At 71.9% G+C, this 55,334-nt stretch carries 45 protein-coding genes, 1 pseudogene and 1 riboswitch (1 of these 47 running past the window's edge); of the genes and pseudogenes, 24 read left to right on the top strand and 22 right to left on the bottom strand.

Annotation, left to right across the window (positions count from 1 at the left end; all coding sequences use genetic code 11):
- Positions 1-126: 126 nt before the first annotated feature.
- Positions 127-792 (bottom strand): hypothetical protein, encoded by a 666-nt coding sequence (locus ACWGH1_RS18400; protein ID WP_453408825.1) that lies wholly within the window; start codon positions 790-792, stop codon positions 127-129.
- 124 nt (positions 793-916) lie between these two features.
- On the opposite strand from ACWGH1_RS18400, the gene ACWGH1_RS18395 reads away from it, so the two are divergent.
- Positions 917-1,408, top strand: a complete 492-nt coding sequence (locus ACWGH1_RS18395) for an AMIN-like domain-containing (lipo)protein (RefSeq protein ID WP_453354874.1) — start codon at positions 917-919, stop codon at positions 1,406-1,408.
- An 11-nt stretch (positions 1,409-1,419) separates the two neighbouring features.
- Here ACWGH1_RS18395 and ACWGH1_RS18390 read toward each other — a convergent pair whose 3' ends face one another.
- On the bottom strand, positions 1,420-2,151 hold the full coding sequence (locus ACWGH1_RS18390; RefSeq protein WP_453354875.1) for a flavodoxin family protein: 732 nt from the start codon (positions 2,149-2,151) through the stop codon (positions 1,420-1,422).
- 82 nt (positions 2,152-2,233) lie between these two features.
- Positions 2,234-2,430: riboswitch (cobalamin riboswitch) on the top strand.
- A 29-nt stretch (positions 2,431-2,459) separates the two neighbouring features.
- Here ACWGH1_RS18390 and ACWGH1_RS18385 point away from each other — a divergent pair.
- Genes ACWGH1_RS18385 through ACWGH1_RS18365 form a run of 5 tightly spaced genes read left to right on the top strand, consistent with a single transcriptional unit; the run spans position 2,460 to position 5,690 of the window.
- Positions 2,460-3,164, top strand: coding sequence for an energy-coupling factor ABC transporter permease (locus tag ACWGH1_RS18385; RefSeq protein WP_453354876.1), 705 nt, complete (start codon positions 2,460-2,462; stop codon positions 3,162-3,164).
- The gene (locus tag ACWGH1_RS18380) at positions 3,161-3,514 is read left to right on the top strand and encodes an energy-coupling factor ABC transporter substrate-binding protein (RefSeq protein ID WP_453354877.1); all 354 of its coding nucleotides are present in this window, start codon (positions 3,161-3,163) and stop codon (positions 3,512-3,514) included. The genes ACWGH1_RS18385 and ACWGH1_RS18380 overlap by 4 nt, the downstream gene beginning before the upstream one ends.
- Positions 3,515-3,517: 3 nt before the next feature.
- Positions 3,518-4,267, top strand: a complete 750-nt coding sequence (gene cbiQ / locus ACWGH1_RS18375; protein ID WP_453354878.1) for a cobalt ECF transporter T component CbiQ — start codon at positions 3,518-3,520, stop codon at positions 4,265-4,267.
- Positions 4,264-5,097, top strand: a complete 834-nt coding sequence (locus ACWGH1_RS18370) for an ATP-binding cassette domain-containing protein (protein WP_453354879.1) — start codon at positions 4,264-4,266, stop codon at positions 5,095-5,097. The genes cbiQ and ACWGH1_RS18370 overlap by 4 nt, the downstream gene beginning before the upstream one ends.
- Positions 5,098-5,141: 44 nt before the next feature.
- Entirely contained in the window at positions 5,142-5,690 is a 549-nt protein-coding gene (locus ACWGH1_RS18365) for a PadR family transcriptional regulator (RefSeq protein WP_453354880.1), read from the top strand.
- Between the two features lie 21 nt (positions 5,691-5,711).
- On the opposite strand, the gene ACWGH1_RS18360 is transcribed toward ACWGH1_RS18365, so the two are convergent.
- Entirely contained in the window at positions 5,712-5,924 is a 213-nt protein-coding gene (locus tag ACWGH1_RS18360; protein ID WP_190183507.1) for an EF-hand domain-containing protein, read from the bottom strand.
- A 251-nt stretch (positions 5,925-6,175) separates the two neighbouring features.
- Here ACWGH1_RS18360 and ACWGH1_RS18355 point away from each other — a divergent pair, with 251 nt between their 5' ends.
- Together ACWGH1_RS18355 and ACWGH1_RS18350 are read left to right on the top strand one after the other, a co-directional pair.
- On the top strand, positions 6,176-6,979 hold the full coding sequence (locus tag ACWGH1_RS18355; RefSeq protein ID WP_453354881.1) for a tRNA-dependent cyclodipeptide synthase: 804 nt from the start codon (positions 6,176-6,178) through the stop codon (positions 6,977-6,979).
- Complete coding sequence (locus tag ACWGH1_RS18350; RefSeq protein WP_453354882.1) at positions 6,960-8,213, top strand: cytochrome P450; 1,254 nt, start codon at positions 6,960-6,962, stop codon at positions 8,211-8,213. Before ACWGH1_RS18355 ends, ACWGH1_RS18350 begins: the two co-directional genes overlap by 20 nt.
- Before the next feature lie 84 nt (positions 8,214-8,297).
- Here ACWGH1_RS18350 and ACWGH1_RS18345 read toward each other — a convergent pair whose 3' ends face one another.
- The 6 genes from ACWGH1_RS18345 to ACWGH1_RS18320 form a co-directional block, all read right to left on the bottom strand.
- Complete coding sequence (locus tag ACWGH1_RS18345) at positions 8,298-9,485, bottom strand: YncE family protein (protein WP_453352989.1); 1,188 nt, start codon at positions 9,483-9,485, stop codon at positions 8,298-8,300.
- A complete protein-coding gene (locus ACWGH1_RS18340; protein ID WP_453352990.1) occupies positions 9,482-10,258 on the bottom strand; it encodes a polysaccharide deacetylase family protein in 777 nt (258 codons plus the stop codon). Before ACWGH1_RS18340 ends, ACWGH1_RS18345 begins: the two co-directional genes overlap by 4 nt.
- Positions 10,259-10,632: 374 nt before the next feature.
- Positions 10,633-11,136: an ATP-binding protein gene (locus ACWGH1_RS18335; protein WP_453352991.1), complete on the bottom strand. Its 504-nt coding sequence runs from the start codon at positions 11,134-11,136 to the stop codon at positions 10,633-10,635.
- 258 nt (positions 11,137-11,394) lie between these two features.
- A complete protein-coding gene (locus ACWGH1_RS18330) occupies positions 11,395-12,162 on the bottom strand; it encodes an enoyl-CoA hydratase/isomerase family protein (RefSeq protein ID WP_453352992.1) in 768 nt (255 codons plus the stop codon).
- A gap of 85 nt (positions 12,163-12,247) precedes the next feature.
- Positions 12,248-13,489 carry a L,D-transpeptidase gene (locus tag ACWGH1_RS18325; RefSeq protein ID WP_453352993.1) on the bottom strand — a complete coding sequence of 414 codons (1,242 nt, stop codon included), beginning with the start codon at positions 13,487-13,489 and terminating at the stop codon, positions 12,248-12,250.
- A gap of 127 nt (positions 13,490-13,616) precedes the next feature.
- Positions 13,617-14,837, bottom strand: a complete 1,221-nt coding sequence (locus ACWGH1_RS18320) for a L,D-transpeptidase (protein WP_453408826.1) — start codon at positions 14,835-14,837, stop codon at positions 13,617-13,619.
- A gap of 180 nt (positions 14,838-15,017) precedes the next feature.
- Here ACWGH1_RS18320 and glgX point away from each other — a divergent pair, with 180 nt between their 5' ends.
- Entirely contained in the window at positions 15,018-17,369 is a 2,352-nt protein-coding gene (gene glgX, locus ACWGH1_RS18315; RefSeq protein WP_453352995.1) for a glycogen debranching protein GlgX, read from the top strand.
- 128 nt (positions 17,370-17,497) lie between these two features.
- Entirely contained in the window at positions 17,498-18,235 is a 738-nt protein-coding gene (locus tag ACWGH1_RS18310; RefSeq protein ID WP_453352996.1) for a CDP-alcohol phosphatidyltransferase family protein, read from the top strand.
- On the opposite strand, the gene ACWGH1_RS18305 is transcribed toward ACWGH1_RS18310, so the two are convergent.
- Positions 18,216-18,713 carry an adenylyltransferase/cytidyltransferase family protein gene (locus ACWGH1_RS18305; protein WP_453352997.1) on the bottom strand — a complete coding sequence of 166 codons (498 nt, stop codon included), beginning with the start codon at positions 18,711-18,713 and terminating at the stop codon, positions 18,216-18,218. The two genes, ACWGH1_RS18310 and ACWGH1_RS18305, sit on opposite strands and share 20 nt — an antisense overlap.
- 158 nt (positions 18,714-18,871) lie before the next feature.
- Here ACWGH1_RS18305 and ACWGH1_RS18300 point away from each other — a divergent pair, with 158 nt between their 5' ends.
- The 3 genes from ACWGH1_RS18300 to ACWGH1_RS18290 are packed head-to-tail and all read left to right on the top strand — an operon-like array spanning position 18,872 to position 23,075.
- A complete protein-coding gene (locus ACWGH1_RS18300) occupies positions 18,872-20,077 on the top strand; it encodes a glycosyltransferase (protein ID WP_453352999.1) in 1,206 nt (401 codons plus the stop codon).
- Positions 20,074-21,837, top strand: coding sequence for a lipopolysaccharide biosynthesis protein (locus ACWGH1_RS18295; protein WP_453408824.1), 1,764 nt, complete (start codon positions 20,074-20,076; stop codon positions 21,835-21,837). The genes ACWGH1_RS18300 and ACWGH1_RS18295 overlap by 4 nt, the downstream gene beginning before the upstream one ends.
- Positions 21,834-23,075, top strand: a complete 1,242-nt coding sequence (locus ACWGH1_RS18290) for a hypothetical protein (RefSeq protein ID WP_453408823.1) — start codon at positions 21,834-21,836, stop codon at positions 23,073-23,075. The genes ACWGH1_RS18295 and ACWGH1_RS18290 overlap by 4 nt, the downstream gene beginning before the upstream one ends.
- 133 nt (positions 23,076-23,208) lie before the next feature.
- On the opposite strand, the gene ACWGH1_RS18285 is transcribed toward ACWGH1_RS18290, so the two are convergent.
- Positions 23,209-24,717, bottom strand: a complete 1,509-nt coding sequence (locus ACWGH1_RS18285) for a hypothetical protein (protein ID WP_453356632.1) — start codon at positions 24,715-24,717, stop codon at positions 23,209-23,211.
- A 108-nt stretch (positions 24,718-24,825) separates the two neighbouring features.
- Between ACWGH1_RS18285 and ACWGH1_RS18280 the strand changes: the two genes are divergently transcribed.
- Together ACWGH1_RS18280 and ACWGH1_RS18275 are read left to right on the top strand one after the other, a co-directional pair.
- Positions 24,826-25,365, top strand: coding sequence for a WcaF family extracellular polysaccharide biosynthesis acetyltransferase (locus ACWGH1_RS18280; protein ID WP_453356631.1), 540 nt, complete (start codon positions 24,826-24,828; stop codon positions 25,363-25,365).
- Positions 25,362-26,501: a glycosyltransferase gene (locus ACWGH1_RS18275; protein ID WP_453356630.1), complete on the top strand. Its 1,140-nt coding sequence runs from the start codon at positions 25,362-25,364 to the stop codon at positions 26,499-26,501. The genes ACWGH1_RS18280 and ACWGH1_RS18275 overlap by 4 nt, the downstream gene beginning before the upstream one ends.
- A gap of 20 nt (positions 26,502-26,521) precedes the next feature.
- Here ACWGH1_RS18275 and ACWGH1_RS18270 read toward each other — a convergent pair whose 3' ends face one another.
- The 4 genes from ACWGH1_RS18270 to gmd all read right to left on the bottom strand — a co-directional run bounded on the left by ACWGH1_RS18270 (position 26,522) and on the right by gmd (position 31,684).
- The gene (locus ACWGH1_RS18270) at positions 26,522-26,740 is read right to left on the bottom strand and encodes a hypothetical protein (RefSeq protein WP_453356629.1); all 219 of its coding nucleotides are present in this window, start codon (positions 26,738-26,740) and stop codon (positions 26,522-26,524) included.
- Between the two features lie 128 nt (positions 26,741-26,868).
- Positions 26,869-27,546: a hypothetical protein gene (locus ACWGH1_RS18265; RefSeq protein WP_453408822.1), complete on the bottom strand. Its 678-nt coding sequence runs from the start codon at positions 27,544-27,546 to the stop codon at positions 26,869-26,871.
- Between the two features lie 97 nt (positions 27,547-27,643).
- Entirely contained in the window at positions 27,644-30,424 is a 2,781-nt protein-coding gene (locus ACWGH1_RS18260; RefSeq protein ID WP_453356288.1) for a CBM96 family carbohydrate-binding protein, read from the bottom strand.
- Between the two features lie 246 nt (positions 30,425-30,670).
- On the bottom strand, positions 30,671-31,684 hold the full coding sequence (gene gmd / locus ACWGH1_RS18255) for a GDP-mannose 4,6-dehydratase (RefSeq protein ID WP_453356289.1): 1,014 nt from the start codon (positions 31,682-31,684) through the stop codon (positions 30,671-30,673).
- A 332-nt stretch (positions 31,685-32,016) separates the two neighbouring features.
- Between gmd and ACWGH1_RS18250 the strand changes: the two genes are divergently transcribed.
- Complete coding sequence (locus ACWGH1_RS18250) at positions 32,017-32,970, top strand: GDP-L-fucose synthase family protein (protein ID WP_453408821.1); 954 nt, start codon at positions 32,017-32,019, stop codon at positions 32,968-32,970.
- 52 nt (positions 32,971-33,022) lie between these two features.
- Here the strand turns inward: ACWGH1_RS18250 and ACWGH1_RS18245 are convergent, their stop codons facing one another.
- The gene (locus tag ACWGH1_RS18245; protein ID WP_453355918.1) at positions 33,023-34,507 is read right to left on the bottom strand and encodes a sugar transferase; all 1,485 of its coding nucleotides are present in this window, start codon (positions 34,505-34,507) and stop codon (positions 33,023-33,025) included.
- Between the two features lie 382 nt (positions 34,508-34,889).
- Between ACWGH1_RS18245 and ACWGH1_RS18240 the strand changes: the two genes are divergently transcribed.
- Entirely contained in the window at positions 34,890-37,160 is a 2,271-nt protein-coding gene (locus ACWGH1_RS18240; protein ID WP_453355917.1) for a M4 family metallopeptidase, read from the top strand.
- A gap of 154 nt (positions 37,161-37,314) precedes the next feature.
- On the opposite strand, the gene ACWGH1_RS18235 is transcribed toward ACWGH1_RS18240, so the two are convergent.
- Together ACWGH1_RS18235 and ACWGH1_RS18230 are read right to left on the bottom strand one after the other, a co-directional pair.
- Positions 37,315-38,229, bottom strand: a complete 915-nt coding sequence (locus ACWGH1_RS18235; protein WP_453408820.1) for a hypothetical protein — start codon at positions 38,227-38,229, stop codon at positions 37,315-37,317.
- Between the two features lie 174 nt (positions 38,230-38,403).
- Positions 38,404-39,930 (bottom strand): MFS transporter, encoded by a 1,527-nt coding sequence (locus tag ACWGH1_RS18230; RefSeq protein ID WP_453353457.1) that lies wholly within the window; start codon positions 39,928-39,930, stop codon positions 38,404-38,406.
- A 136-nt stretch (positions 39,931-40,066) separates the two neighbouring features.
- Here ACWGH1_RS18230 and ACWGH1_RS18225 point away from each other — a divergent pair, with 136 nt between their 5' ends.
- Positions 40,067-41,068 (top strand): Lrp/AsnC family transcriptional regulator, encoded by a 1,002-nt coding sequence (locus ACWGH1_RS18225; protein ID WP_453353456.1) that lies wholly within the window; start codon positions 40,067-40,069, stop codon positions 41,066-41,068.
- 37 nt (positions 41,069-41,105) lie between these two features.
- Here ACWGH1_RS18225 and glgP read toward each other — a convergent pair whose 3' ends face one another.
- Entirely contained in the window at positions 41,106-43,754 is a 2,649-nt protein-coding gene (glgP, locus tag ACWGH1_RS18220) for an alpha-glucan family phosphorylase (RefSeq protein WP_453353455.1), read from the bottom strand.
- Positions 43,755-44,252: 498 nt separating this feature from the next.
- On the opposite strand from glgP, the gene ACWGH1_RS18215 reads away from it, so the two are divergent.
- The 4 genes and pseudogenes from ACWGH1_RS18215 (at position 44,253) to glgB (ending at position 51,844) form a co-directional block, all read left to right on the top strand.
- Positions 44,253-46,247 carry a maltotransferase domain-containing protein gene (locus tag ACWGH1_RS18215; RefSeq protein WP_453353454.1) on the top strand — a complete coding sequence of 665 codons (1,995 nt, stop codon included), beginning with the start codon at positions 44,253-44,255 and terminating at the stop codon, positions 46,245-46,247.
- Positions 46,244-47,938, top strand: coding sequence for a maltose alpha-D-glucosyltransferase (treS, locus tag ACWGH1_RS18210; RefSeq protein ID WP_453353453.1), 1,695 nt, complete (start codon positions 46,244-46,246; stop codon positions 47,936-47,938). Before ACWGH1_RS18215 ends, treS begins: the two co-directional genes overlap by 4 nt.
- Positions 47,939-47,984: 46 nt before the next feature.
- Positions 47,985-48,401, top strand: a pseudogene (locus ACWGH1_RS18205) (maltokinase N-terminal cap-like domain-containing protein); the annotation flags it as partial.
- 878 nt (positions 48,402-49,279) lie between these two features.
- The gene (gene glgB, locus ACWGH1_RS18200) at positions 49,280-51,844 is read left to right on the top strand and encodes a 1,4-alpha-glucan branching enzyme (RefSeq protein WP_453408819.1); all 2,565 of its coding nucleotides are present in this window, start codon (positions 49,280-49,282) and stop codon (positions 51,842-51,844) included.
- A 9-nt stretch (positions 51,845-51,853) separates the two neighbouring features.
- Here the strand turns inward: glgB and ACWGH1_RS18195 are convergent, their stop codons facing one another.
- Positions 51,854-52,210, bottom strand: coding sequence for a thioredoxin family protein (locus ACWGH1_RS18195; protein WP_453357572.1), 357 nt, complete (start codon positions 52,208-52,210; stop codon positions 51,854-51,856).
- Between the two features lie 30 nt (positions 52,211-52,240).
- Complete coding sequence (locus ACWGH1_RS18190; RefSeq protein ID WP_453357573.1) at positions 52,241-52,633, bottom strand: MerR family transcriptional regulator; 393 nt, start codon at positions 52,631-52,633, stop codon at positions 52,241-52,243.
- A gap of 313 nt (positions 52,634-52,946) precedes the next feature.
- Here ACWGH1_RS18190 and ACWGH1_RS18185 point away from each other — a divergent pair, with 313 nt between their 5' ends.
- On the top strand, positions 52,947-53,675 hold the full coding sequence (locus ACWGH1_RS18185; protein WP_453408818.1) for an XRE family transcriptional regulator: 729 nt from the start codon (positions 52,947-52,949) through the stop codon (positions 53,673-53,675).
- A gap of 24 nt (positions 53,676-53,699) precedes the next feature.
- Here ACWGH1_RS18185 and ACWGH1_RS18180 read toward each other — a convergent pair whose 3' ends face one another.
- A complete protein-coding gene (locus ACWGH1_RS18180) occupies positions 53,700-54,725 on the bottom strand; it encodes an ATP-dependent 6-phosphofructokinase (protein ID WP_136214478.1) in 1,026 nt (341 codons plus the stop codon).
- 307 nt (positions 54,726-55,032) lie between these two features.
- On the opposite strand from ACWGH1_RS18180, the gene pta reads away from it, so the two are divergent.
- Positions 55,033-55,334, top strand: the 5' portion of a protein-coding gene (pta, locus tag ACWGH1_RS18175; RefSeq protein ID WP_453355332.1) for a phosphate acetyltransferase. Its footprint extends 1,846 nt past the window's final position; the window shows 302 of its 2,148 coding nt (coding positions 1-302); the start codon lies at positions 55,033-55,035; its stop codon lies beyond the right edge, outside the window.

Here is a 55,334-nt window from a genome sequence, read left to right as displayed (position 1 = left end):
ACGCCCCCCGCCCGCGGCGGCCTCGGGGTCAAGGTAAGCGTGGGCGGTGCCGGCGCCGGGGCCGGCGGCGGGGGACCGGGCGGGCGGGCCGGGCGGGCGGGCGCACCCGGCCCTCCCGCACGCTCGCTACGTCCTGCGGAGGGCGGTCAGGCAGCCCTTGGCGAAGTCGTTCACCGCGTCGTCCAGCGCCTTGAGGCTCTCCGGCGTGGGGGGTTTGCCCGCCTCCCCGGTGACCGTGATGTCCAGCATGAGGTTGCTGTCACGCACCCGTAGCTGCCTGACCTGGCGCTGCTCGTCCGGCTTGGTGTAGGCGAGACGGTACGCCTCCTTGCCCACGCCCTCGACTTCGACCGGGGCGCCGCCCGGCGCGTCCTTGCCCGCGTCGCCCCGCACCTTGGCGAAGACCTCCTTCGCCTCGTCCACGCTCGGTACGTAGGCGAAGTCCAGCTCGACCTTGGCGCCGCCGTAGGCCGCGGGGCCGCGCTCGACGAGCTGCTGGACGCACTCGGCGCCCGGGTAGCCACCGGTGGTCCTGCGCGTACGGTCGGCCACGTCCTCGCGGGCCCCGAGCGGGTCAGCCAGCTTGCCGTACGGCAGCGCGTTGCATATCTCGTCCGTGGCGACCCACGGGTAGCCGCCCTTGCCTTCTTGGGAGACCTCCTGGTCCCCGCCGCCCCCGCACGCGGTGGCGGCGAGGACGAGGGCCGCGGCGACCACGGCACGGGGCTGAAGGCGGTGACGGCTGAGACGGCTGAGACGGCGCATCCGGTGCTCCCCTGTCGCACGGTCCATGTCCACGCCGTCACCCTGCCAGGAATGCCGCGGCGGCACCGGGGATCCGTGCAACCACGGTGGCGCTCCGGGTGTCTTCAGGAGTGTCAGCCCTGTCCCCGTCTCTCAGAATCGGGGGGACGTCATGCATCGCGTACGTCGCCGTCAGATCACCGCGCTGCTCGCCGGCGCCCTGCTCACCGCCGGGGTCGCGTTCGCCGCGCCGGCCTCCGCCGCCACCACCACGCTGGTCACCAACGCCCGCTGGGGCGGGCACTGCACCTACGACCGGCTCGTCATCGACCTCCAGGGAGCCGCCCCGCCGGTCACCGTCACGCCCGTCTCCCAGCTGGTCTACGACGGGTCCGGCAAGCCCGTCCCGCTGCCGGGGAAGTACTTCCTGGAGATCAGGCTGCACCCCGCCGCCGGGCACGACGACACCGGCAGGAACGTCTACGTGGGGCCCAAGCTCCAGCAGATCGCCCTCAGCAAGCTCAAGGGCATGGCCATGACCGGCGACTTCGAGGGGTACGTCACCTTCGGCGCCGCCTTCGACACCCCGCCCGCCTACAACACCAGCGTGCTGCACGCCCCGGAGCGGTTCGTCCTGGACTTCCCGCACCCGGCCACCTGCTGACCGCGTCGGCGCTACCGGTGCTCGGGGTTCGGGAAGTCGAAGCGGCACCCGGCGTCCCACTCCGAGCGCTGGTTGCCGTGCGCCGGAATGCCGCCCGCCCGTTTCAGGAGGGCGGCCAGGTGCATCAGGTTCCAGCTCATGAAGGTCGTGTTCCGGTTGGTGAAGTCGTTCTCGGGGCCGCCCGAGCCGGGGTCCAGGTACGAGGGCCCCGGCCCGGCCTCGCCGATCCATCCGGCGTCGGCCTGCGGCGGGATGGCGTACCCGAGGTGCTGGAGGCTGTAGAGGACGTTCATGGCGCAGTGCTTGACGCCGTCCTCGTTGCCGGTGATGAGCGCCCCGCCGACCCGGCCGTAGTAGGCGTACTGGCCCCGCTCGTTCAGCAGCGAGGAGCAGGCGTAGAGCCGCTCGATGACCTGCTTCATCACGGAGCTGTTGTCCCCGAGCCAGATCGGGCCGCACAGCACCAGGATGTCGGCGTCCATGATCCGGCTGTACAGGACGGGCCACTCGTCGCTCTCCCAGCCGTGCTCGGTCATGTCGGGCCAGACACCGGTGGCGATGTCGTGGTCGACGGCGCGGACGAGCGCGGTCCGGGCCCCGGCGGCCTCCATCACCGCGCGGCTCCTGGCGATCAGGCCCTCGGTGTTGCTGGTCTCGGGGGAGCGTTTGAGGGTGCAGTTCACGTAGAGGGCGCTCAGGTCGCCGTACCGGGGGGTCTGCGCGGAACTGGAGTCGTCGGCCACCCCGCCACCCTGCGTTCCGGCGGACGTGACCACCAGCGGGCGCGCCCGGAAGGGGCGGGTTGTGACCCGTCCGGGCGGCCGACTAGGGTCATGAGGCCTTGGTGTTCGGGAAACCGGTGGGAAACCGGTGCGGCCCTCGCCACTGTGATCGGGAAGTCCGGCTCCAATCCCCAGCGGGAAGCCACTGGGCCCGCGCGGGAGACCGCTCGGCCCCGGGAAGGCGGAGCCAGGGCATCAGTACCCGTGAGCCAGGAGACCGGCCGGGGCGCGTTGTCCATCCACGAGGTGCTGGAGAGGTCTCCCCACTCATGCATATCGCCGAGGGCTTCTTGCCCCCGTTGCACGCGGCCGCCTGGGGCGTCGCGGCCGCCCCCTTCGTCGTACACGGTGTCCGCGCCCTGACCCGGGAGGTGAAGGCGAACCCGGAGAGCACGCTGCTGCTCGGTGCCTCGGGGGCGTTCACCTTCGTCCTGTCGGCGCTCAAGATCCCCTCGGTCACCGGCAGTTGTTCCCACCCCACCGGGACGGGGCTCGGCGCGATCCTGTTCCGGCCGCCGGTCATGACGGTGCTGGGGACGATCACGCTGCTGTTCCAGGCCCTGCTGCTGGCCCACGGCGGGCTGACCACGCTCGGCGCGAACGCCTTCTCGATGGCGATCGCCGGGCCCTGGGCGGGGTACGGCGTCTACCGGCTGCTCAAGCGGTTCGGCGTGCCGCTGATGGTGACCGTCTTCTTCGGCGCGTTCTTCGCCGACCTCGTCACCTACTGCGTGACCAGTGTGCAGCTCGCCCTGGCCTTCCCCGACCCGGCGAGCGGCTTCCTCGGCGCGCTCGCGAAGTTCGGCGGGATATTCGCGGTCACGCAGATCCCGCTGGCCGTCAGCGAGGGGCTGCTGACCGTACTGGTCATGCGGCTGCTGATGCAGTCCAGCAAGTCGGACCTGGTCCGGCTGGGCGTCGCCGGGCTGACGGCCGGCACCACCCGCACCGAGCAGGAGGCGGCGGCCCGATGAGCGGCGCGAGCAAGAACACGAAGATCAACGCGCTGCTGCTGCTCCTGGTGGCCGCGCTCGCCGTGCTGCCGGTCGCGCTGGGCATGGGCGAGGGCAAGGCGGAGCCGTTCACCGGCGCCGACAGCCAGGCCGAGTCGGCGATCACCGAGATCCGGCCGGACTACGAACCGTGGTTCTCGCCGTTGTACGAACCCCCCTCCGCGGAGGTCGAGTCGGCGCTGTTCGCCCTCCAGGCGGCCCTCGGCGCGGGCGTGCTCGCCTACTACTTCGGCCTGCGCAAGGGCCGCCGCCAGGGCCTCGCCCGGGCGGGCGGCCCACAGGATTTTCCGGCGCCCCCGGCGGAGTCCTAGCCGGTGCTGCCCATCGACGTGGCGGCGCACGGCAGCCGCTGGCGCCACCGCCATCCGCTGGAGAAGGCGCTGCTGGGGCTCGGGCTCACGGTCACCGCCGTCGGCCTGCCGCCCTGGCCCGGCGGGCCGCTGGTCGCGGCGGCGACGCTGGCCGTGCTGCTCGGTCCGGCCGGGGTGGCCGGACGGCAGCTGTGGCGGGCCTTCCGGATCCCGCTGGGCTTCTGCTTCACCGGGGCGCTGCCGCTGCTGTTCGCGGTCGGGGGCCCGGCGGGGCCGGTCTCCCTGGCGCCGGACGGGCCGCGGCACGCGACGGAGCTGCTGCTGCGCACGTCGGCGGCTTCGCTCGGGGTGCTGTTGTTCGCCTTCACCACTCCGGTGTCGGACGTGCTGCCCCGGCTGGTGCGGGCGGGCGTCCCGGCTCCGGTGGTGGACGTGGCGCTGGTCATGTACCGGATCGGGTTCCTGCTGCTCGACTCGGTGGCCCAGGTGCACCGGGCGCAGGCGGCCCGGCTCGGGCACACCGGCCGGGCCGCGCTGTGGCGTTCGCTGGCCGGGCTCGCCGCGACCTCGTTCGTACGGGCCTTCGACCGCGCGGCGCGGCTCCAGGAGGGGCTGGCCGGGCGGGGCTACGACGGGGCGCTGCGGGTGCTGGTGCCGGGGGCGGCGCTGTCGTGGCGGTTCCTGGCGGCGTCGGCGGCCCTGCTGGGCGCGCTGGTGACCGTGACTCTCATCCTGAAGGGGCGGTACCTGTGAACCCGTTGGTGGAACTGGTGGGCGCGGGCTACGCGTACGAGGACGGCCCGGCGGTGCTGTCCGGCGTCGACTTCGCGATCGCGGAGGGCCGGGCACTGGTACTGCTGGGCCGCAACGGCAGCGGCAAGACCACGCTGATGCGGCTGCTGAGCGGGGGCCTGCGGCCGGGCGCGGGCGAACTGCGGCTGGACGGCGGCCCGGTGAGGTACGACCGGGCGGGGCTGACCCGGCTGCGCGGCTGCGTGCAGCTGGTCGTCCAGGACCCGGACGACCAGCTGTTCGCGGCGTCGGTCGAGCAGGACGTGTCCTTCGGCCCGATGAACATGGGGCTGGAGCCGGCCGAAGTACGCGCCCGGGTCGACTCGGCGCTCACCGCGCTGGACATCACCGCCCTGCGGGACCGGCCGACGCACCTGCTCTCGTACGGGCAGCGCAAGCGGGCGGCGATCGCGGGCGCGGTGGCGATGGCGCCGCGGGTGCTGATCCTGGACGAACCGACGGCCGGCCTGGACCCGGACGGGCAGGAACGGCTGCTGGACGTGCTGGCGGGCCTGCGCGCGAACGGAACGACGGTGGTGATGGCCACGCACGACGTCGACCTCGCGGTGCGCTGGGCCGACGACGCGGCGGTCCTCACCCCGGCGGGCATCCGCGTCGGCCCGGCGGCTGCCCTGCTGTCGGACCCGGAGCTGCTGGCGTCGGCGGGGCTGCGCCAGGCGTGGTCCCCGGCGGTGGCGGCCTTCCTGCGGGCGCGGGACCTGCTGGCGGGGGACGCGCCGGGTCCGAGGACCCCGGAGGCGCTGGCCGCCTGGGCCCGGGCCCCGGCCTGACCCGGCACGGGCACCGGCGGCCGCCGCGAACCTAGGATGAGCGCATGTCGCTCCCGCACGCCATCCTCACCGCCCTGCTCGAAAAGCCCTCCTCGGGGCTGGAGCTGACCCGGCGGTTCGACAAGTCGATCGGGTACTTCTGGTCCGCGACGCACCAGCAGATCTACCGCGAGCTCGGGCGGCTGGAGGAGGCCGGGCTGATCCGGGCGCTGCCCAGCGAGGTGCCCGTACGCGGCCAGAAGAAGGAGTACGAGGTACTGCCCGCCGGCAGCGCGGAGCTGGCGCGGTGGGTCGGCGAGAGCCAGGACCCGAAGGCGATCCGGGACCCCCTGCTGCTGCGGGTGCGGGCGGCCGGCGTCGTCGGCCCGCAGGGGCTGGCCGGGGAGCTGCGGCGGCATCTGGAACTGCACCGGGGCCAGCTGGCGGAGTACGAGGCCATCGAGGCGAAGGACTTCCCGCCGGGGCGGGACTCCGACGAGGACCGGCTGCGCCGGCTCGTGCTGCGCGGCGGGATCGGCCTGGAGTCGTTCTGGCTGCGCTGGCTGGATGAGGCGCTGGCCGAGGTCGAGGACATGACGGGGCCGCCCGCGTGACGCGGCCCCGCCCGGCGTGCACTACTTGTTCAGGGCGTTCCAGAACTCGTCGAAGCTCAGCAGGCCGTCGCCGTTCGCGTCCTTGGCGGCGATGACGGCGTCCGCGACGGCGCCGGTGACGTACGCGTCACCCATGGCCTTCATGGCCGCGCTGTACTCGTCGGCCGTGACGAAGCCGTCGCCGTCCGCGTCGAACTTGCCGAACGTCGCCCGCGCGCTCTCGATGTCCGCCACTGGGTCCACCCCTTCTCGGTGCTTGTTGACGGCTCAGGGTAGCGCCCCCGCCGGGTCCGGCCGACGCCGGGTCCCGTTCGGCCGGCAGATATAAATTCAATTCGCCTCCCGGCAGCCGGAAGCGATAATTCCAGCCAACAGATCCGGCCCCCACTTGTCACGCTCCGGGATCACGGCATAACGTACCGGCATTGCCGCCACACCAGGAGCGCAGGGCTCCCAGGGACAAGCGGCAAAAAGGGCGATCACAGGTGACGATCACAACTGACGCATCATTCGAAGTGCTGCCCTTCACCCGCACTTGCCGCCATATCTGGGAAGACGGCGACCATGTGCTCATCGGAGTGAGTCCCGGCAACAGCTACTTCAGCTCCGAGCGCATCGGCAGTCTTGCCCGATGGGCGACGACCCGCTTCGCGCAGGTCGACTTCGTCTACGCGGACCGCCACGTGGACCGGATGTTCGCCGCCTTCGGCTACACCACGGAACACGCGGAGAAGCGCGCCGCGAAGGAGATCAAGGCAGTGCGGCGAAGGATTCTCAAAGGTGTCGAGGAGTCCGGTTCCCCGCATGCCGAGATACGAGTGAGGGCACTTTCGGAGTTCGAGTCGAACCCCGTGTACCAACTACTGCACCGACGGGTTCTGCATTTCCTGCAAACCGATGACGAGTTCCGTAAGGGCTGCGAGGAAATGGCCCTCCATTTCGTCGGATCGAAGTTGCCGGAAGGTGAATCCATCACCGACGGCCAGTTGCAGATCTGTTTCGACTACATGGCGGCGGAGCTGCCCTTCTTCGTGGACACCCCGAGCATTCTCGACGTGCCGTCCTCGGTGGCGGCCTACCACGTCAAGATGCCGATGACGGATGTCCTCTTCGCGCGCGGCGGGGGCCTGCGCGCGACCCGCAACCAGGCGTACGCCGTCGTACGTCCGGAGGCCGCGGCGGCCGCCCCGCACCCGGCGGCCGAGAACGACCCGGGCACCGAGCGCCACGCGAGAGCCGCGAACCACGCACCGACCGAAGGGACCGTCGATGAGCGTCGAGCAGCTTGAGGGCCGGGAGAGCCGACAGGGCGCGGGGGCCGATGACGCCCTCCTCGACTTCCCGCTGTCGCGGCGCGGTGACGTGCTCCCCGCGGAGTGCGACTGGCTGCGCGAGAAGGCGCCGGTGGCGAAGGTCCGCACCCTGACCGGGGACCCGGCGTGGCTGGTGAGCAGTTACGCGCTGGCCAAGCAGGTGCTGGAGGACGAGCGGTTCAGCCTGAAGGACACCGCGAACGCCGGTGTGCCGCGCCAGTACGCGCTGACGATCCCGCCCGAGGTCGTCAACAACATGGGCAACATCAACAGCGCCGGGCTGCGCAGCGCGGTGATGAAGGCGCTCAACCCGCGCCAGAAGGGCCTGCGGGACTGGCTGCGCGCCAAGGCCGGGGAGCTGATCGACCAGATCGTGGCAGAGGGCGGTCCGGCCGACCTCCGGGCGGGGTTCGCCGACCCCTTCTCGGCGGCGCTGCACTGTCAGGTGCTGGGCGTTCCCTTCGAGGACCACCGCCGGCTGATGTCCGGGCTGGACGTCGCGTTCATGACCGCACGCGAACCGTTCGCCGACTCGGCACTGAACTGGTACAAGGACGTCGGCTACTTCGTCGAGCAGCTGAACGTCCAGCTCGCGCTGCCGGCCGAGGAGCGTACGGGGCTCCTCGGCACGTTCGCCGGGCTGAAGGAGGGCGATCCGGAGTCGGCGCACCTGACCGACGAGATGTTCGCGACGGTCGCCGTCTCGCTCTTCGGGGCGGGCGCGGTGTCCACGTCCGCGTTCCTGGTGCTCGCGGTCCTCGCGCTGCTCCGGCGTCCGGAGCTGATCGGGTACCTGCGCGCGCATCCGGAGCGGATGGGCGCGGCGGTGGACGAGCTGCTGCGCTGGAACCTGTCCGTCGGTGACGGCCTGCCGCGCATCGCCCTGGCCGACGTGCAGGTGGGGGACGTGCTGGTGAAGGAGGGCGAGCTGGTCCTCGTACTGCTGGAGGGGGCCAACTTCGACCCGGAGGCCTTCGGGGACCCGCAGGAGCTGAACCTGGAGCGGCAGAGCGCCAACGCCCATCTGGCCTTCGGCGCCGGGCGGCACTTCTGCCCGGCGTCCGCGCTGGGCCGGGTGCACGCGGAGATCGCCCTGGAGGTGCTGGCGGAGCGGCTGCCTGAGCTGCGGCTCGCGGTGCCGGCCGAGAACCTCGTCTGGCGTACGGGCTTCATCAAGCGGCTGCCCGAGCGGCTGCCCGTCGCCTGGTGACGCCCCCGGCGTAGGGCGGACGGGAACGGGCGGTGCCCCGGGAGCTCGCACGGCTCCCGGGGCACCGTCACGCCGTGGCCGCCCCTACCGGAAGATGCCGGTGTGGCCGAGCGAGTAGCGGCCGGGCTGGGGGTAGACGGCGAGGCCGTGGGGGCCGGAGCCGACCGGGATCTTGGCCAGCTCCTCGCCGGTGGCCGTGTCGATCGCGTAGACCTCCGAGTTGTAGCGGCCCGAGAGCCACAGCACCTTGCCGTCGGCGGAGACGCCGCCCATGTCGGGGCTGCCGCCGTCCGGGAGCTCCCACTTCTTGGTGAGCTTGTTCGCCTTGAAGTCGAAGACGGAGATGCTGCCCTCGCCCCGGTTGGAGATGTACATCTCCTTGGAGTCGCGGCTGACGTACAGCCCGTGGCAGCCCTTTCCGGTGGGGAGGAGCTTCGGTGTGCCGAACTTGTCGCCGCTGAGCACCCACATGCCGTGCGCCATCATGTCCGCGACGTAGAAGGTCTTTCCGTCCGGGGAGACCTTGACGTCCTGTGGCATGGCGCCTTCGAAGGGCAGCTTCTGCTGGCCGACGATCTCCATCTTCTCGGTGTCGACCTTGATCAGTTCGCCGGAGAACTCGCAGCTCACGATGAAGTACCGGCCGTCGAGGGAGAAGTCCGCGTGGTTGACGCCGTAACAGGTCACCGGGACGGTCTTCACCCGGTTCATGGTGTGCGGATCGCGGAAGACCAGCTCGCGGTCCATCGAGGCCATCACGACCGCGTACTTGCCGTTGGGGGTGAAGTACAGGTTGTACGGGTCGTGCACCTCGACGGGGTCACCCGCCTCGCCGGTGGCCGGGTTGATGGGGGTGAGCGTGTGGCCGCGGTTGTTGTTGACCCACAGGGTCTTCATGTCCCAGGAGGGCACCACGTGCTGGGGCTGGATGCCGACCGGGATGGTGTCGATGACCTTGTAGGTCTTCGGGTCGATGACGGACACGGTGTTGGAGCCGGTGTTCGGTACGTAGACGCGGGACGGGAAGTTCTTGACGACCGGGGACAGCTGGTTCGGCCGGTCGGCCGCGTAGACGTCGTGGGGGTCGAGCACCGGCGGCATTCCGGCCAGTCCGGGCGGCCCCGCGGGCTCCGCCTTGGCCGGCCGGGCGGGCCCCTTGGAGCCGAGCGCCTCGGTCGCGCTCTTTCCCCCGGCTCCGCACCCGGCCAGGGCCGCGAGAACCAGTCCGGCAAGCAGCACGGTGGCCTTCCGGGGAAGGCGATTCGTCGTCATGGGGTCAGCAGCTCCGTGGTGGTCACCGCGCGCAGTTGGCGACGCGCGAGTTCTTCGAGGAGGGGCGGCATCGCGTCGACCGTGTCCGCGTAGCCGAAGTGCAGGCTCACCACTGATCCGGCGTGGATCGTCCCGGTGACGTTGCGGATGACGGCCGCGGCGCCGGGCGAGGTGAAGTCGAGGGAGTCCACGTCGTACGAGAGGACGTGCGGGTAGCCGGCCCGCTGGGCGAGCTTCTGGACGAGCGGGGTCGCGTACTGGGTCTGCGAGGGGCGGAACCAGGTGCCGATCGAGCCGGTGAGGCGCTTGAGGCGCTGGGCGCAGCCGGTGATCTCCGCGTAGGCCTCGTCCTCCGGCATGGAGTTGATCGCGAGGTGGCGCTGGGTGTGGTTGCCGAGCTCGTGGCCGCCGTCCAGGACCCGGCGGGCCATGTCGGGGTGCTCGTCGAGCCAGGTGCCGATCGCCAGTACGGTCACGCGCGCGCCCGCCCGCTCCGCCTCGGCGAGGACGGCCCGCCCCGTCGCCGGGTCGCCGTTGCCGTGGAAGGTGAGGGCGACGCGCGGGCGGTCCCGGGAGCCGTGGCCGATCTCGACGGGCTGGCCGGCGAACCGGCGCGGGCCCGGTGCGGCGGCCGCCGGGGCGGGTCCGGCCGGGGTGGCGGCGGGAGCGGCCGCCCGGGGCGCGGTCGCGGTTCCACAGGCGGCGGTGAGGGCGCCGGCGGCGACCGCGGCACCGGCGAGGAGGGCGGATCGGCGGTCCGGGTAGCAGGGCACCTGCCCATTTAAGGTGCGGATGCCCCCGTAAAGGCTGATTGACCCAGTTCGGCACCTGCCTCAGAAGGGCTCCACCAGAGGGCCCGTCCGCTATGTGATCAACGATTCACTCACAGCGGTCGATACTTATTCATCGATTACGAGGTGAGTGGGCCACCTCACCTAGGATTTAGCTGTGAACTCTTAGGTTATACACACTTATGTCCGAGTTTGAGGTTTTGGCATTTGGTCGCTCGTCTGCCATAGTCGGAATCACGGCTTCCCTTTGACCCGAGCGAAGTCCCCCGCCGAGGATCACACCCCCTTCGATCCTCGGCGCACCCATGAAACCCCCACGGCGCCCCATCACACGGCGACAGGGGGTTTCTGGCGTTTCAGCGGTCGGCCACCCGCATCTCGAACCAGGTGATCTTGCCGCGCGGCAGCAGGTCGGCGCCCCAGCGGTCGGACAGCTTGTCCACGAGGAAGAGCCCGCGGCCCGTCGTGTCCATCTCGTGGACCGGCATCAGGCAGGGCAGCCCGCGCGAGGGATCGCGCACCTCGACCCGGATCCATCCGCGACGGCGCACCAGCCGCAGGCCGAACGACCGCGCGCCGGTGTGCCGCACCGCGTTGCCCACGAGTTCCGAGACCAGCAGGACGGTGTGCTCGGCGATCTGCGGCGACAGGCCCCACAGCCGGATCACCACGGACTGGGTCAGCCGGCGCGCCGTACCGGCGGACTCGGGCATGGACGGCAGGGTGACTTCCGCCTCGGCGGGGTTCCCGTACAACTCCAGCGCCCTGAGGCCCTGCTCCTCCTCAAGAGCCGCCGCCATCCGTACCGCCGAAGCGCCGCCGCGCTGCCGCGGCTGCTCCACACCCTCCAGGCCCGCCATGCACCCATCATGGACGGCCACACCGCCGCTCCGGGCCGTTCCGCGGGAAAACACCCCCCGGGGTCCACCGATTCCCAGGGGGCGGTCGGGCATATGCGCAGGGCAACCAGGGGGCCGCGCCACCGGTCTGACCTGGTGTGACACGCCGCGCACCGGTGATCACGGTGAGTGGATCACCGTTCGGCCTTAAGGCTGCCTTAAGGCCTGGCTAATACACCCCGAGGAAGGAGCGGCAGCCCGGCGCCGTACGGACAGGGCCTAGAGGAACTTGGCCTTGCCCGGGCCCTCCTCGACGAAGCTGCGCATGCCGCGCTCGCGGTCCTCGGTGGCGAACAGCCCGGCGAACCAGTTGCGTTCGATGGTCAGTCCGGTGTCGATGTCCGCCTCCAGTCCGGCGTCCACGCACTCCTTGGCGGCGCGCAGCGCAAGGGCCGGGCCCTGCGCGAGCTTCGCCGCCCAGGCGTGCGCCTGCTCGTACACCTCGGCGGCCGGTACCACCCGGTCCACCAGCCCGAGGGCGAGCGCCTCGTCCGCCTTGACCATGCGGCCGGTGAAGATCAGGTCCTTGGCCTTGGAGGGGCCGATCAGCCGGGACAGCCGCTGGGTGCCGCCGGCGCCCGGGATCAGGCCGAGCAGGATCTCGGGCTGGCCGAGCTTGGCGTTGTCCGCGGCGATCCGGTAGTCGGCGCACAGCGCGAGCTCGCAACCGCCGCCCAGGGCGTAGCCGGTGACGGCCGCGACGACCGGCTTGGGGATCCGCGCGACGGCGGTGAAGGCGTCCTGGAGCCCGCGTGAGCGGGCGACCATGGCCGCGTGGTCCATCGTCTGCATCTCCTTGATGTCCGCGCCGGCCGCGAACACCTTCTCGCCGCCGTAGACGATCACCGCGCGGACGTCGGCACGGTCGGTGGCCTCCACCGCGAGCTCGCGCAGCCGGTCCTGGGTGGCGATGTCCAGGGCGTTCATGGGCGGCCGGTCCAGGCGGAGGGTGCCGACGCCTTCGGAGACTTCGAGAGAGAGGGTCATACGGGAAGGTTAGCCGCGGTTAACGCGGAGTGGCCCGGTGCTGTGGGTCACAGCACCGGGCCACCGGATCACGTACGGGAGGGGACTACTTGATCCACTCCGACCAGTCCATGTTCCAGCCGTTGAGGCCGTTGTCCGGGGCGATCTGCTTGTCCTTGGAGTTCTTCACGACGACCACGTCGCCGATCAGCGACTCGTTGAAGAACCAGGCGGCGGGCTGGTCGTCGTCGCCCGCGCCGCGCGCGTCCTTGAGGCCGACGCAGCCGTGGCTGACGTTCTCCGAACCGAACGTGCTGCTGGAGGCCCAGTAGTTGCCGTGCACGAAGGTGCCGGAGTTCGACAGGCGCATGGCGTGCGGGACGTCGGAGATGTCGTACTCGCCGCCGAAGCCGACGGTCGCGCCGTTCATCCGGGTCACCTTGTACTTCTCGCTGATGACCATCTGACCGTTGTACGTGGTGGTCGACGGGGCGCCGGCGGTGATCGGCAGGTTCTTGAGCACCTGGCCGTCGCGGACGACCTCCATCGTGTGCGCGCTCGCGTCGACCGTGGAGACCTGGGAACGGCCGATGGTGAAGTGGACGGTACGGGTCTGCTTGCCGTAGACGCCCGGGCGGCCTTCGACCCCGTCGAGGGCGATCTTCACGGTCACCTTGGTGCCCGCGGCCCAGTACTTCTCGGGGCGGAAGTCGAGGCGGTCGTTGCCGAACCAGTGGCCCTCGACCGGCACGTTCGGCTCCGCCGTGACGGTGATGGCCTTCTCGACGGCCTCGGTGTTGGTGATGCCCCGGGTGAAGTTGACCGACACGGGCATACCCACGCCGACGGTCTCCCCGTCCTCGGGGGTGTAGTGGCCGACGAACGTGTTCGTCGGCGTGAGGGTGGTGAAGGTGGTGTCCTTGGCGGACTCCCGGCCGGCCTCGTCCTTGGCGACCACGTGCACCTTGTACTCGGTGGCGGCGGCGAGGTTGCGCGACGGCTCCCAGCTGGCCCCGTCGGCGCCCATCTTGCCGTCCACCGCGTTGCCCTTGGTGTCGGCGACCGTCACCGTGGTGAGCTTGCCGCCGGTGCTGGATATCTTCAGGACGCCGCTCGTGGCGACTTCCTTGGAGCCGTCGTCCGGCTTGACGTTGACCACGGCCTTGGACGCCTCGGTGCCGGTCTTGCCGCCACCCTTGCCGCCGGCGCCGCCCCCGGCACCGCCCCCGCTGTCTGCACCGCCGCTGCAGGCGCTGGTGAAGAGCAGCGCCGCTCCCAGCAGAAGGGCCGGCAGGCCGGTGCGGACGCGGCCGCGGATCGGCTGCAGGTTCACTCTTGTTCTCCCCATGTCCCCCGCGCGGACAGTCGCGCGCTTCCCGCCAGGAAATCACATGGGGAGATCACGTGAAGGCACGGTCTTGTCACCGTTCCGTCCCAACTGGTGTGCGAGCCGCGTCCCGGCCGGGGCCCGGCGGTCAGCCGGTCGCGGAGCCGGCGACCCAGTCGGCCCAGGAGAGGTTCCAGCCGCCCAGGCCGTTGTCCCCCGCGACCGTCTTGTCCTGGGAGTTGACGACCTCGACCACGTCGCCGACGAGCGAACGGTCGAAGAACCAGCCCGCCGGGGTGTCCGAGCCGCCGCCCTTGTCGTCGCGCAGACCGACACAGCCGTGGCTGGTGTTGAGGGAGCCGAAGGTGTCGGGGCTGGCCCAGTAGTTGCCGTGCAGGAAGGTGCCCGAGGTGGTGAGCCGCATGGCGTGCGGGACGTCGGGGATGTCGTACTCGCCGCCGAAGCCGACGGTCTGGCCGTTCATGCGGGTGACGTCGAACATCTCCATCACCACCATCTTCCCGTTGTACGTGGTGTTCTTGGGCGCCCCGGCGGTGATGGGCAGGGTGGACAGCAGCCGGCCCTCGCGGCGGACCTCCATGGTGTGCGCGGCCGCGTCCACGGTGGAGATCTGCGAACGGCCTACCTTGAAGGTGACCGTCTTGTCCTGGATGCCGTACACGCCGGGCGAGCCCTCGACGTCGCGGAGGTCCATCCGGATGGTGACCTCGGTCCCGGGCTTCCAGAACTCCTTGGGCCGGAAGTCGAGCCGGTCGTCGCCGAACCAGTGGCCCACGGCCTTGACGGGGGGCACGGAGCTGACGGTGATGGCCCGTTCTACGGCGGCGCGCTGCTTGATGGAGCGGTTGAACCGGAAGGAGACGATCATCCCGGTGCCCACGGTCGAGCGGTTCTCGGGCCGGAAGTAGCCGATGAACCGCTCCTCCGGCACGTAGGTGGTGAAGGTGGTGTGCCGGGCCTGCCGGCGGTCGTGGCCGTCGAGGGCGACCGCGTCGACGGTGTACTTGGCCGCGAGCGCGAGCCGTCCGGCCGCCGGGTCGGGGCTCCAGCTGAGTCCGTCGGCGGCGATCGCGCCCGGGAGCCGCTCCTCCTGGGCGTCCTCGACCTTCGTGACCACCACCCGCTCCAGCCGCCCCTCGGCGACCTTGACGGTCAAGGGGCCGTCGGCGGGTACCCCCTTGGCGTTGTCCTCGGGAACGATCCGGATGGCCTCGTCCGGGGAGCGGGGTTTGCCGGGCAGCTGGATCTCGACCGGTGAGCGGCCGTCCCCGGTGCAGCCGCTCAGGCCGCCCAGCAGGGCCGCCCATACCGCGACGGCCGCCAAGCCCGCCCCTGCCCGCCTCGTCAGAAGAGTCACGCCCTGTCCAACGACCGGGCCCCTCGGGGGGAAACGTGGGCGCGGCCGACGTTCCGGGCGGGGCGGTGCGGGCAGAACAGTGGGAAGGACCAGACGGGGGCGGGCCCGGGCCGGGACGCCGGGGCCGCACTCCCCTGCCCCCGCAGGTACCGAGAGCCGTGGAGGCGGGCAGTGTCGAGCGCAGCCGAGCAAGAGGCGGTGGAAACCGTCGCCGGAGAGGTACGGGTCAACGGGAGCGCGCCCGCGCCGCCCGTCGACGGGCAGCCGGACGGGCAGCCGCGGGGCGGGCCGGCCGGCCGGGCCGACGGACAGGTCAACGGCCTGCCCAAAGCCCGGACCCTACGGGTTCCGGCGCCCCCCGGACCGCCGGTGTGGCCCGGGTCCTCGCACCCGCTGGGCGCCCGCTACCGGTCGGGGCCGGACGGGGTGGCGGGCACCAATTTCGCGCTGTGGGCCCCGGGCGCGGAGTCGGTGGAGCTCTGCCTGTTCGACGGGCACGGCGCCGAGACCCGCTGCGCCCTGACGGAGCTCACCCACGAGATCTGGCACGGCTTCGTCCCGGGCGTGCGGCCCGGGCAGCGGTACGGCTTCCGGGTGCACGGCCGCTGGGACCCCTGGACGGGGTCCCGGCACAACCCGGCGAAGCTGCTCCTGGACCCGTACGCCCGGGCCGTGGACGCGCGGCCGGGCAACGACTACGGCGCGCTGCCGCCCGAGGTGTACGGCCACGTGCGGGACTGGCCGCAGCAGTACATCGCGGACACCGTGCGCGACGACCGGGACTCGGCCCCGCACGTCCCCAAGGGCGTCGTGGTGCACGACGACGACGACTGGGCGGACGACGTCCGGCCGAAGACGCCCTGGGCCGACTCGGTGATCTACGAGCTGCACGTGCGCGGGTTCACCATGCGCCACCCGGAGGTGCCCGAGCGGCTGCGCGGGACCTACGCGGGGCTCGCCCACCCCGCGGCGATCGAGCACCTGACCCGGCTCGGGGTGACGGCGGTGGAGCTGCTGCCGGTGCACCAGTTCGCGCACGAGGACCACCTGCTGCGCCGGGGGATGCGCAACTACTGGGGTTACAACTCGATCGGCTACTTCGCCCCGCACGCCGCGTATTCGTCGAGCGGCACGGCCGGTCAGCAGGTCGGCGAGTTCAAGCGGATGGTGCGGGCGCTGCACGCGGCCGGTATCGAGGTCATCCTCGACGTGGTCTACAACCACACCGCGGAGGCGGGCGAGCTGGGGCCGACGCTGTCGCTGCGCGGGATCGACAACCGGGGCTACTACCGGCTCCAGAACGACCAGCGCCGGTACGCGGATTACACGGGGTGCGGGAACACCCTGCACGCGGGCCGGCCGAACGTGCTGCGGTTGATCACCGATTCGCTGCGGTACTGGGTGACGGAGATGGGCGTCGACGGCTTCCGCTTCGACCTGGCGGCGGCCCTGGCGCGTTCCATGCACGACGTGGACATGCTCTCGCCGTTCCTGGCGGTGATCGCCCAGGACCCGGTGCTGCGGCGGGTCAAACTGATCGCCGAACCGTGGGACGTGGGCTCGGGCGGGTACCAGGTGGGCGCGTTCCCGCCGCTGTGGACGGAGTGGAACGACCGCTACCGGGACGCCGTCCGGGATTTCTGGCGGGGCGCGCTGCCCGACGTACGGGATCTGGGATACCGGCTGTCGGGGTCGAGCGACCTCTACGCGTGGGGCGGGCGACGGCCGTACGCCTCGGTGAACTTCGTGACCGCGCACGACGGTTTCACCCTGCGGGACCTGGTGTCGTACGAGCGCAAGCACAACGAGGCGAACGGGGAGGACGGCCGGGACGGCACCAACGACAACCGGTCGTGGAACTGCGGGGCGGAGGGCGAGACGGAAGACCCCCGGATCGGGGCACTGCGCCGGCGCCAGCTGCGCAACATGCTCACCACGCTGCTGCTGTCGACGGGGGTGCCGATGCTGGTGGCCGGTGACGAGTTCGGCCGGACGCAGGGCGGCAACAACAACGCGTACTGCCAGGACAACGGGACGAGCTGGCTGGACTGGTCGCTGCTGGAGGACCCGGCCTGGCAGGAGCTGTTCGCGCTGACCACCCGTCTGACGGCGCTGCGCCGGGAGCACCCGGTGCTGCGCAGGCGGGCGTTCTTCTCCGGGCGGGCCCAGGACGCGGACGGCCTGCGCGACCTGGCGTGGTTCACCCCGGCGGGGACGGAGATGACCGAGCGGGACTGGTACGCACCCGCCGCCGCGCTCGGCCTGTACCTCTCGGGGCGGGACATCCCGGGCCGGGACGAGCGGGGGCGGCAGGTCGTCGACGACAGCTTCCTGGCGTTGCTGCACGCCGGGGACCGGCCGGTGGAGTGGGTGCTGCCGGGTGCGCCGTGGGCCGCGTCGTACGAGCTCGTGCTGGACACCTCGCGGGAGGAGCAGTCGGCGGCGCCCGGTACCCGGCACCGGGGTGGCGAGCCCCTGACGGTCCCGGCGCGGGCGGTGCTGCTGCTGCGGGTGGCGGGCTGAGCGGTCGGTACCGCTGCTTCAAGACGCAAGGGCGCATCCGGAGCCGAATGCCGTGTGCGTCCTGCGATGATGTGCCCTTCGTACGCACACACGTCGTACACACATCCGTTCCGAAGGGGCTTGCGTCGATGCCGAGAGTCGGGACCGCGCTGCGGGAGCTGCGCGGGGCGCAGAAGTCGGCGAAGGGGGTGTCGCTCTACTCGCGGTTCGTCAACCGGCCCGCCGGGCGGTACCTGGCCGCCGGTTCGTACGCGCTCGGACTCAGCCCGAACCAGGTGACGCTGATCAGCGCGGCCTTCAGCTTCGCCGCCGCGGCGGCGGTCGCGCTGGCCGCGCCCTCGTGGGGGCTGGGGATCGCGGTGTGGGCGGCGCTCGCGGCCGGCTTCGCCTTCGACTCGGCGGACGGACAGCTCGCCCGGCTGCGCGGGGGCGGCAGCGCCGCGGGCGAGTGGCTCGACCACGTCGTGGACTGCGCCAAGCTGACGGCGCTGCACACCTGTGTGCTGATCGCCTTCTACCGCTTCCCCGACGCGTACGGCACCGGCGCGGGCGGGACGGCGTCCGGCGGCTGGCTGCTGGTGCCGCTGGGCTTCCAGTTCGCCGCCGTCGTCACCTTCTTCGGCGGCCTGCTCACCGAGAAGCTCAAGCCCAGGCCGGCGCCGGGGAGCCCGGCAGCGACCCCGTCGACGCTGCGGGCGGTGGCGTTGCTGCCCGTGGACTACGGGGTGTTCTGCGTGGTCTTCCTGCTGCTCGGCGGCGGCGGGCTGTTCCGCTGGGCGTACGCCGGGCTGGGCGCGGTCGCCGTGCTGTTCCTGCTGGCGTTCCTCGCGAAGTGGTTCCGGGAGCTCAGCGCAGTTCCGCGGTGAGGGGCTCCGGGAGCGGCTGCGCCAGGGCGTCGAGCGCCCGGCGCAGCTGCGTGCTGGAGGTGTGGACCGTATAGGGGAAGTAGACGACGTCGACGCCGTGCGCGGCGAAGTCCTGCTCCAGCCGGTGGCCCTTGGGGGTGCCGCGCCAGTCGTCGCCCTTGAAGATGACGTCGAAGCGGACCTGCTTCCAGGTCTCCACCTTGTCGGGAACCGTCTCGACGAAGGCCGCGTCGACGTACTTGACGCTGCGGACGATTTCCAGTCGTTCGACGAGCGGGATCATCGGCCGCCGGCCCTTGGCGAGTTCGGCCATCTCGTCCGAGACCACCCCCGCCACCAGGTAGTCGCACTGACTGCGGGCGTGCCGGAGGATGTTGAGGTGTCCGATGTGGAACAGGTCGTAGGCGCCCGGCGCGTAGCCGACCCGATACGGCCTGCGCGCGGGCGCGCCGAGGTCGGACATGTCCTGCTCCGTCATTTCTTACCCCCCAGAAGCCACACCCCCCGGCGTAGCGGATTAGCAGACAATAGCGTGCACGTTCCGCACCACGCGGGTGAACGAATAGGGTGACGTGCGCATCATCCAGGGGGGGAAGGGGACGCCCAGTGTCCAGATCCGGTCACCGGCGACTGCTGCTGGTTTCCACCAATTACGCGCCCGAGCACGCCGGGATTGGGCCGTACGCCACCCAGATCGCGGAACACTGGGCGGATCTCGGCCACGAGACGCACGTATTCGCGGGCATGCCGCACTATCCGGCCTGGTCGCTGGAGCCGGAATACCGGGGGGCGCTCCGGCGCACGGAGCAGCGCGCGGGTGTCACCGTGCACCGGCGTGCGCACACCGTGCCGCCGCGCCAGACCGCCGTGCGCCGGGCCCTGTTCGAAGGATCGATACTGCTGCACGGCGCCGTGGCCCCGCCCCGGATGCCGAAGCCGGACGCGGTCCTCGCCCAGATGCCCAGCCTGGCCGGCGGGGTGCTCGCCGCCCGTCTCGCCGCCAAGTGGCAGGTCCCCTACGTCCCGGTCGTCCAGGACCTGATGGGCGCCGCCGCCGCGCAGAGCGGGATCCGCGGCGGTGACAAGGCGGCCGCGCTGGCCGGGCGCGCCGAGGCCTACGCACTGCGGCGCGCCACCCTGGTCGGCGTCATCCACGAGACCTTCGTGGACCGGGTCGTCGGGATGGGCGTGCCCGAGGAGAAGATCCGCCTGGTGCCCAACTGGTCGCACGTGGCCGTGCCGACCAAGCCGCGCGGCGAGACCCGCCGGCACCTCGGCTGGGCGCCGGGCCAGACGGTGGTCCTGCACTCCGGGAACATGGGCCTCAAGCAGGGACTGGAAGTCCTGGTGGGCGCCGCCCGGCTGGACCCGGAGGTCCGCTTCGTCCTCATGGGGGACGGCAGCCAGCGCGCGGCCCTCGCCGGCCTCGCGGCGGACGTACCGAACCTCGACATCATCCCTCCTGCCGCCGACGGCGAGTTCCCCGATGTCCTCGCGGCGGCGGACGTGCTCGCGGTCACCCAGCACGCGGCGGTGCTCGACATGAGCGTGCCCTCCAAGCTGACCTCGTACTTCCAGGCCGGCCGGCCCGTCGTCGCGTCCGTCGCGGCGCAGGGCGGGACCGCCCAGGAGGTGGAACGTTCCGGCGCGGGGGTGCTCGTACCGCCGGAGGACCCGCACGCCCTGCTCAAGGCCGTACGGGCGCTGGCCGAGGACCCGGCGGCCGCGGACGCCCTCGGCGCCGCCGGACCCGTCCACGTGGCGGCGCACCTGAGCCGCGAAGCGGGGCTGGCCCGCATCGACGCACTGATGGACGAAGCACTTGGGGGTTCCCGGCCGTGATCGAGACGAACCGGCCGGCAGCGGCCCCCGCCGAGGACGAACCGGACCTCCTGAGGGACCAGTTCCGCCAGCTCCTGCGCTACCGCCGGCTCCTCGGCGCGGGCATCGGCATAGGCCTGCTGGGCGGCGTCTACCTCGGCGTCTCCACGGCGGACACCTACGTCGCGACGGCCGACATCGTGCTCCGCGCACCCACCGACGACCCCTTCAACCCGAGCCTGGCGCCCGACAAGGCGATCAACATCGGCTCGGAGCGCCAGGTCGCGCTCAGCTCTTCCACGGCAGACGAGGCGGCGAAGAAGCTCGGCGTGCCGGAGTCCGGCGTCACCGCCTTGCGCAGCGGCCTGCAGGTCACCAACCCGCCGCAGACGATGGTGCTCCGCTTCACCTACACCGCGTCCTCCCCCGGGGAGGCCGCCAAGCGCGCCAACGCGATGACCGCGGCGTACCTGCTCAAGCGGCAAGAGGCCCTCGACGTCACCCGCGACAAGATGGTCAAGGGCTACCAGGACCAGCGCGATCCGGTCGCCAAGCAGCTCGACGAGCTCGTCAAGCAGATCAACACCATGCCCTCGGGCCCGGGGCGGGACGCGGCGTACTCCTCCAAGACCGACCTCCAGAGCAAGGTCAACACCCTCAACAGCAACATCGCCAAGCTCCAGGCGCTGGACATGGCGCCCGGCCGCGTCACCAGCCCCGCGACCCCGCCCGGTGACTCCGACGGACCGGGCATCCCGATGTCCCTCGCGCTCGGCGCGGCCGTGGGTCTGGCGCTCGGCCTGCTCGCCGCCTGGGTCCGGCTCGTCTTCGACCCGGCGCCGCGCTCCGACGGCGATGTGGCGCGGGCCCTGCGCGCACCCGTCCTGGGCTCCCTGCCGCGGGACAAGACCGGGGGCGGCCCGCTACTCGCGGCCGGTGAGGAGGACCCGCGCCTCGCCGAGGAGTTCCGGTCGGTGGCCTTCCGGCTCGCCTACGACTCCCGCTTCGCCGACCGGCGCCGACTGCTGGTGGTCGCGCCGCGCGGCAGCAGCGAGACCGCCGCCGCGGTCGCCGTGAACCTCGCCGCCTCCTTCGCGGAGACCGGCAAGGACGTCCTGCTGATCGAGGCCGACCTGCGCACTCCGGTACTGGCCAGCCAGCTGCCGACCGACGCGGGCGGGCGCCCGCGCTGGAGCCAGATGCCGGGCGGCCCGGGCCCGGGCGGTCAGCCGGGGCAGCAGGGCGACTCCGACTGGCCCGACGGGCGCCAGCTCGTCGTGGACGCCGGGGAGTCGGGCGCCTTCGACCTGATCCCCGGCGAGCCGGTGCGCAACGTCGCCCGCGCGCTGACCTCGCCGCGCGCCACCCGGCTGATCTCCGAGGCCGACTCCCCCAACTCCACCGTCGTGGTGCTCGCCCCGCCGGTCCTCTCGTACGCGGACGCCCTCGCGCTCGTCGACCGGGTCGACGGCGTCCTCGTGGTCTGCGACCCGCGGGCGGTGCACCGCAGCGACCTGTCCCGGATCCGTGAGCTCATCAGCGGCGCCGGCGGGACCGTGCTGGGCGCGGTGCTGCACACGCCGCTGCCCGGCGACAAGCGCGGCGGCCGCGGCAAGGGGAAGGACAAGGGCGGCGCCCCGGCCGCTCCCGCGGCCCCGGCTGCGGCCCGCAAGCCGGAGCCGCAGCCGATCCCGTACGAGGTCGCCCAGCAGGAGCAGCACATCCCCGGTGACGGCACCGACACCGTGGCGCTGCGCACGGTCCGCACGGGCCGGCGGTGAGGCGCGGGGGTCTCGCCGCCGTCGCCTCGGTCCTGGACCAGGCCGCTTCCAGCGCCACCAACATCCTGGTGCTGGTGCTGGCCGCCCGACTGTCGTCGGCGTCCGGTTTCGCCGACTTCTCGATGGTGTACGTGGCCTTCACGGTGCTGCTCGGGCTGAACATGGCGTACGTCGGCCAGACGGTGGTGCTGGAGAAGCCCGGGGAACGCCTGGGCGCGGTGTGCCGTTCGGGCCTCGCCTTCACCGCGGCCGCCTCTGCCGTGGCCGGGGCGGCGCTGGCCCTGGTGGGCGTGCTGCTGCCGGGGGCCGCGGGGTGGGCGTTCCTCGCGCTGGGGCTGGTACTGCCGCTGGTGCTGGTGCAGGACGGGCTGCGGTACTGCTTCTCGGCGCTGCGCGTGCCGGAGCGGGCGCTGGCCGCCGATACGGCGCGGCTGGTGGGCGTGGTCGGAGCGCTCCTGCTGCAGCCCGAAGGGGCTTCGGCGGGGCGGCTGGTGCTGGTGTGGGGGGTCTCGGCACTGCCGGCGCTCGCGCTCGGGCTGTGGCTGCTGCGGCCGTACGTGCGCGGGTCGCGGGTGGACCTGCGACCGTACCTGCGGCGCGGGCACCTGGGGCAGCGCTTCGTGGTCGAGTTCGCGGTGGGCAACGGCTCCAGCCAGCTCGCGGTGCTCGGACTGGGGGTGTTCGCCACGCCGTTGGCGGTCGGTGCGCTGCGGGGTGCGACGACGCTGTTCGGGCCGCTGAACGTGCTGTTCAACTCGGCGAACGCGTTCGGGCCGCCGGTGGTGGGGCGGGCCTCGGGCAAGCGGGGCGTGGTCCGGCTGACGCTGTTGACGGGCGGGGTGCTGGCGGCCCTCGGCGCGGCGTGGGGCGCGGTGCTGTACGCGCTGCCGGGGGCGGTGGGGCGGCAGCTGCTGGGCGACACGTGGGGGGCGGCGGCGGCGCTGCTCCCGGCGACGGGGGCGCAGTACGCCGTGATGGGGCTCGGGACCTGTGCGCTGCTGACGCTGCGGGTGCTGGAGCCGAAGGCGACGCTGTCGTTGCAGGTGGTGTTCTCGCTGCTGTCGGTGGCCCTGCTGTTGGGGGGGTACGCGGTGTGGGGGGTGGCGGGCGCCGCGTGGGGCCTGGCGGCGGGTTCGGCCGCGAAGGCGGCGGCGGCCTGGACGCGGGTCTCCCGCCTCCCGGACCCCGCGGTCCCGGCCCCGGCCCCGGCGGCCGCCCCGTCGGCGGAACCGGCCTGACCGGCCGGGTGCGGCGCCGCTGCGCGCGCGGCTCCAGCTCCACCGGACCCCTGGGGCTCCGCCCCGGACCCCGCGCCTCAAGCGCCGGCGGGGCTGATTTTGCCGGCCCGGCGGGGAAACCCGGGCCCGCCGATCAGCGGAGGCGGGCCGACTTGTCCTCGCGGAACGTCGCGACCAGCGCCAGGCAGAGGCCCGCTATCGCCACCCGCCCCGACGCCTGGAGCAGCGGGCCCCGCAGCAGGATGAAGGAGTAGCCCGCCACCAGTGGGACCACCACCGAGATCAGGCTCCCCGGCGGCGACCGCCTGGTGGCCCGCTTCGCGTACCGGCGGTCCACCCGGGCGGCCGCGTAGCCCATCCCCAGCAGCCCCGCGCCCATGCCCAGCGGCCCGAAGTCGATCCACAGCTCCGCCCAGATCGGGGACGAGAGGTTGGTGTTGACCGCCCCCATCCACTCCCCGATCATCACGCCCGTGTCCTTCGGCTTCCCCGGCCACACCGACCTCGGCACCGCGAAGAACACCGACCCCGCGAGCTGGCGCCCGTACAGATGGCCCGGGCCCGAGTTCGAGTAGGTGATGGTGTTCGCGAACATGCCGATCTGGTCGTAGTCCTTCAGCGCCATCGGCTCCAGGAAGGACGTCGTCTCGACCGGCTTGTAGTTCTTCTCGTCGTACCGGAAGCGGTCCGCGAACGGGAAGACGAGCAGCGCGACCACCACGGCCATCGACAGCGCCACCCGGTACATCGCCGCGCTCACCGGGAAGACCGTGAACAGCAGCGCGAACATGACCGTCAGGAACCAGTAGCGCGGGTTGGAGACCGGGTTGTTGACCACCAGGTTCAGCAGCGCGAGCGCGCCCCACGTCACGATGATCGACACCTTGCGGCGGGCGTACTCCGAGGTGATCAGCCAGCGCGTGTACAGCAGCAGCGCCAGCAGCGCCGGTACCGTGCCGAAGCCGCGCAGCAGGGCCTGGCCCGCCTGGCCGTCGCCGTTGGAGACGCCCGCTTCCTCGATGCCCGCGATGATCTCCTGCCGGCTGGAGAAGAAGACCGCTGGGCCGCCGAGCTTCACGATGAACGCCGCGCTGCACAGGAAGGCGATCCCGGTGAGCAGTTGCAGGCGCCGCCGGTGGGCCATGACCGGCCGTTTATCCTTCTGGGCGCCGCCGCCCGCGCGGCCCGTCGGGCGGTGCCGGGCCAGCAGCACGCCGACGTCGAACGCGGTACAGCCCAGCAGGACGAGGCCGATCGCGGTGGTGAGGTCGTAGCGGGGGCCGACGACGGGTGTCGGGACCCGGCCGAGGACGGCCTGGGCGAGCGGGGCCACGCCCATCGCCATGTAGACGAAGAGCCAGAACGAGCCCTGGAGCAGCTTGCGCCGACTCGTCAGGACCATCGCGGACAGCCGGGCACCCGCGTACATGGTGAGCAGCAGCTGGAGCCAGAAGGCGGCGTCGTGCTGGCCGTCGCCGGGCTGGATGGCGACGAAGAGCGGGAGGAAGACGGTGAACCCGAGGATCAGCGGGACGGACAGCGCCCGCGAGAGCAGGGTGCGCGGGGTGGTGACCCGGCCCCACTGCCCCGCTTCCCGCGGCACCGGTACCGCGACGGGGGGCCTGCGTACGTCCGTTGCCACTGCCGCCCCCACCCCATGTGCCCGGTCCGCGCGCAGTCTAGTCTGAGCGGGCTGCGCCCGGGGAGGCGCGACGGGGTGGCTGTCGGGGGCGGACGATGGGGGCGACTGTTGCGTGATCTTCCTTCCTTCACGCTGACCGGATACGACAAGGGGCGCGGACTGCTGACGCAGGCGCTCTGGTTCGCCGTGATGAACACGCTCTTCATGGCGTGGTTCTGTCCGGCCCGGGTGCGGGTGGCGTTGCTGCGCGCGTTCGGCGCCCGGATCGGCGAGGGCGTGCTGATCCGGCACAAGGTGCGGGTGCTGTGGCCGTGGAAGCTGACGGTCGGGGACCACGCGTGGATCGGCGAGGGCGCGTGGCTGCTGAACCTTGAGCCGGTGACCATCGGTGCGAACGTGTGCCTCTCCCAGGAGGCGATGCTGTGCACCGGTTCGCACGACCACCGGGCCGCCGACTTCCGCTACCGCAACGCGCCCATCGTCGTGGAGGACGGGGCGTGGGTGGCGGTACGGGCCACCGTGCTGGCGGGCGTGACGATCGGGCGGTGCGCCGTGGCGGGCGCGGGCGCGGTGGTCCACCGGGACCTGCCCGAGCTGACCCTGCAGACCCAGGACGGGCGGCGCCGCCCGGTGGAGGAGCCCAAATGAGTGCCGCGCTCAGAGTCCTGCACGCCGTGACGCTGCACTCCCCCTCGCACGCCTTCGGCGGGCCGGTCCGGGTCGCGCTGAACCTGGCCAAGGGGCTGCGGGCGCGCGGCCACGAGGCCCGGCTGCTGGCCCTCGGCGAGGGGTTCCCCGATCCGTGGCCGACCGACGTGGAGGGCGTGCCGGCGAAGCTGTTCCCGGCCCGCAGGCTGCTTCCGCTGGGATTCAGCGGGATGACCTCGCCGGCGCTGCTCGCCTCGGCGGGGCGGCTGGTGCGCGACGCGGACGTGGTCCACGTCCACCTGGCACGGGACCTGGTGACGCTGCCGGTGGCGCTGGCCGCGCTGCGGGCCCGCAAGCCGCTGGTGCTCCAGACCCACGGGATGGTGGACCCGAGCGGGAAGCTGCTGGCCAAGGTGCTGGACGCGGTGGCGGTACGCCGGGTGCTGCGCGGGGCGGACGCGGTGCTGTACCTGACCCCGCACGAGCGGGCGGACCTGAACGCGGTGGTGGGGCCGCCCGCGCTGGCCACGGCGGTGCGACTGGTCAACGGCACCCCGGCGCAGGAGGAACGGCCGGCTCCGGCCGGGGCGCCGCGCATCCTGTACTCGGCGCGCCTGCAGGCCCGCAAGCGGCCGGTGGACTTCGTGGACGCGGCCCCGGCGGTGCTGGCGGCGCATCCGGACGCGGAGTTCGTGGTGGCGGGGCCGGACGAGGGCGAACTGGCGGCGGTCCGGGCGCGGATCGCCGCGCTGGGGCTGTCGGACCGCTTCACGGTCCCCGGGGCACTGTCCGGCGCCGAGGTGCTGGCGGAGCTGCGCCGGGCCCACGTGTACGTGCTGCCGTCGGTGGAGGAGCCGTTCCCCATGTCGGTGCTGGAGGCGCTGGCGGTGGGCGTGCCCGCGGTGGTGACCCACTCCAACGGCCTGGCCCGGGACATCGCCGCGGCGGGCGCCGGGCGGGCGGTGGAACCCGGTCCGACGGGGGTCGCGGAGGCGGTCCTCGGCCTCCTGGACCCGGACGCGAACCGCTCGGCCTCCGTCGCCGCCCGGAAGCTGGCGGCGGGGTCGTTCTCGATGGACGCGGTGCTGGACACCCTCCTGCCGGTGTACGGGTCGGCTCGCGGCGCGGGGGCGTGACAGCTCTCCCGCACGGCGCGTCAGATGATGTCGCGGCCCCGGTCCTCGACGACCGGGAGCACCCCGGCGGCCCGGCGGCGGCGCAGGACGCTGGAGTACACGGCCAGGCCGATCGCACCCGCCGCCATCATGATCAGGCCGACGAGAGGGAGGTTGACGCCCTTCATCCGCCAGTCGCTCGCGAAGGTGAGGATGGCCCCCACCACGATCAGGGCTATGCAGCCGCCGATGCCTCGCATGTCAAGTCGCCTCCACGTTCGTGGTCTTGTGACGGCGCGAGTACCCCGGGCCGGGACATGGAAACGCCCCCGCGGCGGTGGCACCGCCCGCGGGGGCGTTCTCGTACGCGTTCCGGTACGGCCGCAGGCTACGCGGGGACCCACGCGTAGCAGGCCGTCGAGTTGAACTCGGCGGTGCCCGCCGGGATCGTCGCCGTGATCTTGTCGCCGGCCTTGGGCGGGGTCTCGGGGCCCGAGGCGAGGACCGAGCCGTCCTTGCCCTTTGCCTCCCAGGAGCAGGTGGTGCTCTGGGTCAGCGCCCGGTAGGTGCCCGGGGCGGGCGACTGCCGGCGGCCGTCGCCGAAGCCCTTCTCGGCGGCGTCCAGGACCGGCTTCTGCTCCGGGCACAGGAACGGGATGGCGTCCTTCGCGCCGGGGACCTCCCCGGCGACGATGGCCCCGATCGCCGCGTCCTTGTCGTGCTTCGCCGTCCGCTCCACCCGCTGGCAGGACTCCTGGCCGGTCTGGAGGACGGCCGCGGGGTCCATCTTCTCCGGGACCCGGCCGCTGAGGTACTTCCTCTCCGTCTCGGTGAAGGTGCCCGTCATCGGGGTGAGTTTCGCGTCGGGGAGCACCGGACCGGACGGCTTGGCACCGGCCGGGGTCGGCGCCGCCGGGCTGTCGGCCGGATCCGGCGCCGATGAGGCGGCCGGCGGCTTCGGCTTGCCGGCCGCGGAGTCGGCCTTCTGGCCGCCGTCCGAACTGCAGGCGGTCAGGGTCAGGGCGGCGGCCAGCAGAACAGCAGCCGCTGCGGAACGTCGGTACATCAGGGGGCTCCCGTACTTGCCGGTGGTGGAGAAAGGAGTACGGGGCCTGCCGCCCGGGCAGGCCCCGTACTCCGTCAGGCGGGTGGTGCCTCGGCCGTTACTTGGGGCCAAAGGTGAGGATCAGCTGCGGCGCGGCGTCCGCGGCCGTCGCCTCCGAGGACCAGAGCCACAGCGGGTCGGTGCCGGTGCTCGTCAGGGCCATGCTGTAGCCGGTGCCCAGCACCGCGGAAACCGCCGTGGTGTCCAGTTCGACGCTCTGGATCGCCGAGCCGTCCGGCACCCCCGCGACGGATCCGAGCGGGGTGGTGCCGAGGGTCGGCTTGGTGTTGAACGTCGTGCCCGCGGCGCTCCAGCTGCCGGTGACCGGCACCACGGACACGGTGTCGGCCGTACCGGCACCGGTCTGCGTCGTGGTCTTGAACTGGAGTGAGGCCGCCTTGAGGACCGTCCCGGCCGGGGCGGCCGGAAGGTTGAACCGCAGGTACGTCTCGTACGCCGAGGTGCCGCGCACCGCGAGCGAGGTGGACGTGCCGTAGGCCTGGCCGGGGGCGCCCTGGTTGATGTAGGTGTCCTCGGTCGTGACGACCTTGGAGACCGTGTCGGTGGGGGCCTTGGCGAGGTCGTAGTGGTTCTTGACCTGGGCCTGGGTCAGCGCCGTCGGGTAGACGGCTGTCTCGTCGATCTGCCCGGCGAAGAAGTTGCTCGTCGGACGGTTCGGCCAGCTGCCGAGGTTGTCGCCGCCCACGTGCCAGAAACCGGCGTACTGCTGGAAGCTGGTGACGTTCAGCGTGCCCTTGCTCTGGCCGTCCACGTACAGCGCCATGCCCGAGGGGCCCTGGGTGCCGACGACGTGGTGCCACTTGTTGTCGTTGTACGTCTCGAACAGGCCGGTGGAGATGGTCCTGGTCGAGCCGTTGTACACGCCGAAGACCAGCCGGCCCGCGTTGGTCATGTACAGCTGCTTGTCGTACGACCCGCTGCTGCGGTCGGTGTTGTTGCCGAAGCCGATCAGCTTGCCGCCGCGCGAGGTGTTCGTCTTGAACCACGTCTCGATGGTGTAGCTGCTGCCGACCGTCTGGCGGTGGTCGCTGTACACCTGCTGGCCGGTGCCGTTGAAGCCCATCGCGGTGCTGGCGCCGGAGACGGCTCCGGGCGTCTGGCGCAGGGCCGGGGCGTTCAGCTGGATGCCGCTGGTGTTGCCGTCCGCGGAGGAGTCGGCGACGTAGGGGCTGACGGTGTCGTCGTAGCGCCAGTACAGGTTGGCACCGTCAGCGCGGACCTGGTTCGGGTACGACTGGACCGAGGCGGGGACCGTCACCGAGGCGGTGGCCGACAGTGCGCTGGTGTTGCCCGCGGCGTCGGTCGCGGTCACCCGGTAGGTGTAGGACTGACCGGCCTTGACGGTGGTGTCGGTCCAGGAGGCCTGCTGCCGCTCGAACTCCAGCGAGTCGGCGGTCATGGTGTGGGCCGGGGTGGACGAGCCGTTCCGGTAGATCCGGTACGTCAGCTTGCTGTCGTCCTCGTCGTAGCTGGTGCGCCAGCGGACCTGGACCTCGCCGGGCTTGACGCTCGCGGCGCTGGCGACCGGGGTGGTCGGGGCGCCGACGTCACCGGTGGAGGCGAAGCGGGTCAGGCCCTGCTGTGCGAGCCCGTTGACGGTGGTGAACTCGCCGCCGACCCACATGTACTTGGTGTCGCCCTTTTCGGCGACCGCCATCACGCGCGGGCCGATGCCCTCGCCGAGGCCGTCGTTGGTGTCGGGGAACCAGCCGAGCTTGCGCGGGGAGGCCACGAAACCGTCCACCGGCGCGGGGGACGTGCCCTGGTAGTCGGTGGGCTGGGCCAGCAGGTGGTGCCGGCGGCCGTCGGGGTACTCGCCGTTGAGGGAGCAGTCGTGGGCGTGCGAGGAGCTGTAGAGCACTCCGTCGTACGGCAGGACGAACTGGGTCGCGCCGAGGCAGCGGTCCCGCCACTTCTCGCTGAAGTCACTGAGGTTGAGGCCGATGCGGCCGTCGAAGACACCGCCGCCGGAGCCCTCGTTGCCCGTGTAGAAGCCGGTCGCGTCGGTGGCGATCGACTTGACGACCGAGTTGGACGGGATGGTGCTGTACGTCTTGGCGACGGCGCCGGTCGTGGCGTTCACGACCGCCAGGGCGTGCGTGTTCTGACCGTTGACGGTGAAGAAGTCGCCGCCCAGGAGCACGTTCTTGCCGTCGGGGGTGACCGCGACCGCCCGGCCGGGCTCGTCGGCGTTGGCGGTGAAGGGCTTGAGCGCACCGGAGGCGGCGTCGACCGCGGCGAACCGCTCGCGGGTCTGGCCCTCCACGGTGGAGAAGTCGCCGGCCGCGTACAGCGTGTCGTCGCTGACGGCGAACGCGCGCACGGTGGCGGGGAAACCGGGGTGGAACGAGGCCTTGGGGGTGCAGGTCTCGATGTCGATCGCGGCGGCGCTGGAGACCGGCGTGCCGTTGACGGCACCGAAGTAGCCGCCCGCGTAGAGGGTCTTCTTGTCCTTCGAGACGGCCAGGGTGCGGACGGTCGCGCTGCCGTCGCCGACGGTGAAGGCGAGCTTGCAGGAGGTCGGGGCGCCCGTCGCGGCGTCGAGCGCCACGAAGTTCACCGCTTCCTGCTCGGTGCCGCTGCCACTGCCGTCGGGCGGCCGGACCGCCGAGAAGGTGCCGCCGGCGAAGACCGTGCCGCCCGCCTGGGCCATCGCCCAGACGATGCCGTTGGGCTGCCAGGTGGGCAGCTCGTCGGCGGTGAATGCCACGGGAGGCGTGATGGCGGACGCCTCGGGCATCAACACCAGGCCTATGCCGGTGCCGGCACCGGCCAGTGACAGGACGAGGGCAGCAGTCAGCCCTCTGGATCTACGCATGGGCCCCCCAGGGCAATCGCCCGGTTTGATGGCTGGAACTATCCGATCAGCCATATGTACTGGCGCAGACTAGGGCTCACGCGAGGGCCCGGTCACCTCACTTGACCCATTGCATACCAACTTGGAATCAACGGGTTTCGCATGGAGGGCGCACGGCGGACATACGGCAGGTGTGCCCCGGTCACCCGGCAGGGACCTGCACGGTATGACCGGGACACGGCAAAGCGTAGGCGAAAGACCAGGCCCTCAGCGGTCTATGCGGACGGTCACGCCCGCCAGTTGGTCCTCGACCTGGCGGACGTCGGCGTCGACCATGATCCGGGCGAGTTCCGCCACCAGGACCGTCGGCTTCCAGCCGAGGATCTCCTGCGCCTTGGAGGCGTCGCCGATGAGTGCGTCGACCTCGCTGGGGCGCTCGTACTTGGGGTCGTGGCGCACGTGCTCGGTCCAGTCGAGGCCGGCGTGGCCGAAGGAGGACTCGACGAACTCGCGGACGGTCGCGGCGACGCCGGTGGCGACCACGTAGTCGGTGGGCTCGTCCTGCTGGAGCATCCGCCACATGGCGTCGACGTACTCCGGCGCGTATCCCCAGTCGCGGACGGCGTCGAGGTTGCCGAGGTAGAGGTGGTCCTGGAGGCCGGCCTTGATCCGGGCGACCGCGCGGGTGATCTTGCGGGTCACGAAGGTCTCGCCGCGGCGCGGGGACTCGTGGTTGAAGAGGATCCCGTTCACCGCGAACATGCCGTAGGCCTCGCGGTAGTTCACCGTGGTCCAGTACGCGAAGACCTTGGCGGCCCCGTACGGGCTGCGCGGGTGGAACGGGGTCAGCTCGTTCTGCGGCGGCGGGGTGGAGCCGAACATCTCCGAGGACGAGGCCTGGTAGATACGGGTGTCCACGCCGCTGGCCCGGATGGCCTCCAGCAGGCGCAGCGCCCCGAGGCCGGTGACGTCACCGGTGTAGAGGGGCGCGTCGAAGGAGACGCGGACGTGGGACTGGGCGCCCAGGTTGTAGACCTCGTCGGGGCGTATGTCGCGGAGCAGGTTCACCAGCGCGACGCCGTCGGACAGGTCGGCGTGGTGCAGCACGAGGGAGCGGTTCTCCGTCTGCGGGTCCTGGTAGATGTGGTCGATCCGCTCCGTGTTGAAGCTGGAGGACCGCCGCACGAGCCCGTGCACCGTGTAGCCCTTGGCGAGCAGGAGCTCGGCGAGGTACGAGCCGTCCTGCCCGGTGACGCCGGTGATCAGTGCGGTCTTGCCCATGTGGGGTCCCCCTGGTTGTCGTTGTGCGCTGTTGCGGTGAGCGGGGCTCGGCCCCACCCGTTCTGCGGGGCTGCGCCCCTGGACTCGCGGCGGGCCGGCCGGCCCGGTGTGCCGGGGCCGTCCCGCCGCCTCGTACGGCGTGCGCCCGCGCGGCCCGGGGCCGGATGGGTACCGTACACGGCCCGTCCGGCACCTCTCGTGCCGCGTTCGGCCCCGCCCTGGCGCCGGGCTCGAGGCGGCCGGACCGCTCCGGGCGGCCGCCGGCGGGCGCTTTCGCGACGGCGGTCGGCCTCCGGGAAATGCCGCCGCGGCGGACTGGCATCATCGGCGGTATGACAAGTTCGCTGCCGCTCCTGCCCCCGCACGCCCGCGTCTTCGTCGCCGGCCACCGCGGCCTCGTGGGGTCCGCGGTGGCCCGGCGGCTGACCGCCGACGGCCACCAGGTGCTCACCCGCAGCCGCGCCGAGCTCGACCTGCGCGACGGCGCGGCGACCGGGGCGTACCTGCGGGACGTCCGCCCGGACGCCGTGGTGCTGGCCGCCGCCAAGGTCGGCGGGATCATGGCCAACAGCACTTATCCGGTGCAGTTCCTGGAGGACAACCTCCGGATCCAGCTCAGCGTCATCGCCGGGTCGCACGCCGCCGGGGTGGACCGGCTGCTGTTCCTCGGCTCCTCCTGCATCTACCCGAAGCTGGCCCCGCAGCCCATCAGCGAGGACGCCCTGCTGACCGGCCCGCTGGAGCCGACCAACGAGGCCTACGCCCTCGCCAAGATCGCCGGGATCGTGCAGGTCCAGTCGTACCGCAAGCAGTACGGCGCCTCGTACATCTCGGCCATGCCCACGAACCTGTACGGCCCGGGGGACAACTTCGACCTGGAGTCCTCCCACGTCCTGCCCGCGCTGATCCGGCGCTTCCACGAGGCCGCGGCCGAGGGGCGTGAGGAAGTGACCCTGTGGGGGTCGGGCACCCCGCGCCGCGAGTTCCTGCACGTCGACGACCTCGCAGCCGCCTGCGCCGTGCTGTTGGAGCGTTACGACGGCGACGAGCCCGTCAACATCGGCTGCGGCGAGGACCTCACCATCAAGGCCCTGGCCGAGACGGTGGCCGAAGTGACCGGCTTCGAGGGCCGGCTCGCCTGGGACACCTCCAAGCCCGACGGGACGCCCCGCAAACTGCTGGACGTCACCCGCCTGACCTCGCTGGGCTGGAAGCCGGGCATCGCGCTGCGCGACGGAATCGCGTCCACCTACCGCTGGTGGCTCGACTCGCAGACGTCGCCCTGATCCCAGGACCGGCCGCGATGCCGGACGCGGGGCTGATCGCAAGGCCGGCCCCTCAGTACGCTCCGCGACCGTCGACGACGGCGCGGAGCGTACGGCCCATGACGTCGACGTCGCTGGTGAAGGACCAGTTGTCGACGTACTGGAGATCAAGCTGAATCGTTTCGTCCCAAGACAGGTCCGACCGTCCGCTGATCTGCCACAGGCCCGTCATACCGGGGCGCACCCTCAGCCGGCGCAGCTCGGTCTCGTCGTACCGGGCCACCTCCTCCGGCAGCGGCGGGCGCGGGCCGACCAGCGACATGCTGCCGGTCAGCACGTTGAACAGCTGGGGCAGTTCGTCCATCGAGGTCCGGCGCAGCAGCCGCCCCACCCGGGTCACCCGGGGGTCCCGGCGCATCTTGAACATCAGGCCGTCGTTCTCGTTGGTCCCCGCCAGCTCGGCCTTCAGCCGGTCGGCGTCCACGACCATCGTGCGGAACTTCCACATGACGAACGGGACCCCGTCGCGGCCGATCCGGTGCTGGCTGTAGAAGGCCGGCCCGCGCGAGCTGAAACGTATCGCCAGGACGAGCGCGAGGAAGAGCGGCGACAGCAGCAGCAGTCCGACGGCGGCGCCCGCCCGGTCCAGCGCCGACTTGAGCAGCGTCTGCACCCCCCTGCGCACGGGCGGCGCGATCCGCAGCACGGCGAGCCCGCCGGCGGAGAGGGTCTCCAGCCGTTTGACGGATATCTCCACCAGACCCGGGAAGACGGCCAGTTCCAGCCCGGCGTCGTGCAGCGCCCAGACGACCCGGCGCAGCCGCTCCCCGGTGATCCGCACGCCCGGGGCGACGAGCACCAGGTCGGCGTGGTGGCTGCGGACGGCGCCGAGCACGGCGGCGGCGTCCGCGCCGGGGCCGTGCGGGGTCGCGCCCAGCCGGGTCGCGACGGGTACTCCGCTGTCGAGTCGTCCTTCGCCGACCGGGACGACACCGACGACGACGTAGGGGTGGTCGGTGCGCGAGGCGAGGTGTGCGATCACGCCTTCGGCCGCCTCGGGCTCGCCGACGACCAGGACCCGGCTGACCGCCTGGGCCTCCCGGCGGGCGGCGGAGAGGTGGCGGTAGGTCAGCTTGTGACAGGCTACGGTGATCAGCAGTGCGGGCAACAGCGCCCCCAGCGCCGCCAGTCGCGGGGTGCTCTCACCGGTCACCACCCGGGCGACGGCGAGGACACCGATCAGAATCAGCCAGTCGTGGAGGACGGGCAGCACACCGCGGGACTCCCCGAGCACCCGGGTCGCGTACCGTCGGCGCAGCGCCTGTACCGCGGTCCACCCGAGGGCCGCGCCGACGGCGCAGTAGACGGGCCGGGCCTGCTGCGCCGCGTCGAAGACGAGCCCGACGGGAACCGCCGCGCCCAGGAAATCGGCCGTTACCGCTGCGGGAAGGTACCAGCGAGCCTTGTCGCCGAGCCGGCGCGGAGGCGCGGACGTCGACGCGGTCGGATCAACGGCCGTCCCGGCCACTCTTTGCGCAGGAAAATGGACATGCCTCATGGGCCCCCCTGGCACGTGGTCTATGACAGTGGCGTGTGCCCGCGGCTTCCCCTGGCGACGGGCATCTGACGCACCGGGAAACAGTACGACAAACACCCGTACGTTTAATGCCGTTTGCGTTAATGGAGCTTCCCGTTGTCCAAGTGTTAGCAACTGGCATCTGCTGTTCCGGATGTGCCGCCCTCTCCCTCTCATACGGAAGTGAATGGTTCGGATACCGGATACGTCTCTTCGGACAACGGACTGTTTCCAGCCAACCTTTTGATGTGGCCCTGACATCGACGTCCGCAGGTGACACTCTTCGACCGTTCATCGCACCAGTCCTGATCTGCCCGGAGGCCGACCCAGCCGTCCGGAACCCCCCTCGCAGAAGGAGTTCGCGTTGAGTCTCACCCCCCAGCGGCGTGCCACCGCGGCCGGCGCTCTCGTCGCCGCCGCAGCCCTGCTCGCCGTAGGCATTCAGGCCGGAACCGCCACCGCCGACGCCACCGCGTCGTCGCAGTCCGCCAAGGCGGCTCAGCCCAACCCGGGCGCGGCCGCCCGCCAACTCAGCGCTTCGGAGCGTGCGACGCTCCTCGCCGACGCCAACTCGACCACCGTGCAGGCGGCCAAGGCCCTCGGCCTCGGCGGTCAGGAGCGCCTGGTCGTCCGCGATGTGGTCCAGGATGCCGACGGCACCACCCACACCACGTACGAGCGCACGTACGACGGCATACCCGTGCTCGGCGGCGACCTGACGGTCCACGCCAAGGGCGGCGTCACCAAGAGCGTCACCAAGGCCACGAACCACGAGATCAAGGTGGCGGACACCAGCCCCTCCGTCGCCCCCTCGGCGGCCGAGAGCCAGGCCGTCTCCTCGGCCAACGCCGCGGGCGCCAAGCAGGCCAAGCCCTCCAAGAACGCCCGCAAGGTGATCTGGGCGGCCGAGGGCGCGCCCGTCCTCGCCTTCGAGACCGTCGTCGGCGGCCTCCAGGACGACGGCACCCCGAGCGAGCTGCACGTGGTCACCGACGCCAAGACCGGCGCGAAGATCACCCAGTGGCAGGCCATCGAGACCGGCACCGGCAACACCATGTACAGCGGCCAGGTCACGGTGGGCACCTCGCAGTCGGGCAGCAACTACACGCTGACCGACGCCGGGCGCGGCGGCCACAAGACCTACGACCTCAACGGCGGCAGCTCCGGCACCGGCACGCTCTTCACCAACACCACCGACGTCTGGGGCAACGGCGCCGCCTCCAACCGGGCGACCGCCGGCGCGGACGCCCACTACGGCGCCCAGCTGACGTGGGACTACTACAAGAACGTGCACGGCCGCAACGGCCTGCGCAACGACGGCGTCGCGCCGTACAGCCGGGTGCACTACGGCAGCGCGTACGTCAACGCCTTCTGGGACGACGGCTGCTTCTGCATGACGTACGGCGACGGCACCGGCAACACGCACCCGCTGACGTCCATCGACGTGGCCGCGCACGAGATGACGCATGGTCTGACCTCGGTCACCGGCAACATGACCTACAGCGGTGAGCCCGGCGGTCTGAACGAGGCGACCTCCGACATCATGGCGGCGAACGTCGAGTTCTACGCCAACAACCCGCAGGACGTCGGCGACTACCTGGTCGGCGAGAAGATCGACATCAACGGCGACGGCACCCCGCTGCGCTACATGGACAAGCCGAGCAAGGACGGCGGCTCCAAGGACTACTGGTCCTCCAGCCTCGGCGGCCTCGACGTCCACTACTCCTCGGGCCCGGCGAACCACGTCTTCTACCTGATGTCCGAGGGCTCCGGTGCCAAGGTCATCAACGGCGTCAGCTACGACTCGCCGACCTCGGACAACCTCCCGGTCACCGCGATCGGCCGGGACGCCGCCGCGAAGATCTGGTTCCGCGCGCTGACGGTCGGCTACTTCAAGTCGAACACCAACTACGCGGCCGCCCGCACGGCGACCCTCCAGGCCGCCGCCGACCTGTACGGCCAGGGCTCGACCACGTACAACAACGTGGCGAACGCCTGGGCCGGCATCAACGTCGGGGCGCGCATCACCTCCGGCGTCTCGGTCACCCCGATCGCCAACCAGACCACCCAGATCAACACCGCTGTCAGCCTTCAGGTCCAGGCGACCAGCACCAACGCGGGCGCGCTGAGCTACGCGGCGACCGGTCTGCCGGCCGGCCTGTCGATCAACTCCTCCACGGGTCTGATCTCGGGTACCGCCACCACCGCGGGCACGTCCAACGTGACCGTCACGGTGACCGACTCCGCGGGCAAGACGGGTACGGCGTCCTTCACCTGGACCGTCGGCACGTCCCAGCAGAACGTGTTCGAGAACACGAACGACTACCAGATCGCGGACAACTCGACCGTGGAGTCCCCGATCACGGTGACCCGCACGGGCAACGCCCCGAGCACCCTCAAGGTGGACGTCAACATCGTCCACACCTACGTCGGTGACCTGAAGGTCGACCTGGTCGCCCCCGACGGCTCCGTCTACAACCTGCGCAACCGCACCGGCGGCAGCGCGGACAACATCGTCCAGAGCTTCACCGTGAACGCCTCCTCCGAGGTCGCCCAGGGTGTCTGGAAGCTGCGGGTGGCGGACCTCGCCTCCGCGGACACCGGCTACATCAACAGCTGGAAGCTCACCTTCTGACCCCTACCGGGGTGACGGGGGCCGAGCCGCTCCACGGCTCGACCGATTGATCACGGGGCCGCCCGGGAGACGACCTCCCCGGGCGGCCCTGTTCCATGACACGGGAGAGCCCGGCACCACGGGGTGCCGGGCTCTCGCGTCGCGTGCCGGCGGGTCAGCCGATGGCGCCGAAGATGCGGTCGAACATGTCGGGACCCTGCTCGCCGGGGCGGCCCTGCTGCTCCTGGCGGCCCTGCTCGTCCATCCGGGCCTGCTCCTCCTGGCGCGCCTGCTCCTCGCGCCGGATCTGGTCCTTGGGGGCCTGCTCGTCGCGCTGCGCCTGGTCCTGCCGGGCCTGCTCGTCACCCGCCGACTCGTCGCGGGCCTGCTCGTCGCGGGCCTGCTCCTCCCGCACCTGCTCGTCGCCCGCCGGCTCGTCACGCGCCTGCTCGTCGCCCGCCTGCTCGTCACGCGCCTGCTCGTCGCCCGCCTGCTCGTCGCCCGCCGGCTCGTCGGCCGGCTGTGCGCCCGGCTCGTCCATGCGCGGCTTCGTCATCTCCTGCACCGCCGGCCTGGCGCCGTTCTGCATCTGTGCCCCCGGCAGGCCCGGCCGGGCGTCGCGGCGGCCCCGGTCCTCGTCGCCGTTGCCGAAGTCGTCGTCGTCACGCCCGTCGCCACGCCCGTCGTGACGGCCCTCGTGGCGGCCTTCGTTGTCGTCGACCGGCTTGAAGAGCACCGACCGGACCTGGACGCCGTGCACCCGCTCTCCCGGCTCCAGCGCCCGCTCCGCACGCTCGCCGCAGTCGCGGTCCCGGAACAGCACCGCCAGCGACTCCGTCTCGTTGTGCACGGAGGTCGCCGGGTCCTCCCACGAGGTGCCCGTCAGCCGGTAGCAGGTGTCGTTGTCCGCCGGACGGATCTGGCGGTGCTCGTCGCCGCCCGCCTCGTCGTCGTCGACGAGGTACTCCAGGCGGCCCAGCGAGCGGCGGCCGTCGTCATCGTCGTGGTCGGCCGCCAGCGAGGTGCCGGAGGCGGGCAGAACGAGAGCGAGAGCACCGAGGAGTGCGGCGGCGGTGGTACGAGCACGCATGAAGAGTCCGTTCTCTGGTCGGCTGGAATGCCGGTCCGGTGGCATCCAGCGGGCAGCGTAGGAGCGGACGATTCAGACGAAACGATTCAGCATGCCCAGCGCGTTCGAAGGTTCACCCTCCTGGATCGGTCGGCGGGGCCCATCCGGCAGCCACCGCGGCCCGTCAGACACCCCCTAGACCCGGTCCGCCACCGCCACCGCGACCGCTTCCGCGGGCCGGGGACCGGCCGCCGCCGCGCCCCCGGTCCGCCCCGCGGAGCGGATCAGCAGGACCGCGGCGACGGCGCCCAGCAGGCCCATCACCCCCGAGGCCACGAAGGTCTCCCGCAGTCCGCTCACGAAGGCCGCCTCCACCCAGGCCTTCGCCGCCGGGGCCGCCGCCAGCAGTTGCCCCGCCCCGCCCGACGCCAGCGCCTCGGCGGTGCCGCGCGCCCGGCCGGAGCCGGCGAGCCCGTCCGCCAGCCCGGCGTGGAAGAGGGAGCCGAGCACCGCGATGCCGAAGGCCATGCCCAGCTGCCGGGCCGTGTTCAGCGCGCCCCCCGCCATGCCGGCCCGGGCCGGAGCAACCGCCCCCATCACGGTGGCGGCCAGCGACGGGATCGCCGCGCCCACCCCGGCCCCCGTCACCAGCAGCCCCGGGACCAGCGCCGGCCAGCCGTCACCGGCGTCCAGCATCCAGGCCTGGAGCAGCGCGCCCGCCCCGATCAGCGCCAGCCCGCCGCCGATCGTCAGCCGCGCCGGGGCCCCGTGCAGGAGCCGTCCGGCCAGGGCCGAGACGAGGAACGAGGCCAGGCTCAGCGGCACCACGACGAGGCCCGCGCCGACCGGGCTCAGTCCCTCGACGGACTGGAGCCAGAGGGAGACGTACATCAGGTACGAGAACGCCGCCCCGGACAGCAGCAGCGCGGCGGCCATGACACCGACGAAGGTACCGCTGCGGAACAGCGAGAGGTCCAGCATGGGGCGGGCGGTGCGCAGTTCGACGAGGACGAAGACGGCGAAGGCGGCCGCGCCCAGGCCGAGGAGGCCGAGGGTGGCGCCGGAGGTCCAGCCGGTCTCGCCGGCCCGGATCAGCGCGTACGTGACGCCCCCGGCACCGGCGGTGAAGGCGGTCATGCCGGGCAGGTCGAGGCCCTTGGCGTGCGGGTTGCGGGAGTCGGCGACCGCCTTGCGGGTGACGTACACCGCCAGGGCGCAGACCGGCAGGTTGATGTAGAAGATCCAGCGCCAGCCGAAGTGCTCGGTCAGCAGTCCGCCGATGATCGGGCCGGCCGCGGCGGCGGCGCCGTTGACCGCGCCCCAGACGCCGAAGGCGATCCCGCGGTCGCGGCCCTGGTAGGCGGCGCTGAGCAGGGCCATGGTGGTGGCGAACATCGCCGCGCCGCCGAGGCCCTGCACGGCGCGGAAGGCGATCAGGGCGGTGGGGCCGGTGGCCAGGCCGCAGGCGAGCGAGGCGGCGGCGAAGACCACGAGGCCGCCGAGGTAAACGCGGCGTCGGCCGATGCGGTCGGCGAGGGAGCCCGCGCCGAGCAGCAGGGCGGCCAGCGCCAGGGCGTATATGTCCATCACCCACTGGAGGGCGGAGAACCCTGTGTGCATGTCGGCGGCCATGTCCGGCAGGGCGACGGTCACGATCGTGACGTCGACCAGGAGCATGAAGGCCCCCAGACAGACCGCCGTCAACGGCAGCCACTTGCGCATGGAACTCTCCTCTTTTGGAGTCGATCGAGTCATTGGGTCGGTGCCCCCAAGGTCGCAGCCGGTACGCCCGTCCCCACACCCGGCACCCGTTCGCCGCCGGATTCCGGTCATCGAAGGGCCTGGAATGATGGAAACCATGAACCGCACCGCACCGGACGAGGAGCTCGACCTCCTCGACCGATCCCTGATCCAGGCGTTGATGATCGACGGCCGGGCCTCCTTCAGTCGGCTCGCCGAAGTACTGGAGGTCTCGGACCAGACGGTGGTGCGCCGCTACCGCCGGATGCGCTCCGGCGGTCTCATCCGGGTGATCGGGCTGCCGCAGGGCCGCCGCGTCGGACTGTTCGAGTCCTGGCTGCGCGTGCAGTGCGCGCCCGACGCGGCGCTGGAGGTGGCCGGGGCGCTGGCCCGGCGGCCTGACATCTCCTGGGTGAAGCTCGGCTCGGGCGGGACCGAGATCCACTGCCTGACCAAGGCGCGCACCCGCGCGGACCGCGACGGCCTGCTGCTGGACAAGCTCCCGCGCACCCGCCGGGTGACCGGGGTCAGCGCCCACACGCTGCTGCGGGTCTTCGTCGGCGGCCCGGAGCGGTGGTGCGGACTGGACGTGCTGCGGCCCGAGCAGGCCGCGGCGCTGGAGCGGCCGCCGGCCCTGCCGGTGCGGGAGCGCCACACGCTGGACGAGGCCGAGTTGGCGCTGCTGTCGGTACTGGGCCGGGACGGGCGGGCCGGCTACCCCGAACTGGCCCGCGCCTCGGGCCTGTCGGAATCCACCGCGCGCCGCCGCCTGGAGCGGCTGCGCGAGCTCGGGGCGCTGTACCTGGACGTGGAGCTCGTGCCCTCCCGGCTCGGCTACGAGGCGGAGGCGACCTTGATGCTGACCGCGGCGCCCGCCCGGCTGGCGGAGGCGGGCGCGGCGGTCGCCCGGCACGAGGAGGTGCCCTTCGCGGCCGCGGTGACCGGGGCGGCGAACCTGCTGGCGGTCGTGGTCTGCCGGGACACGGAGGCGCTGTACACGTACCTGACGGAGCGGATCGGGACCGTGCCGGGCATCGAGCGGGTCGAGGTGATCCCGACCCTGCGCAACATCAAGCGGGCCGGGATGCTGGTGGAGGACGGGCGGCTGGTCGACCCGTGAGGCCGGGGGGATGTCCCGCCGCCCGCCCCCTCGGGCTTCACCTCAGCAGGACCCCGCCCCCCGCGTCGGTGTCGGCGCTGGTTTCCAGGGGGCCCGCGACCAGGCCCAGTTCGGCCGGGCTCGCCAGCAGCGGGTGCGCGGGCAGGATCCGTACGGTGTAGCCGAAGGGCCCCGTACGGTCGAGGGCGAGCGGGCCCTCGTAGACCCAGCGGCCCTCCAGGTCCGGCCCGGAGGCCGGTTTCAGCGGGAAGGTCCGGGCGCCCTGGATCACGTCCTGCGCGTCCACCCGGCCCGCGACGGCCTGCACCTCGACGTCCTCCGGGGCGAGCGCGTCGAGCGCCACCCGGACCCGCAGGGTGAGGGTGGCCCCCAGCTCGGCGGTCCCGCCGACGGGGGCGGCGGCGAGCGCCTCCACGTGCTCGACGGCGACCCGGGGCCAGGCCGCGCGGACCCGGCCCTTCCACCAGGCGAGGTCCCGCGCCGCCTCCGGGTCGAGCGCGCGGTGCGCGAGCGCTGCGGGGGCGTAGAGCCGCTCCACGTACTCCCGCACCATCCGCCCCGCGAGCACCTTCGGCCCCAGGGAGACCAGGGTGCGCCGGACCATCTCGATCCACCGCTCGGGCAGTCCGCTGCGCCCGGCCCGGTCGTAGAAGCGGGGCGCGACCCGGCTCTCGATCAGCTCGTAGAGGGCGTTGGCCTCCAGGTCGTCGCGCCGTTCCACGTCCGTCCCGGCCCCGTCGGCGGTGGGAATGGCCCAGCCGAAGTCGGGCTCGAACCACTCGTCCCACCAGCCGTCCAGCACGGAGAGGTTGAGGCATCCGTTGAGCGCGGCCTTCATCCCGCTCGTGCCGCAGGCCTCCAGCGGGCGCAGCGGATTGTTCAGCCAGATGTCGCAGCCCGGGTAGAGCTTCTGTGCCATGGCCATGCCGTAGTCGGGCAGGAAGACGATCCGGTGCCGCACCCGGGGGTCGTCGGAGAACCGCACCAGCTCCTGCACGAGGCGCTTGCCGCCGTCGTCGGCGGGGTGCGCCTTGCCGGCGACCACGATCTGCACCGGCCGGTCGGGGTCCAGCAGCAGCCGGCGCAGCCGCTCCGGGTCGCGCAGCATCAGCGTGAGCCGCTTGTACGAGGGGACCCTGCGGGCGAAGCCGATCGTCAGCACGTCGGGGTCGAGCACGGAGTCCACCCAGCCCAGTTCGGCGTCCGCGGCCCCGCGCTGCTTCCAGGAGGCCCGCAGCCGGTCGCGCACCTCTTGGACCAGCTGCTCCCGCAGCACCCGGCGCAGGTCCCAGACCTCCTGGTCGGCGATGCCGGCCACGGCGTCCCAGCGCGGGGAGCCGCCGACGGACAGCGCGTCCTCGGTCCGGCCCGCCCCGATCTGGCGGGCGCCGAGCCGGACCACTTCGGGCGCCACCCAGGTCGGCGCGTGCACCCCGTTGGTGATGGAGGTGATCGGCACGTCGACCGGGTCGAAGCCGGGCCACAGCCCGGCGAACATGCCCCGGCTGACCGCGCCGTGCAGGGTGGAGACGCCGTTGGCGCGCTGGGCCAGGCGCAGGCCCATGACGGCCATGTTGAACACCCCCGGGTCGCCGCCGGGGTAGGACTCCGCGCCCAGTTCCAGGATCCGCTCGACGGGTACGCCGGGCAGCTCGCCGCCCTCGCCGAAGTGCCGGGCGACCAGTGCGCGGTCGAAGCGGTCGATACCGGCGGGGACGGGGGTGTGGGTGGTGAACACGGTGCCGGCGCGGACCGCCTCGACGGCGGCGTCGAAGCCGAGCCCCTGCTCACCTTCGAGTTCCCTTATGCGTTCGAGACCGAGGAAGCCGGCGTGTCCCTCGTTGGTGTGGAACACCTCGGGGTCGGCATGACCGGTCAGCCGGCAGTACGTCCGCACGGCGCGGACGCCGCCGATGCCGAGCAGCATCTCCTGGAGCAGCCGGTGGTCGCTGCCGCCGCCGTAGAGGCGGTCGGTCACCTCGCGGGCGGCGGTGTCGTTGTCCTCGACGTCGGAGTCCAGCAGCAGCAGCGGGACCCGCCCGACGCGGGCTTGCCAGATGTGCGCGTGCAACGACCGCCCGCCGGGCAGGCTGAGGACCACCCGGGCGGGAGTGCCGTCGGCCTCGCGGACGAGGGCGAGCGGGAGCTCGTTGGGGTCGAGGACGGGATAGTGCTCCTGCTGCCAGCCGTCGCGGGAGAGCGACTGGCGGAAGTAGCCGTGCCGGTAGAGCAGCCCCACGCCGACGAGCGGGGCTCCGAGGTCGCTGGCGGCCTTGAGGTGGTCGCCGGCGAGGATGCCGAGCCCGCCGGAGTACTGCGGCAGGGCCGCGGTGATACCGAACTCGGGGGAGAAGTAGGCGATGGCGGCGGGCAGGTCCCCACCGTTCTCGTGGGTCTGGTACCACCTGGCGCCGTGGACGTAGTCATCGAGGTCGGCGGCGGCCACGGCGAGCCGGCGCAGGAACCGCCGGTCGCCGGCGAGCTCCTCCAGACGGCCGGCGGACACGGCGCCGAGCAGTCGCACGGGATCGCCGGCAGCGGCCTGCCAGCCCTCGGGGTCGACGGAATGGAAGAGTTCGCGGGTTTCCGCGTGCCAAGACCAGCGCAGGTTGCGCGCGAGGTCGGCGAGTGGCAGCAGCGGCTCGGGGAGGACGGGGCGCACGGTGAATCGACGGATAGCCTTCACGTGTTCCACCTTCGCAGGGGATCGCGGATCGGAGCGGCCGCACCACGCTGTGCACCCGCGCATCCGTCCACTTTGGATCACTTCCGGAGCCACGAGGCTAGCCCGCGACCGCTCCGTGCGGCCACGGCGCCGACGGGCGCGCGGGCCGCGAAGGCGGTATACCGGTGTAGGTCCGGGAGTCCTCAACCGACTTGACGGAGCCTCGGCGGATGTCGAGCCGGGGCTTGGTTATCGGCGTGCCACTACGTACGAGTAGTTAACCAAGCACGCGGATTGGGCGGGACGAGAGTGGGAAGGGCTCCCCGGGTACACGCACGGCGCACACCGCCCACCACCTCTCCCGCCACCCGAGTGAACGCGGACAGGAGCGGCCATGCCCGCAGCCCAGCCGACTTCTGAGCGGCTAGAAACAGAGCGAACAGAGCGTGCACTGCCGGCTGCCCCGTCAGCCGGACCGTTGCCACCGAGCCCCGCGAACTGCCCCCAGGTGATCCCATCATGATCGGTCGCATTCCCGTGCTGGACGTCCGCCCTGCCGTCGACTGCGGCGCCAGACCCGCCAAGGCGGTCGTGGACGAGGTCTTCCGGATCTCGGCCACCGTGTTCCGCGAGGGCCACGACGCCGTCTCCGCCCACGTCGTACTCCGAGATCCGAGCGGCCGGCTGCGGCCGCCCGTGCCGATGCACGAACTCGCCCCCGGTACCGACCGGTGGGGGGCCAGGGTCTGCGCCGACACCGAGGGCAGGTGGACGTACACCGTCGAGGCGTGGAGCGACCCCATCGCCACCTGGCGGGCGCACGCCGCCATCAAAATCCCGGCCGGCATCGACACCGGGCTGATGCTGCTCGAAGGCGCGGAGCTCTACGCGCGGGCCGGCTCGAAGATCCCGAAGAAGGACGGGCGGGCGCACGTGCTGGCCGCCGCCGAGGCGATGCGCGACGAGGACCGTGAGGTCTCCGTGCGGTACGCGGCCGCCCTCGCCGAGCCGGTGACCGAGGCCCTCGCGCGGCGCCCGTACCGGGAGCTGGTCAGCGCCGCGAAGCCGCTGCCGCTGCTCGTGGAGCGCAAGCGGGCCCTGTTCGGCTCCTGGTACGAGATGTTCCCCCGCTCCGAGGGAGCGGTGGTGGAGCCCGGCTCGGCTCCGGTGAGCGGTACCTTCCGGACCGCCGCCGAACGGCTGCCCGCTATCGCCGCCATGGGCTTCGACGTCGTGTACCTGCCGCCCATCCACCCCATCGGCAGCACCTACCGCAAGGGCCCGAACAACACGCTCTCAGCCGGTAGTTGGGACCCCGGCGTGCCGTGGGCCATCGGATCGACCGAGGGCGGTCACGACGCCGTCCACCCCGAGCTGGGCACCATCGAGGACTTCGACGCCTTCGTGGCGCGGGCCCGCGAGCTCCGCATGGAGATCGCCCTCGACTTCGCGCTCCAGTGCTCGCCGGACCACCCGTGGGTGGAGAAGCGGCCGGAGTGGTTCCGCCACCGCGCGGACGGGACGATCGCGTACGCCGAGAACCCGCCGAAGAAGTACCAGGACATCTACCCGGTCCATTTCGACACCGACATGGCCGGCATCGTCGAGGAAACGGTCCGGATCCTGCGGCACTGGATGGACCACGGCGTCCGGATCTTCCGCGTCGACAATCCGCACACCAAGCCTGTCGTCTTCTGGCAGAAGGTGATCGCGGACATCAACAAGACCGACCCCGACGTGATCTTCCTGGCCGAGGCCTTCACCCGCCCCGCGATGATGCGCACCCTCGCCGCCGTGGGCTTCCAGCAGTCCTACACGTACTTCACCTGGCGCAACAGCAAGGCGGAGCTGACCGAGTACCTGACCGAGCTGACCGGCGACCGCTCCGCGGCCGTCATGCGGCCGAATTTCTTCGTCAACACGCCGGACATCCTGCACGAGTACCTTCAGCACGGCGGTCGCCCGGCCTTCGAGGTGCGGGCGGTGCTCGCCGCCACCCTCTCCCCCACCTGGGGCATCTACGCCGGATACGAGCTCTGCGAGAACGAGCCGGTCAAGCCGGGCAGCGAGGAGTACCTGAACTCGGAGAAGTACGAGTTCCGGCCACGCGACTGGGCCGCCGCCGACCGCGAGGGGCGCACCATCGCCCCGCTGATCACCACCCTGAACCGGGTCCGCCGCCGCAATCCCGCCCTCCAGCAGCTGCGCGACCTCCATTTCCACTCGACCGACAACGAACAGGTGATCGCCTATTCCAAGCACGCCGGAGCCAATTCCGTACTGGTGGTCGTCAACCTCGATCCGCACCACACCCAGGAGGCGACCGTCTCGTTGGACATGCCGGTACTCGGCCTCGACTGGCACGGGTCCCTCGCGGTGCGCGACGAGCTCACCGGCGAGACCTATCACTGGGGCAGGGCGAACTACGTGCGCCTAGAGCCGGGCCGGACGCCCGCGCACGTGCTGGCCGCTCTGCGACCGTCCCCGCCCACCGGAGGGTCACCCATCACATGATGATCAACGATCCCGTCCACGACACGTTCGAGGACACCCCCGCCAAGGACCGCGACCCCGACTGGTTCAAGCGGGCGGTGTTCTACGAGGTCCTCGTCCGCTCGTTCCAGGACAGCAACGGCGACGGCGTCGGCGACCTGCAGGGCCTCACCTCCAAACTCGACTACCTCCAGTGGCTGGGTGTGGACTGCCTCTGGCTTCCGCCGTTTTTCGCGTCACCGCTGCGCGACGGGGGCTACGACGTCTCCGACTACACCTCCGTGCTGCCGGAGTTCGGCGACCTCGCCGACTTCGTGGAGTTCGTGGACGCCGCGCACCAGCGCGGCATGCGGGTGATCATCGACTTCGTCATGAACCACACGAGCGACCAGCACGAGTGGTTCCAGCAGTCGCGCAAGGATCCGGACGGACCGTACGGCGACTACTACATGTGGGCCGACAACGACAAGCAGTACCAGGACGCCCGCATCATCTTCATCGACACGGAAACCTCGAACTGGACGTACGACCCGCTGCGCAAGCAGTACTACTGGCACCGCTTCTTCTCGCACCAGCCGGACCTGAACTACGAGAACCCGGCCGTCGTCGAGGAGATCATCTCGGCGCTGCGCTTCTGGCTCGACCTCGGCATCGACGGTTTCCGCCTCGACGCCGTGCCCTACCTGTACGCCGAGGAGGGCACCAACTGCGAGAACCTCCCGCGCACCCACGCCCTCCTCAAGCGGGTCCGGGCCGAGATCGACGCGCACTACCCCGACACCGTCCTGCTCGCCGAGGCCAACCAGTGGCCCGAGGACGTGGTCGACTACTTCGGTGACTTCGCCAAGGGCGGGGACGAGTGCCACATGGCGTTCCACTTCCCCGTCATGCCGCGCATCTTCATGGCCGTGCGAAGAGAATCCCGCTACCCCGTCTCCGAAATCCTGGCCAAGACCCCGGCGATCCCGGCGAACTGCCAGTGGGGCATCTTCCTGCGCAACCACGACGAGCTCACCCTCGAAATGGTCACGGACGAAGAGCGCGACTACATGTACTCCGAGTACGCCAAGGACCCGCGGATGCGGGCCAACATCGGCATCCGGCGCCGGCTCGCCCCGCTCCTCGACAACGACCGCAACCAGATGGAGCTGTTCACCGCCCTGCTCCTGTCGCTGCCCGGCTCGCCGGTGCTCTACTACGGCGACGAGATCGGCATGGGCGACAACATCTGGCTCGGCGACCGCGACGGCGTGCGCACGCCCATGCAGTGGACGCCGGACCGCAACGCCGGTTTCTCCTCCTGCGATCCGGGCAGGCTGAACCTGCCGGTCATCATGGACCCCGTCTACGGGTACCAGGTCACCAGCGTCGAGGCGGCGATGGCATCGCCCTCCTCGCTCCTGCACTGGACGCGCCGGCTCATCGAAGTCCGCAAGGCGAACCCCGCCTTCGGGCTGGGGTCGTACACCGAACTGCCCTCGACCAACCCGGCGGTGCTCGCGTTCCTGCGCGAGTACGGGGACGACCTGGTGCTGTGCGTGCACAACTTCTCGCGCTTCGCTCAGCCCACCGAGCTGGACCTGCGGTCGTTCAACGGGCGGGTGCCCGTCGAACTCACGGGCGACGTGCGGTTCCCGCCGATCGGCGAATGGCCGTACCTGCTCACGCTCGCGGGACACGGCTTTCTGTGGTTCCGCCTGCGCAGTGAGTAGTCCGGCATCGAAAAGCGGGTAACGGCGGTACGGGGCGGGCGCGCGAATGGGTCAATCGCCCGCCCCTGTACGGATCATCCTGACCCGACACTCGCTCACCGCCGGACAGCAACCATCGCCATCCGGGACACTCTGCGCATTCTGTGACGGCCCGGGGAAAGGACGCGACGCCATGTCGGAGGCTGCATCCGCCCGGAGCCGCCAGGGAAGTCTGGCCGGAGTCCCGCTCGGACCGCTGGAGCCCATGCTGCGGGCCTGGCTGCCGAGACAACGCTGGTTCGCCGGCAAGGGACGCCCCATCACCAGACTCCGGCTGGTCTCTGCCGTCGAGCTGCTGCCGCCCGGGGCCTCGCCGGGGCTGCTCCACCTGCTCATCGGGGTGGATGCCGAGGGCAGTTCGGACTGCTACCAGCTGCTGCTCGGGGTACGCCCCAACCTCCCCCCGGGGCTCTCGCCCGCGCTGATCGGATACGCCGAGCAGGGCCCTTACGCCGGCCACGCCGTGTACGAGGGCCTCGGCGATCCGCGGCTCGCGGCGCTGCTGCTGGAACGATTGCGCTCCCCCGGCTCGCTCGGCCCGCTGCGCTTCGAGCGGGACCCGGACGCGCTGATCCCGGCGGCGCCCGCGCCCCGGCCGCTCTCCGGCGAGCAGACCAACTCCTCGCTCATCTACGGGGATTCACACATCCTCAAGGTGTTCCGCCGGGTCGGGCCCGGGGTCAACCCGGATCTGGAACTGCCCCGGGCGCTGGCCGCCGTCGGCTGTGCGCGGGTGCCCGCTCCCGTCGCCTGGTACGAGGCCGAACTGCCCGGCTCCGAACCGCTGACCCTGGGCGTGCTCCAGCCGTACCTGCGCGGCTCGGACGACGGTTGGCAGCTCGCGCTGCGCCGGCTCGGCGCCGGGGCCGACTTCACCGCCGAGGCGCACGCGCTGGGCCGGGCCACCGCCGAGGTGCACAGCGCCCTCGCCGAAGCCCTGCCCACCCTGGCGCTGGACCCGGAGCAGACCGCCCGGCTCGCCGCCGGGATGACGGCCCGGCTGGCCGCCACCGCCCGGGAGGTGCCCGCGCTGCTGCCCTACGAGGCGGGGCTGCGCGGGGCGTTCGACGCGCTGGCCGCCTCCCGGGGTACCGGGGTCGCTGCCCAGCGGATCCACGGGGACCTGCACCTGGGGCAGACCCTCCGGGCCGCCGACGGCAGCTGGGCACTGATCGACTTCGAGGGCGAACCGGCCCGGCCGCTGGCCGACCGCCGCCGTCCCGAACCGGCGGTGCGCGACATCGCCGGGATACTGCGCTCCTTCGACTACGCCGCACGCTCGCACCGGCCCTTCGCCCCCGCGTGGGCCGACGACTGCCGGGCCGCGTTCTGCGAGGGCTACGCCCGCACCACCGGCCGCGACCCGCGCGAGGACCCCGTCCTGCTGCGCGCGTACGAGACCGACAAGGCGGTGTACGAGGCCCGCTACGAGTCCCGGCACCGCCCCGACTGGCTGCACGTCCCGATGGCGGCGATCCGGCGGCTCTCGGAGCCGCAGCGGCCGGCCCACCGGCTGCCACCCGCCCCGGGCGCCGCCGCCCACCCCCAGCCCCGTCCGAAGCCCCCGAGGAGGCCGCTCGCGTGAGCGCCGCACGACAGCCGTCACCGACCGTCCGCGACGAAGCGGCCACCGCCCCCGAGCCGCCGACGAAGGCTCGTACGCCACGGGCCCGGCGGCCCGCCGCGCCCCGAGGCACCGCCCCGGCCCCGGCGCTCGACGCCGGAGAGCGGGCCCGGCTGCTGGAGGGCCGCCACCACGACCCGCACGCCGTGCTGGGTTCCCGGCCCGAGCTGGGCGGGGTCACCTTCCGCGCGCTGCGCCCGTACGCGAAGTCCGTCACCGTGATCGCCGAGGGGCTGCGGGCCGAGCTCCACGACGACGGCGACGGGCTGTTCTCCGGGCTGCTGCCGCTGGCCGAGGTGCCCGACTACCGCCTGCTGGTCGGCTACGACGGCGACGAGATCGAGGTCCACGACCCCTACCGATTCCTCCCGGCGCTGGGCGAGCTCGACCTGCACCTGATCGGCGAGGGCCGGCACGAGGAACTGTGGACGGCCCTCGGCTCCCGCGTCATGGAGCACCAGGGCGTCCGCGGCACCCGCTTCACGGTGTGGGCGCCGAACGCCCAGGGCGTGCGGCTGACCGGCGACTTCTCATACTGGGACGCGGGCGCGTACCCGATGCGCTCGCTCGGTTCGACCGGGGTGTGGGAGCTGTTCCTGCCGGGGATCGGCGAGGGCACCCTGTACAAGTACGACATCACCCGCCCCGACGGCGGCCACACGGTACGGGCCGACCCCATGGCGCGGCGGGCGGAGGTCCCGCCGGCGACCGCCTCCGTCGTCACCGACTCGCACTACGCGTGGCAGGACGCCGAGTGGATGGCCGCGCGCGGCGCCCGGCCGGCGCACCAAGCGCCGATGTCGGTCTACGAGGTGCACCTGGGATCCTGGCGGCCGGGGCTCTCCTACCGCGAGCTCGCCGAGCAGCTCCCGGCGTACGTGCGGGAGCTCGGATTCACGCACGTGGAGTTGATGCCCGTCGCCGAGCACCCGTTCGGCGGGTCCTGGGGCTACCAGGTCACCGGCTACTACGCGCCGACCTCGCGGATGGGCACCCCGGACGACTTCCGGTTCCTGGTGGACTCGCTGCACCGGGCCGGGGTCGGCGTGATCGTCGACTGGGTCCCGGCGCACTTCCCGCGCGACGAGTGGGCGCTGGCGGAGTTCGACGGACGGCCGCTGTACGAGCACCACGACCCGCGGCGGGCCGCCCACCCGGACTGGGGGACGCTGGAGTTCGACTACGGCCGCAAGGAGGTGCGCAACTTCCTCGTCGCCAACGCCCTGTACTGGTGCCAGGAGTTCCACATCGACGGGCTGCGGGTGGACGCGGTGGCCTCCATGCTCTACCTCGACTATTCGCGCGAGGAGGGGCAGTGGCTGCCGAACGAGCACGGCGGCCGGGAGAACTGGGACGCGGTGAAGCTGCTCCAGGAGATGAACGCGACCGTGTACCGGCGCTGCCCGGGGGTGGTGACGATCGCGGAGGAGTCCACGGCCTGGGAGGGGGTGACCCGGCCCACGGACGCGGGCGGGCTGGGGTTCGGCCTCAAGTGGAACATGGGCTGGATGCACGACACGCTGCGCTACGTGTCGAAGGAGCCGGTGCACCGCAAGTACCACCACCACGACATGACCTTCGGGATGATCTACGCGTACAGCGAGAACTACGTGCTGCCGATCTCGCACGACGAGGTGGTGCACGGCAAGCGGTCGCTGGTGTCGAAGATGCCCGGCGACTGGTGGCAGCAGCGGGCCTCGCACCGGGCGTACCTGGGCTTCATGTGGGCCCATCCGGGCAAGCAACTGCTGTTCATGGGGCAGGAGTTCGCCCAGGGAGCGGAGTGGTCGGAGGAGCACGGGCCGGACTGGTGGCTGGTGGACCCCGGGTACTCGGCGGCCGGCGACCACCGGGGGGTGCGCGACCTCGTGCGCGACCTGAACCACACCTACACGGCGACGCCCGCGCTGTGGGAGCGGGACTCCGTGCCGGAAGGGTTCGCCTGGGTGGAGGCGGACGCGACGGACGACAACGTCTTCGCGTTCCTGCGGTACGCGCAGGACGGCTCGCCGCTGCTGGCGGTGTCGAACTTCTGCCCGGTGGTGCGGCACGGCTACCGGATCGGGGTGCCGGAGCAGGTGGCGCAGTGGCACGAGGTGCTCAACACGGACTCCGAGGCGTACGGCGGCAGCGGGGTGCGCCACCTCCAGCCGATGCGCCCCGAGCCGGTCCCGGCACAGGGGCGCCCGGTGAGCCTGCGCCTCACGCTGCCGCCCATGGCGACGATCTGGCTGCGGCCGTGACGGTCCGGCTCAGGCGCTGACGGTCCGGCTGGCGAGCCGCGGTTCCAGTTCCTGGAGGAGCTTGCGCTTGGCGCGGGCGCCCACCAGCTGCTGGACGGGCTCGCCGTCGCGGAAGACGAGCATGGTCGGCATGGACAGCACCCCGTACCGGGTGACGACGGCGGGGTTGCGGTCCGCGTCGATCTGCACGACCTTGAGCCGGTCCGCTTCCTCGGCGGCGACGGCCGAGAGGACGGGGGCGAGCTGGCGGCAGGGCCCGCACCAGTCGGCGGTGAACTCGACGAGCACGGGGCGGCCGCGCTCGTCGAGCACCTCGGCCTCGAAGTCCATGTCGGTCACTTCGGCGACACCCTTGGCGTGGATCATCTCTTCGTCTCCCTTTCGTACGGACGTGGCTTACGGGTTCATCTCGCATGCGGGCCGGCCGGCTCCCCCGGCCGCCGCCTCCGCTCCGGCCAGCTGCCGGGCGACCTGCTCGCGCACGTCGGCCAGCCGGCCGATCAGCTCGTCCAGCTCGGCGAGCTTGCGCCGGTAGACGGCGAGGGACGCGGGGCAGGAATCCCCGGCGGGGTGGCCGGCGCGCAGGCAGTCGACGAAGGGCCGGGTCTCCTCCAGCTCGAAGCCGAAGTCCTGGAGCACCCGGATCTGACGCAGCAGGCGCAGGTCTTCCTCGTCGTAGGTGCGGTAGCCGTTGCTGCCGCGCCGCGCCGGGAGGAGGCCGCGCGCCTCGTAGTAGCGCAGGGTCCGCGTGCTGGTTCCGGCGCGCTCCGCCAGTTCACCGATTCGCATGCCGAGACCGTATGCCTTGACGCCGACGTCAAGGCAAAGGGAGTTTCGGGGGTGTGCGGCCGGAAGGGACCGGGGCCCTCGCCACCCCCGTAAGCGAGGGCCCCCGGTATGGGACACGCAGGCGGCGGCCGGCCGGTTCAGGGTCTGTGACGGGGATCACTCGACGGTTGTTCCGATACCCCTGAAATGGAGTGGCCAAATCCGTACGCTGAAATTGGATCTTCGCTGCATCCGATTACCGGACAGTCGCCGGGAAAACCGCCCAAAGCGCCGAACTCAATAGGAGATTCCTACGAGTTATGGGCTTGTTTGAATGGTCTGTAGTCGCCACCCCTTGGTGACTCCTACCGTGTGCCCTGTGCATTCCAGCCCTCCTTTCAATGCCCCCGCCGCGCGTCGTCTCCGCGCGGCCCTGGGCATGGCCCCCGGTCACGTCGCCTATGGCCTGCGTGCCCAGTACGGCCTGACGGTCGCCCCGGAAACCGTGATGGCGTGGGAGCGCGGCGAGATTTCGCCGTCCTCCGCCGAACTCACGGCGCTCGCCGGCGTCCTGTGGTGCGCACCCGGTGAACTGCTCGCCGAACCCGTGACCTTGAGGGAGCACCGGATCGCCCGCGGCCTGGCCCCCGACGAACTGGCCCGGCGCATCGGGCTGGAGACGAACGCGTACCAGAAGATGGAGGACTCCGGCCGCTGGAAGGGCAACGAGCGGCAATCGGCCGCCCTCGCCTCGACGCTGGGGCTGACCCTGGCCCAGTTCGTGACGGCGACCGGCAAGGAGCAAGAGCTGGCCGAGTTGCTGCGCAGCGCGGTGACCACGCGCTGGCAGGCGTACGGGAAGCCGCTCGGCAAGCTGCTGCCGGTGCCCCGGGCGAATCTGGACCGGGTGCTGGAGAAGATGCACGGCGAGTACCAGTCGCGGATGGTGGCCACCTTGAGCTGGGGCGGCGGCGGGGGCGCGGGGGCGACGGGCGACGCCGGCCGGGAGTACCTCGCGGAGATCGTGGACCGCTTCTGGGCGGTGGCCGGCGGCGCGCGGTAGGACACCGCGCGCCGCCCGGGACGGTCAGAAGACCGACTCGGCCTCGTACATCCGGTGGTCCGGGACCCGCTTGAGCTCCGTGACGGCCGAGGCCAGGGGGGCCATGACGATGTCCGTGCCGCGCAGGGCGGTCATGTTGCCGAAGTCGCCGCGGTGCACCGCCTCGACGGCGTGCCAGCCGAACCGGGTCGCGAGGACGCGGTCGTACGCCGTCGGCGTGCCGCCGCGCTGGACGTGGCCGAGGATGACCGGGCGGGCCTCCTTGCCCAGCCTGTGCTCCAGCTCGACGGCGAGGCGGTTGCCGATGCCGGCGAAGCGCTCGTGCCCGTACGCGTCGATCGCGCCCTTCTCGTACGGCATGGAGCCCTCGGCCGGGTGCGCACCCTCGGCCACGCAGACGACCGCGAACTTCTTGCCCCGCGAGAAGCGTTCCTCCACCATCTTCACCAGGGCGTCGACCTCGAACGGGCGCTCCGGCAGGCAGATCCCGTGGGCGCCGCCGGCCATGCCGGACTCCAGGGCGATCCAGCCGGCGTGCCGGCCCATGACCTCGACGACCATGACCCGCTGGTGGGACTCGGCGGTGGTCTTGAGGCGGTCGATGGCCTCGGTGGCGACCATCACGGCGGTGTCGAACCCGAAGGTGCGGTCGGTGGAGGAGATGTCGTTGTCGATGGTCTTCGGTACCCCGACGACCGGCATCCCGGCGTCCGCCAGCATCCGGGCGGCGGTCAGCGTGCCCTCGCCGCCGATCGGGATCAGCGCGTCGAGGCCGTACCGCGTCGACAATTCCTGCGCGTGCTCGGCGGCTTCGTGCAGCCGGGCGCGCTCCATGCGGGCCGAGCCGAGGATGGTCCCGCCGCGGGCCAGGATGCCGCTGACCGCGTTGATGTCCAGGGGGCGGTAGTGGCCGTCGAGCAGGCCCTTGAAGCCGTCCTCGAAGCCGATGACTTCGTCTCCGTGTCCGACCAGCGCACGGTGTACGACCGACCGGATGACGGCGTTCAGCCCCGGGCAGTCGCCGCCTGCGGTGAGAACTCCGATACGCATCGTGCTGTGTCTCCTGCTCCTGGTCGTACCTGGCCGTACGCGTGCGGGCGGGCGGCCGTACATGTGAAGGGCGTATTACTGAAGCCTTGTCCGATTCTTCCACGGGGCGGGGGTGCGGCGCTCTTCGCGGCCGGGCCCCGCCGGGCCTTCCGGCCCTCCCGAGGGGGCCTTTTCCCGGCGGGCGTCGTACCTATACGCAGAGGTATTGTCAAGAGGTCAAGCCCACACTAACGGGGACAACCGACTCGGAGATCCGCCGGGTGGCGCCTGAGCCGCCCCGGGGGCGAAACATGGACGGAGAGCACGCGTGACGCGCAGCGTGTACGTGACCGGTATCGAGCGGGGGGACGGCCGGCAGGTCGTCGAGCTGGGGATCATGGAGCTGCTGGCCCGGCAGACGGGCCGGGTGGGCGTCTACCGTCCGCTGCTGCACGACGGCCCCGACCGGCTCTTCGATCTCTTGAAGGCCCGCTACCGGATAGACCAGGACGCGGCGTCCGCGTACGGCATGGAGTACCAGGAGGCTTCGGCCGTCCTCGCCGAGAAGGGCACCGACGAGCTGGTCTCGCGGCTGGTCGACCGCTACCACCGGGTGGCCCGCGACTACGA

Source organism: Streptomyces sp. NPDC054883 (genome assembly GCF_053610645.1).
Note: the sequence above shows the minus strand (reverse complement) of the source record. Positions and strands in the feature narration are given on the sequence as shown.

What these genes read in the sequence shown, in the direction of transcription:
- ACWGH1_RS18180 (WP_136214478.1), bottom strand. Translation starts at nt 54,725, where the DNA reads ATGCGTATCGGAGTTCTCACCGCAGGCGGCGACTGCCCGGGGCTGAAC.
- ACWGH1_RS18245 (WP_453355918.1), bottom strand. Translation starts at nt 34,507, where the DNA reads ATGAGGCATGTCCATTTTCCTGCGCAAAGAGTGGCCGGGACGGCCGTT.
- ACWGH1_RS18330 (WP_453352992.1), bottom strand. Translation starts at nt 12,162, where the DNA reads ATGACCCTCTCTCTCGAAGTCTCCGAAGGCGTCGGCACCCTCCGCCTG.
- ACWGH1_RS18235 (WP_453408820.1), bottom strand. Translation starts at nt 38,229, where the DNA reads ATGCGTGCTCGTACCACCGCCGCCGCACTCCTCGGTGCTCTCGCTCTC.
- ACWGH1_RS18185 (WP_453408818.1), top strand. Translation starts at nt 52,947, where the DNA reads ATGGTCTGTAGTCGCCACCCCTTGGTGACTCCTACCGTGTGCCCTGTG.
- treS (WP_453353453.1), top strand. Translation starts at nt 46,244, where the DNA reads ATGATGATCAACGATCCCGTCCACGACACGTTCGAGGACACCCCCGCC.
- ACWGH1_RS18350 (WP_453354882.1), top strand. Translation starts at nt 6,960, where the DNA reads ATGAGCGTCGAGCAGCTTGAGGGCCGGGAGAGCCGACAGGGCGCGGGG.
- ACWGH1_RS18275 (WP_453356630.1), top strand. Translation starts at nt 25,362, where the DNA reads ATGAGTGCCGCGCTCAGAGTCCTGCACGCCGTGACGCTGCACTCCCCC.
- ACWGH1_RS18270 (WP_453356629.1), bottom strand. Translation starts at nt 26,740, where the DNA reads ATGCGAGGCATCGGCGGCTGCATAGCCCTGATCGTGGTGGGGGCCATC.
- ACWGH1_RS18345 (WP_453352989.1), bottom strand. Translation starts at nt 9,485, where the DNA reads ATGACGACGAATCGCCTTCCCCGGAAGGCCACCGTGCTGCTTGCCGGA.
- ACWGH1_RS18305 (WP_453352997.1), bottom strand. Translation starts at nt 18,713, where the DNA reads ATGACGGAGCAGGACATGTCCGACCTCGGCGCGCCCGCGCGCAGGCCG.
- gmd (WP_453356289.1), bottom strand. Translation starts at nt 31,684, where the DNA reads ATGGGCAAGACCGCACTGATCACCGGCGTCACCGGGCAGGACGGCTCG.
- ACWGH1_RS18325 (WP_453352993.1), bottom strand. Translation starts at nt 13,489, where the DNA reads ATGGGGAGAACAAGAGTGAACCTGCAGCCGATCCGCGGCCGCGTCCGC.
- ACWGH1_RS18260 (WP_453356288.1), bottom strand. Translation starts at nt 30,424, where the DNA reads ATGCGTAGATCCAGAGGGCTGACTGCTGCCCTCGTCCTGTCACTGGCC.
- ACWGH1_RS18335 (WP_453352991.1), bottom strand. Translation starts at nt 11,136, where the DNA reads ATGGCGGGCCTGGAGGGTGTGGAGCAGCCGCGGCAGCGCGGCGGCGCT.
- ACWGH1_RS18190 (WP_453357573.1), bottom strand. Translation starts at nt 52,633, where the DNA reads ATGCGAATCGGTGAACTGGCGGAGCGCGCCGGAACCAGCACGCGGACC.
- ACWGH1_RS18215 (WP_453353454.1), top strand. Translation starts at nt 44,253, where the DNA reads ATGATCGGTCGCATTCCCGTGCTGGACGTCCGCCCTGCCGTCGACTGC.
- ACWGH1_RS18400 (WP_453408825.1), bottom strand. Translation starts at nt 792, where the DNA reads ATGGACCGTGCGACAGGGGAGCACCGGATGCGCCGTCTCAGCCGTCTC.
- ACWGH1_RS18265 (WP_453408822.1), bottom strand. Translation starts at nt 27,546, where the DNA reads ATGTACCGACGTTCCGCAGCGGCTGCTGTTCTGCTGGCCGCCGCCCTG.
- ACWGH1_RS18310 (WP_453352996.1), top strand. Translation starts at nt 17,498, where the DNA reads ATGCCGAGAGTCGGGACCGCGCTGCGGGAGCTGCGCGGGGCGCAGAAG.
- ACWGH1_RS18250 (WP_453408821.1), top strand. Translation starts at nt 32,017, where the DNA reads ATGACAAGTTCGCTGCCGCTCCTGCCCCCGCACGCCCGCGTCTTCGTC.
- ACWGH1_RS18195 (WP_453357572.1), bottom strand. Translation starts at nt 52,210, where the DNA reads ATGATCCACGCCAAGGGTGTCGCCGAAGTGACCGACATGGACTTCGAG.
- ACWGH1_RS18230 (WP_453353457.1), bottom strand. Translation starts at nt 39,930, where the DNA reads ATGCGCAAGTGGCTGCCGTTGACGGCGGTCTGTCTGGGGGCCTTCATG.
- ACWGH1_RS18395 (WP_453354874.1), top strand. Translation starts at nt 917, where the DNA reads ATGCATCGCGTACGTCGCCGTCAGATCACCGCGCTGCTCGCCGGCGCC.
- ACWGH1_RS18385 (WP_453354876.1), top strand. Translation starts at nt 2,460, where the DNA reads ATGCATATCGCCGAGGGCTTCTTGCCCCCGTTGCACGCGGCCGCCTGG.
- ACWGH1_RS18365 (WP_453354880.1), top strand. Translation starts at nt 5,142, where the DNA reads ATGTCGCTCCCGCACGCCATCCTCACCGCCCTGCTCGAAAAGCCCTCC.
- ACWGH1_RS18380 (WP_453354877.1), top strand. Translation starts at nt 3,161, where the DNA reads ATGAGCGGCGCGAGCAAGAACACGAAGATCAACGCGCTGCTGCTGCTC.
- ACWGH1_RS18225 (WP_453353456.1), top strand. Translation starts at nt 40,067, where the DNA reads ATGAACCGCACCGCACCGGACGAGGAGCTCGACCTCCTCGACCGATCC.